Consider the following 57,119-nt stretch of genomic DNA (forward strand, 5'->3'; position numbering starts at 1 on the left):
GCCGTTCACGGCGATCGCCTGCGAATAGGGCCCGATGGCCGCCGGCGCATCGGCGGCGGTGACGGCGCTGAGGCCTGCCTTGAGATCGGAAGTGGAAACCATCGTCAGCTCCGTTCTGGATGGAGTTCGTCGGCGCGAAGCACGCTTCGCAGCAATAGGTCAGCACCCTCGGCGCATTGCTGCGGCGAGGAGAATTCGCGTTCGTTGTGCGACAGGCCCTCGCGCGAGGGAATGAAGATCATCGCCGCCGGCACCCTGCCGGCGACATGGGCCGCATCGTGGCCGGCGCCCGAAACCATGTCGATGGCGGAAAGACCAAGCGCCTCCGCCTCCTGACGGATCACCCTGCGCAATGCCGCATCGAAGACGACCGGCGCCTTGCGCCAGACGACGGAGACCTCCGCCCCCGGCACGAGCCGCCCGATTTCGGCGGTCAGCGCCGCCTCCATCGCCGCAAGCCCTACCGCCTCGGGATGACGCATGTCGATTTCGAGGCGAACCTCGCCCGGCACGACATTGCGTGAATTCGGCATCGCATGGATATGGCCCACCGTGGCAACGCCCGGCAGATGTTTCAGCGCGACGGCCTCGGCGGCAAGCGCGACCTTCGCCGCCGAAACCAGCGCGTCCGCGCGCAGGTTCATCGGGAAGGCGCCCGCATGGGCCTCCGTGCCGCGGATGCGGACATCCAGCCAACAAAGCCCCTGCACGCCGCTGACGACGCCGACAGCGCTGCCCTCAGCCTCCAGCACCGGACCCTGTTCGATATGCAGTTCGAGATAGGCCGCGAGCGGCAGGTGCCCCGGCGCATGCGCGCCGCGATAGCCGATCGCCGACAGCGCCTCGCCCACCGTCACCCCGTCCTTGTCCTTGCGGGCAAGGATCGTTTCGAGATCGTGCACACCGCAGAAGACGCCGGATCCCATCATGGCCGGCGAAAAGCGGGAGCCCTCTTCGTTGGTCCAGTTGATGACCGTGAACGGATGGCGCAGCCGCCGCCCGGCGGCATGGAGCACCCGCAATATCTCCACCCCGGCCAGCACGCCGAGGATGCCGTCGAAACGCCCGCCGGCCGGCTGGGTGTCGAGATGACTGCCCACGGCGATAGCCGCAAGGCCGGGCTCCGTGCCGGGCAAGGTGGCGAACATGTTGCCGACACCATCGACCTCGATGGTGCAGCCGAGCGCCCGGCATTCCGCGGCGAACCAGCCGCGCACCTCGCCGTCGCTGGCGCTGAGTGCGAGCCGGTTCATGCCGGTCTCGCCATGAGCGCCGATGCGGGCAGTCGACAGGATATCGGACCACAGTCGCCCGGCATCGATGGCGAGCGCAGACGGGACTGCCGTCATTCACCGGTCTCCTGCGGGGTCTCGTGGAAACGGTACTTGAAGTCGCAATGCGAGGCGCCCTCCATCACCGTCTGCGTGCGCTCCAGGGTGATACGCGGATCGTAGCCGGTGCAGAACACGCCGTCGCGGTTGCAGGACAGGAGGTGACCGATATGGCCGAGGCCCATCTCGCGATAGGTCTCGGCGTAGCGACATCGCTTGACGTTGTAGTGGAATTCCTCGTCCGTCGCCCTGGTGACCTCGATGACGAGGGCGTCGTCCTGCGTCCACAGGTCCTGCAGTTCCTGGAAGGTGCGCAGCGTCGTGCCGCCGGGCGTCTTGGCTGCGAAGTCCTTGCCGGCCTTGATCGCCGCCTTGCGGATGGCGGTGTCGAGGATGGACTGGGCCGTCTCCTCGCCGACCTGCCGGCGCATCTCCTCGTAGATCGGCGCGATGATGCCCGCCTCGATCCTGCGGCGGGCGAGAATGCCGATCTCGCCATCCATGGCCGCCCGGGAATCGGGGCGTTCGTTCTGCGTATCCGTCATGGTCGTTCTCCTGATCCGGGCGGCGTGGCCGCCGCTACTGCATCCACAGGCGCCCGGCACCGGGCACGGTCTCTTTCTCACCGGCCTTCCGCAAGGCATCCCAGGCGAGCGCCTGATTGCTGGTCACCACCGGCTTGCCGATCGCCGCCTCCACGGCATCGATGATGCCGGAGCAACGCAGCGCCGTGCAGGACAGGAACACCGCCTCCACATCTAGCCTGCCGATCTCGACGGCGGACCGCAATATGTCCTCCTCGCGAATGCGGGCGATGGAGACGTCGCTGTCCTGGTGGAAGCTGGCGCGGGCCGCGATATCGAGCCCGTTGGCGGCAAAGAAGCGCTCGACGCGCTTGTTGACCTCAGTGCTGTAGGGCGTGACGAGGCCGATCCGGCTGACGCCGAGCGCCCCGAAGGCGGCAAGGCTGGCGGAAACGGGATTGCACACCTTCACGCCGGGCCGCACCGTCTCGACGATATCGGCGATCCGCTCCGGCCCGATGACCATGGAGCCCGAGGTGCAGCCGAAGGCCACGACGTCGAGGCGGTCTTCCGGCAAAAGCAGCTCGACCGCCCGCGGCAGCGCGTCTGCCATCGCCGCAAGGCTTTCCGGCGACACGTCCCGCGCCATCGGAATGCGACTGGAATAGACCTCGACGCCGGGCAATGGCAGGAAGCGACGGACCTCGGGTTCGATGACCGTATCGTTCGCCAGCACGACGAGACCGATCGCCGCGCGAGCCGCCGGCCCGCCATCGAGAATGCAATCGAGCGGCACCCAGCCGCGGCGATCCCTGCCCATTTCCAACATTCGCGTCCTCCCTCGATATGGTCCATGATCTTGACCCATCGAAGGATGGCGCGCGGGGCTAATCGATAGAAGCGATATTTGACCATGGATTGAACGATAAACTTCATATATTCTCGCGCGCCATGGATACCTCGCTGCTGAAATGCTTTCTCACCCTGGCGGATACGCAGAGCTTTTCGGAGGCCGCCGAAAGGCTGAACATCACGCAATCCACCGTCAGCCATAAGATCGCCCGGCTGGAGACCCATCTCGGCAAGCAGCTCTTCGAGCGCACGACGCGCACCTGCACGCTGACCTCCGACGGACGCGAGCTGATCGAATATGCAACGCGCGTGGTCCGCTCCGTCGAGGAGATGGAGCAGAGCTTCAAGCCCGACCTCCTGACCGGCACCCTGGTGGTCGGCGTGCCGGACGACCATTACCTCTTCGTGCCGCTCACGGTGGCGCTCAAGAATTTCATGCTGGAGAAGCCGCGCGTCGGCGTCGAGATCCGCGGCGGGTTGTCGAGCGACCTGACGCGGGATCTGCGCCAGCGCAACATCGACCTTGCCGTCATCCGGGACGTTCCCGCCGTGCAGGACGGCGACGTGCTGTGCACCGAGAACCTCGTGTGGATCACCGCGCCGAACTGGGTGCCGCCGAGCGACGGCGTGGTGCCGCTGGCGCTGGTGCGCGGCCCCTGCGCCTATCGCGGCGCGGCGCTTGCCGCACTGGAGCAGAACGGCATACGCTGGAAATGCATCGTGACCTGCACCAGCCTGCAAGGCGTCTTCGCCGTGGTGCGCGCCGGGCTTGCCGTGGCCGTCGTTACGGAAGGCGACATCGGCAGCGGCGTCAAGGCTTCTCCGGCCGGCAGCTTCCTGCCTCCCCTACCCGGTTCGTCGCTCACCATCCGCTATGCCGACAAGCAACCCACCCTCGCCGCCCGCGCCCTTGCCCGCACGATGGGTGACGTCCTCACGCAGATGGCCCGTGAGGCTGCGCCACAGTCGTGAAAGGAGGAAGCCAGATTCGGCGGAAGAATGAACGCGCCGTCCGGCACCGGAACCAGCGTGACCAACGCTATTGAACGGATCCGAACCGAAGTATCCCTCAAGTGCAACGGGTTCGATCCTCGACCAGAGTCCTTTGGCTCCGCCGGTACGATTCTTCTCGGGCTAGGTTGCCGGATCTTCTCCGGCGATCAACGTCCGCAGCGCTTCGATATCGGCGCCGAGCGGCCGGTCGTCCTCGTAATGCGCGACGTTTTCACGGACCATGGAATACACGGCCTGCGTGCCGGCGGCACGTTCACCCATTCCCGTCAGGAAATCATGCGCCTGTGCCGCCGCCATCAGCTCGATCGACAGGATATGTTCCGCATTGTCGAGGATGGCCAGCAGCTTGTTGGCCGCCGCCGTCGGATGCGCGAGAAAATCTTCCTGCAGGCCTGAAGTGATGCCGCCATCCATCGCGGCGGGCGACGCCAGTCGGCGGTTTTCCGTGCTGAGCGCCGTTGCCGTATATTGCGCGATCATGAAACCGGAATGGCTGCCGGCGTCACTGGCCAGGAAAGGCGGCAGGCCGCTGACCAGCGGGTTGACCAGACGGTCCATGCGCCGCTCGCTCATGGCCGCGATCTGGGCGATTGCGACCGCGAGGCTGTCGGCCGCCTGCCCCAGTGCCGGCGCGACGGCATGGGCCTGCGAGGACACGACCGGCTGTTCGGGCGTACCGGAAACGGCGGGATTGTCGGTAACGGACGCCAGTTCGCGATCGACGATGGCGCCGCTCTGCTCGAAGACGTCCCAGGCCGCGCCATGCGCATGGGGAACCGCACGCAGGCTGAGGGCATCCTGCGTGCGCCTTCCGACGGCCGCCGCGACCAGGCCGCTTCCGGCGAGGCGCGCACGCAACGTCGCGCCGACCTTGGCAATGCCCGCGGACGGCCGCAGGGCGAGAACCGCCTCGTCGAAAGCCGCCATCTGGCATCCAGCCGCCTCAAGCGTCAGCGCGGCGATCACATCGGCCCATTCGAGCAGCCGTTCGGCGCGCGACAAGGCAAGCGAGGCCAGACCGGTCGCGCAGGCCGTGCCGTTGACCAGGCTCAAACCCTCCTTGGCCTCCAGCACCAGCGGCGAAAGGCCGATGGTCGCGAGTGCCTCGCGGCCGGTCATGCGTTCACCTCGCACGGCGGCATGCCCCTCGCCGATCAGGACGAGCGCGGTATGGGCATTGTGGGTAAGGTATCCCGCCGACCCCTTGGAGGGCACATCGGGAATGCAATCCTTCGAAAGAAAGGCTGCGAGATGGCTGACGACCGCCGGACGCACGCCGGAATGGCCGTGGCAGAAATTGGCGATCTGCGCGGCGATGATCGCGCGAACCTCGCGCGGCGCCAGCAGCGGGCCGACACCGCAGGCATGGCTCAGCACGATGTTGCGCGAAAGCCGGCTCTGCGATGCGATATCGACAACCGTATCGGAAAGCGCGCCGACGCCCGTATTGACGCCATAGGCACGGATGCCGGCAGTCACGATGGCGTCGACGATCTCTCTTGCCCGTGCGAGACGGGCGGTCGCCCGCTCGGAGAGGACCAACGTTTCCCCCTCGCCGATCCGCGCGACCTCCCGCCAGGAAAGCCCGTTGTCGAGAACGACGCTCATTGACCGCTGCCGAAATGGCCGATGAACTGCCGGAAGGCCGGCGATGCGCCGCCGCCGAACATCTCGTCGGGCGTGCCGCTGCTGTCGACGAGGCCCTGGCGCATGAAGACGACGCGGTTGGACACGTTGCGCGCAAAGCTCATTTCATGCGTGACGACCAGCATCGTCATGCCCTCCTCGGCCAGCGCGCGCATGACGCGCAGCACTTCGCCGACGAGTTCCGGATCGAGCGCCGAGGTCGGCTCGTCGAACAGCATGACCTTCGGCTTCATGGCGAGCGCGCGGGCGATGGCCGCGCGCTGCTGCTGGCCGCCCGACAGATGGGCCGGATAGGCATGGCGCTTGTCGGCGATGCCGACCTTTTCCAGCAGCGCCTCAGCCTCGGCGATGCATTCGGCCTTGGGGCGCTTCAGCACATGGACGGGTCCCTCGATGATGTTCTGCAGGATCGTCATATGGGACCAGAGATTGAAGCTCTGGAACACCATGCCGAGTTCGGAGCGGATATGATCGACCTGCCGCTGGCTTGCCGGGCGGCTCTGGCCGTTCTTCTGCACCATGCGGATCTGCTCGCCGTCGACGAAGATCTCGCCGGAGGTCGCCGTTTCCAGGAGGTTGATGCAGCGCAGGAAAGTCGATTTGCCGGAGCCGGAGGCGCCAAGCAGCGAAATCACGTCGCCGTCCTCGGCATCGAGCGAAATGCCGCGCAGCACTTCATGATTGCCGAAGCGCTTGTGAATGTCGCGGACGGAAAGGCGGGTCACACCAGGCATCGGTCGGGCCTCCCTCAGGCTTTGACTGCCGACGGCGGGGCCGCGCGGCGATGTTTCGAGAGCGAACGTTCCAGCAGCGCCATGGCCTGCAGGATCAGGAAATTCAGAACGAGATAGATGAGCGCGGCGCAGAGGAAGACCTCCATCGTCCGGTAGGTCTGCGAAATCAGGCGCTGTGCGACGCCGGTGACCTCCCAGACGGTGACGAGGCTGGCGAGCGCGGTCGACTTCATCATCAGCACGATTTCCGTCGAATAGGCCGGCAGGGCATGACGGAAGGCGATCGGCGCGATGATGCGGCGAACGAGAAGGAAGCCCGACATGCCGATCGCACGGGCCGCCTCGATCTCCTTCGGCGAGACGGCGCGGATGCCGCTGCGGAAGATTTCCGCGGAGTACCCCGCCGTGCAGAGCGCCAGCGACAGCACGGCGCAGACCACCGGCTCGCGCAGGAACGGCCAGAGGAAGGAATAGCGGATGACGCCGAACTGGCCGAGCCCATAGAAGACGAGGAACATCTGGATCAGCAGCGGCGAGCCGCGGAAGACGAAGATGTAGCCCTTGGCGAAGCCGGAGAGAAAGCGGTTGCCGGAAACACGCATCGTGACGATCACCAGTGCCAGCAGGCCGCCGAAGAACACCGAGAGCGAGAACAGCAGGAGCGTCGTGGGCACGGCTGCAAGCAGCGTGGCCATCGCGGAGGAAAGAAAGGCGATATCCATCAGGCCTGCCCCATGGCTGCGGCCGGCATGCTGCGGTTTGCGCGCCGTTCGGCACGGTTGAACAGCCGGTCAGAAAGGCTCGTAAGCACCAGGTAGAGAATGCCGCCGACGATGTAGAAAAGGAAATACTGCCGGGTCGAACCCGCCGCCACCTGGCTGGTGCGCATCAGTTCGGCAAGGCCGGTGACGGAGATCAGCGCGGAATCCTTGAGGGTGAGCTGCCAGACATTGCCGAGACCGGGAATGGCGAAGCGCAGCACCTGGGGCATGACGACACGGCGCAGGCGCAGCATGCGGTTCATGCCGATCGCCGAGGCCGCCTCGAGTTCGCCCTTGGCGATGGCGAGATAGGCGCCGCGATAGACTTCTGCCTGGTAGGAGCCGGAGATGATGCCGACGGCGAGCGCGCCGGCGGCAAAGGACGGCAATCCGAGGAACCCTTCATACCCCATCCACTGACCGACGGCCGTGACGGCCGAAGAGCCGCCGAAATAGATGAGATAGATGATCAGCAGTTCCGGCACGCCGCGAAAAACGGTCGTATAGATATTGCCGAGGCTGACCAGCAGCAGGTTGCCCGACAGTTTCGCAATGGCTACCACGGTGCCGAGCACGGCCCCGATCAAGAGCGCCGTTGCCGTCACTGCGAGCGTCATCAGCGTGGCGACCAGAAGCAGCGCGCCCCACCCGTTCTGGCCGAAGCCAAGGAGTTCCAAGGTTGTCATGTCCGTGTCCCGTCGATTGCGGCATCAAGACAAATGCGCCCCGGGCTTCCAGCGGCCTGCCGGAAACCCGGATCGCGACGACGTATCCCGCCTATTCCTGCGGGCTGACGTCCACCTTGAACCACTTCATCGACAGCTCCTTCACGGTTCCATCGGCAAGCGCCGACTTGATGGCCTCGTTGAACTTGTCGCGCAGATCCGTATCCGCCTTGCGGATGCCGAGACCTTCGCCCTCGCCCCAGATCGGGCCGACGATTTCCGGGCCTGTGAAGGCGAGCGCGCCGTTGGCGGCGGCAAAGGCGTTGCCGAAATAGACGGCATCGTCGAAGCCGAGGTCGATGCGGCCGTTCTGGAGGTCCAGATCGCGCTCGGCGCCGGTCTTGTACTCCCGGACTTCAGACGTCGCGCCGAAATTGTCGTAGATGAACTTCGCGTAAACGGTCGCCGCCTGGATACCGATGGTCTTGCCCGCGAAAGCTTCCTTCAGAGCCTCGATCTCCTTCACGCCGGTCTGGCCGGACGTCATCTTGATGATCGCGCCCGTTCCGGTCGCGTTTGCCACGGGGCTGTCCGCCGCCGTCGCGAAAGCCGCCGGCGTTGCGGCATAGGGGATGGTGAAATCGATGACCTTCTTGCGCTCTTCGGTTATCGACAGCGCATCCATGATCACGTCGAACTTGCCGGCATTCAGTGCCGGGATCATGCCGTCCCAGTCGGACGCGACGAGCGTGCACTCGATCTTGGCGCGTTCGCAAAGCACCTTTGCAAGCTCGGGCTCGAAGCCGCCGAGCGTGCCGTCCGCATTGGTAAGGTTCCAGGGCGCATAGGCGCCTTCGAGCGTGATAGTGGCTGACTTCCAGTCCTTGGCGAGGACGGGAGCAGAAAGCGCGGCAAAAGCGGCCACGCCGGCAAGAAAGACTTTCCGCAGTTCCATTTGAGGGCTCCTCTGAGGTTCGTTGAGCATTATTGCTTGCCGATTCTTCGCCGGCTTGCCACCATCGCATTCGCTCCGGGGAGGTTGTATATGGTACCATAGGAGAAAATCTGTGTTATGCAAGATGCATATTTGTTTTTTTGACAATCGAGTTCGACGCCAGGGAATTCAACGATGAAACGTAGCCATGAAATGCGGGACGAGCTGGCGGCAAATGATACGACGCCTCTCTATGTCGGCGTCAAGCAGATCATTCTCGACAGGATTCGCAGCGGGGAATGGCCGCCGAAGCATCGCGTTCCTTCGGAGAACGAGCTCGTGGCCGAACTCGGCGTCAGCAAGATGACAGCCAACCGCGCCCTGCGCGAACTCGCAAGCGAAGGCGAACTCGTTCGAATCCAGGGCGTCGGCTCCTTCGTCGCCGAGCCCAAGGGCGTATCGACCCTGTTCGAGGTCCGCAATATCGCCGACGAGATTGCGGAACGGGGCCACACCCACGAAGCGAGGGTGGTCGCGCTGGCGGAAGCCTCCGCGCCCCCGGATGTTGCCGATGCCCTGGGCCTGGAAATCGGGGCACCCGTCTTCCATTCTCTCATCGTGCACAGCGAGGAAGGCGTGCCGGTGCAGATAGAGGACCGCTATGTGCACCCCGGCGTAGCGCCCGACTATCTCGGCCAGGACTTCTCGGCCACCACGCCGAATGCCTACCTGTCGGCCATAGCCCCCCTCAGAGGCTCCGAACATGTCGTCGAGGCGACGATTCCGCAGCCTTGGGAATGCAAGCTGCTGATGATCCTGAAAACCGAGCCTTGCCTGATGATCCGGCGACTGACCTGGTCGGATCGCAGCATCGTCTCCATCACGCGCATTATCTATCCAGGGCAACGATATCGCCTTGAAAGCCGCAGCGGCACCAAACCTATCCCGTAATTGTATATGGAACCACTTCTGGCCGCGCATCCAGAGATATCCCGCCCGCGCCCGCGCATAGCCATGGCCGAAGAGGGACCGCATGTAGGCCGTATCGAAATCGTCGGCACCCTGCAACCGCGATAACCATCACCGTATTTTGACCGGACTTGCGCCAGCCGCTTCCCTGAATGTCGGACCCGACTTGTATCGAACCAGCGCATCCCATAGCGTTGTCGAGCGACGGCAAGAGCCGTATCGTCGCAGCGGCGTTTGCAACGGATTGCAAGCTCCCATCCCGACCCGACTTCATCACGAGGAGAAGCCCTTTGCGCTATGTTCGCCCAGATTCGCTGGAGGATGCCATTGACCTGCTGGCTGAAGCGTCAGGCAAAGCCGCGATATTGGCCGGCGGGAGCGATTTGCTGGTGAGAATGAAAGGAGGGTTCATCGAGCCTGACCTTATCATCGATATCAAAGGCGTGGATGCCCTGAGATGCGTGAGCGAAAACGACGAAGGTTTCGTCATAGGCTCCGCAGTGCCTTGCGCCGTTCTGGGCGAGAATGCAGCGCTCAGGCGCGCATGGCCGGGTGTTGTCGAGGGAGCGACCCTGATCGGTTCCAAACAGGTACAGGGACGCTGTACGATCGTCGGGAACCTCTGCAATGCGTCCCCCGCGGCTGACAGCGTGCCCGCCCTCGTGGCCGCTGGCGCCAAGGCCCTGATCAGAGGGCCAGCCGGTTCCCGTACGATCGCTGTCGAAATGATACCGGTCGGCCCCGGCAGGACATCGCTTGCGCCCGGCGAGATCATCGAAGCCATTCTGCTCGACAAGCGCCGGCCGCATTCGGGCGACGCCTACCAACGGTTCACACCGCGAACGGAGATGGACATCGCCGTCGTCAGCACCGCGGTAAATCTCACCCTCGACGATCAGGGCGTCGTCGAGGAAGCGCGCGTCGCGCTGGGCGCCGCGGCGCCGACGGTGCTCCTGGTCAAAGAGGCGGCCGATATCCTGATCGGTTCCCGTGTCGATATCAGCACGCTGGACCGCCTCGCCGAGGCCTGTTCCAGCGCCTGTCGCCCGATAGACGACAAGCGAGGCACTGTGGAATTCCGAAAGAAAGTCGCGGGTGTGCTGGCCAAGCGGGTCGCGCTGACCGCCTATCAACGTGCAGGACAAAAGTGATGGCAGGCATAGCAGTTTCGACGACAATCAATGGCGATCATGCCGAGTTCCTCTGTCATCCCGACGAGACGCTGCTTGAAGTGCTGCGCGAACGCCTGGGGCTGATGGGCGTAAAGGAGGGTTGCGGCACGGGCGACTGCGGCGCCTGCAGCATCGTCCTCGACGACCGGCTGGTTTGCTCCTGCCTGGTGCTCGGGGCCGAGGCGGAAGGCCGCCGGATCGCCACAGTAGAGGGCATGGCGCAGGGCGACAGGCTTCATCCCCTGCAACAAAAGTTCCTCGAGCATGCCGCTTTGCAGTGCGGCATCTGCACACCCGGCTTTCTCATCGCCGCCCAGGATCTGCTGGCCAAGAATCCGGATCCCACCGAAGAGGAAATACGCTTCGGCCTTGCCGGAAATCTCTGTCGTTGCACCGGCTATGACAAAATAGTGCGTGCGGTTCAGGACGCGGCCAGCGTTATGAGAGGAGCATGACCATGAATTTCGATCCCCGCCACGCGACGCGCAGCTTCTCCTCCGTCGGCACGCGGCCGATCCGGCCCGACGGCATCGACAAGGTGACGGGCCGCGCGCGCTATGGTGCCGATTTCAATATGCCCGGCCAGCTGGTCGGACGGATCTTGCGCAGCCCGCACGCCCACGCCGTCATTCGCAGGATCGACACGTCCAAGGCCGAGCAACTTCCCGGCGTCAAGGCCGTGGTGACGGCGGCGGACCTGCCCGACCTCACGAGCGGCGATGCCGCCATGTATGACATTCTCGATAACTGCATGGCGCGCAGGAAGGCGCTCTACGACGGGCACGCCGTGGCCGCCGTGGCGGCGATCGATGCACGCACCGCCAGACAGGCGCTCAAGCTCATCGAAGTCGAGTATGAACTCCTGCCGCACGTCACCGACGTCGACCAGGCATTTGCCGCGGATGCTCCGCTCATCAACGACACGATCATCACGACAGGCGTCGATCCGAAGCCGGATCGCGCTTCGAATGTTTCGATGCGCAGCCAGTTCGGACATGGTGACATCGATGCCGGCATGGCAAAGGCGGATTTCGTGGTCGAGCGGACGTTCAAGACCGAACAGACCCATCAGGGCTATATCGAGCCTCATGCCTGCGTGGCCAATGTCAGCCCGGACGGCACGGCGGATCTGTGGGTCTGCACGCAGGGCCACTTCGTCTATCGCCAGCATTGCGCACAACTGCTCGGCATGGATGCCTCCAAGCTGCGCGTAACGTCGTCGGAAATCGGCGGCGGCTTCGGCGGCAAGACGCATGTCTGGGCTGAACCCGTCGCGCTCGCGCTGTCGCGCAAGGCCGGCAGGCCGGTCAAGCTGGTCATGACGCGCGACGAGGTATTTCGCGCGACCGGCCCGACCAGCGCCACGTCGATCGACGTGAAAATCGGCGCGATGAAGGACGGAACGATCGTCGCCGCCGATGCTACCCTCCGCTATTCGTGCGGCCCCTATGCGGGATCCTGGGCCGAGGTCGGCGCCATGACCGCATTTGCCTGCTACAAGCTCGAGAATGTCAGGACCGTCGGCTACGAGGTGCTGGTAAACCGGCCGAAGACGGCGGCGTATCGTGCGCCCTCCGCGCCGATGGCGGCGTTTGCGGTGGAAAGCGCCATAGACGAGCTTGCCGGGAAGGTCGGCATGGATGCCGTGGACTTCCGCATCAAGAACGCGGCGCAGGAAGGGACCAAGGCATCCTATGGTCCGGTCTACGGCCCGATTGGCATCGGCCCGACACTGGAAGCTGTAAAGAACCACCCGCACATGAAGGCGCCCCTCGGCAAAAACCAGGGACGCGGCATGGCGTGCGGCTTCTGGTTCAACTTCGGCGGCCAGACATGTACCGACCTGAATATCGGAATGGACGGCACCGTCTCGCTTGCGGTCGGTACGGTGGATGTCGGTGGTTCGCGCGCATCGCTCTCGCTGGTGGCGGCAGAGGAACTCGGGATCGACTATGCGCAAGTCAGAGCGGTGATCGCCGATACGTCGAGCCTCGGCTACAATGACATGACGGACGGCAGTCGCGGCACCTTCTCGTCCTCGATGGCCACCATTTCTGCCGCTCGCAACGCGATCAAAGTCCTTCGCGCGCGTGCGGCGCAGATGTGGGACATCCCGGTCGAGGACGTGGCCTGGGAAAAGGGCCATGCCGTCGCCAAGGGCGAAACGCATGGAAATCTTCCGAATCTGTCATTGAAGGAGATTGCGGCTGCATCGGGCACCACCGGCGGCCCGATTGCCGGTCATAGCGAAATCGTGGCGGATGGCGCTGGCGTGTCCTTCGCGACCCATATCTGCGATATCGAGGTCGATCCCGAAACGGGGGCCACCAGGGTCCTGCGCTACACCGTGGTGCAGGACGCCGGCAAAGCCGTGCATCCGACCTATGTCGAGGGGCAATACCAAGGCGGTGCCGCGCAAGGCATCGGCTGGGCGCTCAACGAAGAATATATCTATGGCAAGGACGGCCGGCTGCAGAATGCGGGCTTTCTCGACTACCGCATACCCGTATGTTCGGATCTGCCCATGATAGACACGCAGATCCTCGAGATCCCCAACCCCAATCACCCCTATGGGGTTCGCGGCGTCGGGGAAACCTCCATCGTCCCCCCGCTTGCGGCGGTGGCCAATGCGGTGTCCAATGCGGTGGGTGTGCGGATGCAACATATTCCCATGTCGCCGCCGCGGATTCTGGCGGCGCTTGAGACGTAAGGAGGCCCGATGGTCGAGGTAACGCTCTGGGGTGCGCTCGCCGCAGCGGCCGGGGGCACCAGCAAGGTCGAGATCGAGGCGAGAAACATCAGGGAACTGTTCAAGAGGTTAAGCGAACGGTTCCCTGGGCTCGCGCCGCTGATGGATCGCGGGATCGCAGTCGCGATAGACGGGACGATCTATCGCGACACATGGTCGAAGGAACTGCCAGCGGGAGCGGAAATCTATCTTCTGCCGAGGCTGGCTGGCGGGTAATGCGGCAACCGGTCGCGTCGAAGGGGCATTTGAACGCATGGGACCCAGCGTGACTTCCCAGATATACGCACCGCGTGCGCGGTCATCATTGCCTTTCTGCCAACTCGTCAGATTCTAACGGAGACACCGGGGTCGCATGCCGGCAGTTTCCCTATTGGCTTAAGCAAGGAGAGGGAAAGGGGCAGGAATCCCGGACGCCCTACATGACGTTCCGGTAGATATCTCCATCTTTCATGATCATCGACAGCTTGGAGGGATCCTGGAGAAGGCCCAAATCCTCCAAAGGGTTGCCGTCGACGACAAGAAGATCGGCGCGCAAACCAGCGCGAACCCTGCCGATCTGATCTTCCATCTTGAAGAGCTCCGCTGCATAGCTGGTCGCCGATCGGATGACCTCGATCGCCGGAAGCACTTCACCGCGGATCTTGAACTCCATGGATTGGTGACGGTGGATCGGCCCGATAAGGTCAGTGCCGTAAACCATCTTCACGCCGTGGCGCCGGGCGACCTCCAACTGGTTCGACCCGATATCCAGAACATACTTGATCTTCGCGTGCAGTTCGGGCGGCATCCCGATCTCCAGGCCCTCCTCCCACATCGTCGTATATGCGACGAGCGTCGGCACCAGGATGGCGTTCCGCTCCTTCATCAACATGGCCGTCTCATCGTCGAGGAAGTTGCCATGCTCGATCGAGCGGACGCCGTTCCTGACAGCGTGCTGGATGCAGCGCGCGGTATAGGCGTGAGCCATGACGTATTTGCCCGCATTTTCCGCCTCCTCCACGGCGGCGCGGATCTCTTCGCCCGAAAACTGAACGAAGTGAATCGGGTCGGTATAGGAAGCGATTCCACCGCCCACCATCAGCTTCACCTGACTGGCGCCTCGGCGAATTTCGTCGCGAGCGGCAAGGCGCACCGCATCCACGCCGTCGGCAACCCGACCGAGGCTCGGGACATAGTAATGGCTGTCGAATTCCGTTTCGCCGACGCCGCGCATGTCGCCGTGACCGCCGGTCTGCGAGATCGCCTTGCCGCTGTAGAGAATGCGCGGGCTCGGAATGAGTTTTTCCTCGACCGCGCGGGCAAGGCCGAAATCCGCGCCGCCTGCGTCGCGGACGGTGGTGAAGCCGCGCATCAACATGCCCTCCAGAATGGGCATGGCTCTGAGTGCGGTGTAGAATGGCGACCACTTGGTGAGTTGCAGGAAGCTGTTGATCGGCACGATCACATGGACGTGGGCGTCGCAAAGGCCCGGCATCAGGACCTTTCCCTTTACGTCGATCACGTTAGCATCAGAGGCAGTCAGTCTGGGTTCGCCGATTTCGGAAATTCTCCCTTCATCGACAAGGACGTCGCGCTCTTCCAGCAACGTTCCTGCGTCCACATCAAGGATCGACGCGTTCTTGAAAAGGGTCCGGCTCATTGTCACATTCACTTTCTGATGACATCTGGGAAAACTGGTCGATAGGATTCGATGGCCGTCCCGCTGAACATTGCCTCTCGCTCCGGCTCGGAAAGCGAATGCACGCATTCCGCGTAGTCGTGGTAAATGTCCCGGAAAGAACGGAAGAGCTTGTCGACGGGAAAATTGCTCGCGAACATCAGGCGGGACGGCCCGAAAAGATCGACGAGCTCGGTGATCAAAGGCCTGACATCCTTCACTGTCCATTTCGGCTTCAACATGCCGAAGCCGGAAATCTTGACGGAAACGTTGTGACAGGCCGAGAGAGTTCGCATTCCCGTCTTCCAGGCTGAAAAGTCGCCGGTGATCAACCCATCCGGCATGCCCGCCTGGTTGACGATGATCCGGGTCCCGGCGTGGACCCTGGCGATCGACGCAAGGTCCTCCATCTGATGCGGATAGATCTGGGTGTCGAAGGACAGGCCGTAGTCGGAGAGCTTGCTGAAGTTGCGCAGCCATCTCTCGTCCCGGAGGTAGTCACTTCTATCGACGTAGGTGAGCCGGCGATCGGGGTGCCATGCCACGATGTGGCGGATGCCCCTGAGCAACGGCGACGCGGCCATGTGGGCGTCGATCAGTTCTACGGCCGCCGGATTGTCGAGCGCCACCTGGCCGACGATGGCGTTGGGGAAGCCGCTCTTCTCGTGAATTTGCTGGACGAACCGCGTCTCACCGACCGGATTCCACGGATCAAATCCACCGTCGAGATGCACCGTGCCGATCAAGTCGAATTCCCGGGTGTCGGCGAGGTAGTCCTTCGCTAGATAGTTTTTCCGGATCGGCGCCGGATCGCCGACGATCGATGGAGTGCCCGGATCCATCCACGGGTATCGATACTGCTTCAGGTCCCAGAGATGATGATGCGGATCGAAAATCTTGAGGCGGTATGACTTGGCCTCATTCGCGTTTTCCACGGGAAGGCCGTGCGCCCTCGCTTTCTCGTTTCTCATATCCATCGCACTCGTCCAACCGCGAAACTGCCTGTTCGCGAGCCATTTTGCTTTGGCGGACTTGATTGACAATACGAACGAAGTCGTGTCTCCATGACGAAAAGTCATGAGGCGGAAAGACGATGAAGCGTGCAGGAACGGACAGTTCCACACCGATCGATGCCATCGAGCGCGAGGGCAACCTGCCGTCGCTGACGGGGCTCAGGGCGTTCATCCTGGCGGCGCAATACAAAAGCTTTTCCCGGGCGGCGGAAGAGCTCAACATCACGCAAAGCGGTGTCAGCCGCGCCGTACGCTCCATTGAGGAAATCACGGGTACGCCGCTGTTCGAGCGGACCGGGCACGGGCTCGTGCTTACCGAGTCCGGCGCGGCGTATTTCGAGGAGGTTTCCACTCTCCTCAGCGAACTCGGCGCCGCCACGCTAAGGCTCGCAACCTACAAGAGCGCTCACGAATCCCTGAATATCGCGACGCTGCCCAGCCTCGGGAGCCGCTGGCTGGCCCCTCGCCTGATACGGTTCCTCAAGCAGAACCCGACCATCGACATCTCGGTGACGGGCAGGATCGGTCATTTCGAGTTCGAGGGAAGCAACATCGACGCGGCAATCCACTACGGCAGCGAGGCGTGGCCGGGCAGCCTATCGGAGCTGATCATGGACGAGGTCCTTGTGCCGATGTGCGCGCCCTCTCTGATCAGAAAGGGCGTGGTGCCAAATGCCCGGCTCCTGTTCGAACTCACGTTGATCCAGCACACGCACAGGCCGACCGCCTGGCGCGAATGGTTCAAGGATGTCGGCATCGACCATCCCCAGCCGAACCAGGGGCCGCGCTTCGAACAATACCAGATGGGTATCGAGGCGGCGATCTCGGGCCTCGGCGCGATCCTGATGCCGCCTTTCATGGTCATCGACGAGCTCACATCCGGGCGCCTTGTCCTGCTTCACAGCGTCCCGGTACCCACGCCCTGGCGCTACTACCTCGTCTATCCAAAGGGAAAGCGCAGTAAGCCCGGCGTGCAGAAATTCCGCACCTTCCTCAGAGCCGAAGCCAAGCGAACAGCCGAGCAAACCCTGCAATTGATGCGTTAGGAGGACGCGCCGGACACCGCTTCCCCGACAAAAAGGGGCCGCCTTTTGCACCCCTTTCCAGGCGTGTGGCGACCCCAGCGTCAAGATGCGGCTTGGGGAGCGCGCCGCATCCATGAAAATCAACGCCCGCTGTTGGCTTTCCGGGACAGATAGGCGTCCAGGATGACGGCCAGGGTCAGGATCGCACCCTGCACCTCAAGGCGTGTCTGGGTCGAAGCGTTGATGAGGAGCATGCCGTTCGAGACGCTGCCGATCACCAGCGCGCCCGTCAGGGCGGCCCAGACCGATCCCCTGCCCCCGAAGAGGCTGACGCCACCGATGACCGCCGCAGCGATCGCCTCGAGAAGGAGCGTCGTGTCGGCGGAATCGGGCGATACGCCGAGAACCCGCCCCGCCGCGATCATACCGCCGAGCGCCGCAAAAATCCCGGTCAGCGTAAACGCCGTCACCCGCAGGAACTTGACCGAGATACCCGCGCGGCGAGCGGCTTCCGCGTTCGCCCCGATGGCGTACAGGTAGACGCCGAAGCGGGTCTGGGTCGTCACATAGGCGAAGAAACCGAGCAATCCGAGCAGGAACGCGACGAGAAGCGGAACGCCTCTGTACGAACTGAAGACGGCAATGACGACGGTGCCGACGATTGCGAGCGCGACGGCCGGAGCGACGACGGACCACAGGAACGATGCAGGAAGCGCGTTGCGCTTCTTGGCGGCGTAAGATTGCAGGCTGAAGATGAGCCCAAGCGCTATGACGACGGCGAGCAGAGCCACGCTGACGGGAACGGGAAGATAAATCGTCGCGACCTTCCCGAGCGGCTGGCCGACCAGTGAAATCAGGTTCGAGCTGGCGGGCAGGAGATCGAGGAGAAGCCCCTGGAGGATGAGCGACGTGCCGAGCGTCACGATGAAGGCAGGCGCTCGAAAATAGGTGATCACCAGCCCTTGCACACAGCCGATCGCCGCACCGATCAAGAGACCGACAGCGACGGCCGTCACGGTATCGAACCCTTGGTTGACCGCCATTCCAGCTGTAATCGCGGCCGATACCGCGCCGGTCGCGGCGACGGACAGGTCGATCTCGCCGATGACCAGCACGAACATGAGGCCGAGCGCCACGATGCCGGTCGTCACGATCTGCAGCGAAAGGTTCGACAAGTTCCTCGGGCTGAGGAACAGCGGGTTCGCCCACGCAAAGTAGGCCCAGATGAGGACGAGCGCGAGAAGAACGGGCAGCATGCGATACCGCGTCGCCAGTGCTCCCAAGACAGCGTCAAGCTTCATTTTCGGTGTTTCCTGAGGAGCGGAATTGGCGAAAGTGGTCAAGGCGGATAACTGCTTAGACATGGTGCACCTCCTCCCGACGCGAAAGCGCAGCCATTTCCTCGTTGCTGATCATCCCGGTGATGGCGCCGACCAACTCTTCGCGGGTGTAGCTCCCACGGCTGACTTCCGCCACCTTGCTGCCAAGTCGCAGGACCACGACGCGATCGGCGACCTGCTGGACATCGCCCAGGTCATGGCTGATCACGATGACCGCCCGTCCCTGCGCGCGGAGGCGCTCGATCAGGTTCAGAACCTGCTTGCGCTGCGCGACGCCGAGCGCGGCCGTGGGCTCGTCGAGGAGCACGACACGGGGGTCGGTCAGGATCGAACGGCAGATCGCCACCGATTGGCGCTGCCCTCCCGACAGGGCGTTCGCAGGCACGTTGATGTCGCGGATCTTCACGTCGAGATTTGCCAGCACCTCTTTCGCACGGGCCTCCATGCGTGCACGGTCAAGCCGCCGGCCCTTGTACCAGGGGTGATAGTATTCACGCCCAAGGAAGAGGTTCTGCACCGTATCGAGATTGTCGCAGATGGCGAGATCCTGGTAGACCGTCTGGATACCCGCCGCGTTCGCGTCATGTGGGCTTTTCAGCGAAAGCGGTATTCCGGAGACGAGGATTTCGCCTTCGTCGGGAGACTGGATGCCGGAGATCGTCTTGACCAGCGTACTCTTGCCCGCGCCGTTGTCGCCGACCAGAGCGACGACTTCACCCGGCCATATGCTGAGTGATACCCTGGTGAGGGCAGCGACTCCTCCGAAACGTCTCGAGACGTTTCGGACCTCCAGGATCGGAGGTTCGTTCTTATTCATGACTAGGACCCCATTATGCGTTTTTGAGGAGCCGCCTTATCGGCGGCCCCTTTTCCGTCCGGTTCAGTTCTTGCAGAAGTCCGCATCCTTCCCGATGCCGCCGCACAGCTCTTCCTTCGTGAAAAGCCCGGCGTCGATCACGGTTTCCTGCACATTGTCCGGGGTGATGAACACATTCGGCTCAAGCCGCGCCGGGACACCGCCCTCGGTGAAACTGTTGGGCCAGGTCCCGTTGACGATGCCGGCCGGAGCCTCCTCGCCCTTGACCTTCGAAACGATCAACTGAACGGCCGCATCGGCCATTTGCCTGTAGGGCGGCGCCATGTCGGCGGCCTGCCAGCCAAGGAGCACGCGCTGGATCCCCTCGAGGGTCGCATCATAGCCGCCATAGACCTTCACCTTGCCGACGAGATCCTGCGCGCTCAGCGCAGCGATGGCCCCGCCGCCCGTGTCGTCGTTCATGACGACGACACCGTCGACCTCGTTGTTGGTCTTCGTGAGGCACTGTTCCATGTTCTTCTGTGCGTTCGCGGCCAGATACAGGAGGGCATCGGCCTGGCAGGCGATTTCGACGGTGCCATTCTCGATGAGCGGCTTGAGGTATTTGTCGAAACCCTTCATCTGCTCGGGATAGAAAGCGAACTTGGGATCGCCCAGCATATAGGCGAGCCGGACAGGACGATGTTCAGGGAGATGTTCGGAGAGATACTTCCCCTGCGCCTCGCCGATGTCGCTGAATGGGACGGAAACATGGTAGGCGACCGGGCCTGGACCCGGATCATGCGCGTAGGTCACGACGGGAACGCCGTCGGCGTCGGCTTTCGCGAGGATACTCGCGGACCGGGGCGGATCGACGGAGGCGAGGATGATGCCGAGCGCCCCGCTGGCGAGGGCGGACTCCGCCTGCGAGACCTGCTGCTGCATATCGTCGTTGGCGTTGAGGACCTTGATCTCGACGCCGGGGGCGTATTTCTTCATTGCCGCCGTGATGTTCGGAATGTCGAACTTTGCCCAGCGGTTCGTCGTCACGTTCGGCACGAGAAGATAGACGGTTCCTGATGGCTCAGCGGCTCGCACCGTCGCAGCGCTGAAAAGTGCGGTTGCAGAGAGTAGCGCTGCAAGGATTATAGATTTCATCGGTTCATTCCCCTTCTTCAATCACGGCAAGTCTCTCGCCGGTTGTCGATACAAGTGCGCTGATTGTTCTTATTGCCTGCCGGTGACATGGTCCCGAATAACGCCGCATCTCTTCCGGTCGTTCAGGTGATTGCAGGCTAGTGCGGCCCGTATAGCCGCTCAAGATAACCCGCGTCATTTCATCATGACTTTTTCTCATGCCATTCAGTGGCGAAAAGAAAATGCCGCAGCGGATCAGCCGCGACCTTCGTGGGAGTCCGGGCGGCGACGGATCTCGGCGTCGATAAAACATTACGAGCGCCACCGGGGCCTCCCTTCAGCACCCGAAAGATAAAGTTCGCGATTTGGCTAGTATGCCAACATCATGTCGGCCGCTTTCTCTGCGATCATTATCGTCGCGGCGTTGGTGTTGCCGCTAACCATTGTCGGCATGATCGATGCATCGGCGACGCGCAGCTTCGCGATGCCATGAACCCTCAGCTTCTCATCCACGACGGCCATCGCATCCTGGCCCATCTTGGCCGTGCCGCATGTATGGTGACCGATCCCCGAGGTGCTGCGGATATAGGCGTCAAGCTCTGCATCCGACCTGACATCGGCACCCGGGGTAAGCTCCGGTCCGCGGTAAGGCTCGAAGGCTTCCTGTGCGAAGATTTTGCGGGTTACACGGATAGCCTCACGAGTGACCGCCATGTCGTATTCAGATGAGAGGAAGTTCGGATCGAAGACGGGAGCCTCCTTGGGATCGGCGGACTTCAGCCACATTTTCCCACGGCTTTCGGGCCGGTTCGGCCAAACATGCACAACGTAGGAATGCCCTTCGAGTTCGTCCGCCCAAGGCATCCAGATTTTGAGGCCCTGCCCTGGATAATACGGGATGAACACCGCCTGGCATTCGGGAGCCTCGACACCGGGCTGTGTATTGAAGAAGCCACCGGCTTCAAGCGGGCTCTGCGATACCTGACCTTTCCTGAAAAGCAGGCTATTCACCATCGCGAAGGTCAGCGAGTGGATGCGCAGGGAAGATGCCATGGAAACAGGCTTCTTCGAACTGTGTGCCACCGAGACGTTCACGTGGTCCTGCAGGTTGGCGCCGACGCCCGGAAGATGTCTCACCGGAGAGATGCCGAGCTTGCCGAGCGCCTCCTGATCACCGATCCCCGAAAGCATGAGAATTTTGGGGGAATTGAATGACCCGGCAGCCAGGACGATCTCGCGGTTTGCCCGCACGCGATGGACGGTTCCGCCCTTCTCATATTCGATGGCTACGGCCTCGCCGTTTTCGACAATCACCTTGTGGACGTTCGCATTCACCTCCACCTTGAGGTTCGGGCGGCTCATCGCCGGGCGAAGAAATGTCTTCGCCGTCGTCTGGCGACGTCCTTCGGCGATGTTGAAGTCGTAGACTCCGAACCCCTCCTGGGAGGCGCCGTTGAAATCGTTGTTCAACGGGTAACCGGCCTGCTGGCAAGCCTCCAGATAGGCCGTGGTCAATTCGCTGACCATCGGCGGCTTGGTGACGGGCATCGGACCACGCGTGCTGTGGAACGCGTTGTCGCCTCCGAAATACTTCTCCGATTTCCGGAAATACGGGAGGACATCTTCAAAAGACCAGCCCGGATTTCCAAGCTGCCGCCAGGTGTCGAAGTCGGCAGGATTACCCCGAATGTACTGTGCCCCGTTGAAAATGAAGGAACCGCCAAGCATCTTTCCTCGAGGAAAGTACTGGGTTCGTCCATTCATGTTCTTTTGTGGTACGCAATTGTACGACCAATTATTGCGCTTGAACGAGAACAGCTTCGCAGCGAGAAACGGCAGATCATACGAGATTTCGCGGCCCGAACCCCCTGCCTCAAGAAGCAGGACACGATCGCCTCGTGCGCTGAGCCGGCTGGCCAGTACGCTCCCGGCCGACCCGCCGCCGACAACTACAAAATCGAAACTATCACTGTTCAAGACGACTAACTCCGCGTTCCCGGTTTTGCGACTACCTTGCCGAAACCGGTTCTCGCATCAAGCCATGCACACTCGTTTCTCCATGACTTTGAGTCATATGGCGCTCGTAGCGCCGCATATCGAAAAGAGGCTTGCCGCGGGCATTCACCCTAGAGAGCCGTTTCGTGACTGACCGCGCTGATCGCCGGCTTAGCCGCCCGCCGGACGTTCAGCGCACCGCTGGCGAAAATGGCCACGAGAATGAGGGGCAGGCATATGGCGTATAATATTCTCATACCCCAAGCCTCGGCGACGAACCCGAGCAGAGGCGGCGCAAGGAAAAACACGACGAAAGCCATCTGCCCGACCGCGGCCACGTTAACCGCCGACGCCCTGTCAGTCCTTTGCGCCGCCGCAGAGAGCGCCATCGGATAGACTGCGCTGCATCCGCCGCCCATCATCGCGAAGCCAGCCAAGGCGGCGTATTCATGCGGGGACAGCCAAACGATTGCCAGGCCGATCGCCGCCATCGTGAGGAGGGTTTGTGCGACGACGCGTGCTCCAAATCGATCCACCACGGGATCGATCGTAACGCGGGCCAGCGCCATAAAAAACGCGAACAGCGTCAAGCCCGATCCGCCGATAAACGGTTCAGATTTGAAAACGTCCCGCATATAGATCGCCGACCAGTCCAGGCCCGCGCCCTCCACGAGACATGCCGAGATGCCGATGATGCACAACGGCATAAGCGAAAGCGTGGGAAAGGCGATCAAGGGCGCTTTCTGCTCCTCGACAACCTTCGGGATGGTTGCGTTTTCCATCCCTTTGACAACGACGAGGGACAACAAAACGACGATCGTCGCCATGACGATCATGTGCGTTGTCATCGGTATTTCAGCCTGCCGGATGAAGGAGGCCGTGACAGCGGTGACGAAGAAACCGACACTCCAGAAGCCGTGCGACCGGTTCATGATGCTGACACCCTTCTGAGCCTCGATCCGCCCAATCTCGATGTTCAGCGCAAGCTCAAGCGTTCCCGTAAAGAGACCGGTCAGGAAGAGACAGCCAAACACGGCACCTGCGCCTGGCAGCACCGGTGTCAATGCGAGCAGGAGGCCGATCGCGGGGATCGCGATTGAAAATGTCCGCTTGCTGCCGAGGCGGGCAATGATGGGAGCTGAGGCCGAAAGAGAAATCAGCGAGCCTATGGCAAGCCCGATCAAGGTCATGCCCAGTTCGGCCTTGTTGACCGCGAGCCTGGTCTGCAGGTCCGGAATTCGCGCCATGAACGCGCCGGTCGCAATAGCAAGCAGGAAAAACGCCAGATATGGCCTTTGGTGAGCTGCGATCATGGAGATGGACTTCTTTGCTGAAGCTCGTCACCGCGCCAGACGAGCGGCGCGTTCGAACCCGGTGAGATCGGGGGCCTTCTGCACATCGGCGGGGAAAAGGTCAACCACATCGGGTGCGACAATCGCCAGAAACGGGATGCCGATCTTACGGGCCGCGTGAAACTCGGTGGGTGAATCCCCGACAGCCAGACACTCCACGGCTTCGGCGCTCTCCAGCCGCATCACATTCCGAAACTCGGCATATTTCGACTTGGGCGAACCCGATACGGTCCGGAAATACCGCGACAACCCGCGTCGTTCGATTACCAGCCTGAGATCATCCTCCGGCATTCCTGAAACGACGTGCATCGGAATTTCGTTTTCAAGACGGGCGAGAAGAGCCTCGGCGCCGGGGATAAACGCGCAATTGAGCATGCCCTCATCGATGATTTCCGCGAAACGGTCACAGAGATTTTCAACTGTCACTTCATCGCCGGGTCGGCCGAACACCTCGCGCTCGAAATACTCGAACTTTTGACGTCGGCCAATTCCGCCATGCTGTTCCTGGTACTCGACGACTTCAGCGACCTTTTCCGGGTCTTCGCAGCTGTATACCTGCGCAAAGGCCGCGGTCTTCAAGCGTGCGGAATCAAGAATAACACCGTCGAAGTCGAAGATGATGGTCTTGAAGCGGTCGAGATAAGGCATGCCTATTTTCCATTTGCCGGCTGATTGCGGAAGCGCGAGGGGCGCGTCAAAGCCTTCGTGTCGAGAACCTGTTCCAGGAGATCGGCTGACAAGGTGTTGCTCTCGTCCAGCAACGCCCTCATGGTGCGGCCGCTCCGGAGAATTTCCTTCGCCATCTCGGCAGCCTTCTCGTATCCGATGAGCGACGTCAACGCAGTCGCGAGCGCCGTACCCGCTTCGAGATGCTCCTTGCAGCGCTCCTCGTTCGCCGTGATCCCGGCAATACACTTTTCCCTGAGGGTTCTCACCGCATTGGTCAGCAACGTGATGGACTGCAACAGGTTGAACACGATGACGGGTTCGAAAGCATTGAGCTGGAGCTGCCCGGCTTCTGCCGCCAGGGTCACGACGAGGTCGGCCCCGATGACCTGGAAAGCCACCTGATTGACCACTTCGGGAATGACCGGGTTTACCTTGCCGGGCATGATTGACGAGCCGGGCTGCATCGGCGGCAGGTTGATTTCGCCGAAGCCCCCGCGCGGTCCGCTCGAAAGCAGCCTGAGATCGTTCGAAATCTTGGAAAGCTTCACCGCCGTCCGCTTGATGGTGCCGGAGAAGAGGACAAACGCTCCCGTATCCCAGCAAGCCTCGACAAAGTCCAATGCGGGAACGACGTCGACCGACGACACTTCCGCGAGCTTCTTGATGGCAAGAGCCGCGTAGCGAGGATCGGCGGTAATGCCGGTTCCGATCGCCGTACCGCCGAGATTGATTTCCTTGAGAAGCCTGGCCGCCTCCTCGAGCCGAAGGATGTCCTCTCTCAATGTTACCGCAAAGGCCGCGAATTCCTGCCCTAGCGTCATCGGCACGGCATCCTGCAGTTGCGTGCGCCCGAGCTTGAGGATGTCGGCGAATTCCGCTGCTTTCGCTTCGAAAGCGTCAGCGATGCCGGCGAGCTCGTTCGACAGGCTGTCGTAGCTGAGAAGGAGCGCCAGACGGATCGCCGTGGGATAGACGTCGTTTGTGGACTGCGAGAGATTGACGTCGTTGTTCGGGTGGATGACGTCGAAGCTTCCCTTGGGAAGTCCAAGATGTTCCAAAGCGAGGTTCGCCACCACCTCGTTCACATTCATGTTCGTCGATGTCCCGGCTCCCCCCTGGAAAACGTCGAGGACGAATTGGTCCGCGAGCTTGCCGCCGGCGATGTCGTCACAGGCGGCGACGATCGCGTCCGCCTTCTTCCTATCGAGGTCGCCGAGTTCCAGATTCGCCAGCGCCGCCGCCTTCTTCACGAAGGCCAGCGCCCGGATGAAGACCGCATAATGCCCGATCGGAATGCCCGAAATCTGGAAGTTGGCGAAAGCCCTTGCCGTTTGAGCGGCGTAATAGGCGTCGGCATCGACGTCGATTTCGCCAAGGGAATCGTGCTCACGCCGCTTGGCGACGGTAAGGGGCAGCATGTCAGTCATTTCTAGGAACCTTCTACGAACCTACCGGAAGAAAAATGGGCCGGTGGCGGATCGGAGCCACCACCAGCCCACGGCTGCCTTGGGAAGAGCAACGCTTTAGACAGCCATTCGCCGCATGGTTATTAGACCGTGTGAGGCAATGCGTAGCCGCGCTTGCCCAGTTTGATGAATGTCGACTTCACCTCGGTGAACTCAAGAAGGCCATCCATGCCGTTCTCGCGGCCGAGACCGCTTTCCTTGAAGCCGCCGAACGGCATCTGAACCGAGGTTTCGAGGAACGTATTGACGTAGACCGTCCCGCTCTTGAGTTCACGGGAGACCTGGATCGCCTTGTCGATGTCCTTCGTCCAGACGCCGTTGCCGAGTCCGTAATTGGTATCGTTCGCAAGCTTGATCGCTTCCTCCGCGGTCTTGAAGGTGGTGACGGCAAGAACCGGTCCGAAAATCTCTTCGCGGAAGATTGTCATTTCCGGCGTAACGCCGGAGAAGATGGTCGGAGCAACGAAATAGCCCTTGCCGAGACCATTATTGGTCAGGCGTTCGCCGCCGATCTCCAGTTTTGCACCTTGCTCGATACCCGTCCTGATGTAGCCGAGTACCTTTTCCATGTGCTGTTCATGGATCAGCGCACCGACGTCAGCCTGTTCGTCGTCCGGAAGGCCGATACGGATTTTCCTCGAGCGTTCGACAAGCTGCCTGATGAAATCGTCGGCAATGGACTCCTCAATCAGCAGGCGGGTCCCTTGAACGCATTCCTCACCCTGGTTGAGAATATAGCCGAATGCGATGCCGTCGATGGCCGAGTCGATGTCGGCATCAGCGAAGACGATGTTCGCCGCCTTGCCCCCGAGCTCCAGGCCGACGCGCTTCATCTGCTCCGCACAACGCTGCGCGATCCGCTTGCCGACCACGGTCGAACCCGTGAAGGAAATCATGTCGACACCGGGGTGACCCGTGAGAGCCTCGCCAACGGTACGGCCGGAGCCTGTCACCACATTGATCACGCCGTCCGGAATGCCGGCTTCCCTGGCCAGCGCAGCGACCTCGAGCGTCGTGCCCGCGGTCAGCTCCGACGGCTTGATGACGACCGTGCAGCCGGCTGCCAGCGCGAAGGGAAGCTTCTGGAAGAGCGTGACGAGCGGGAAATTCCAGGGCGTGATCATGCCGATGACGCCGCGGGGCTCTCGGCTCACCAGACCGAGGTTCGCATCCCCGATATTGTTCACGAGGTCGCCCGGAATCTGGTAGGCGAGAGCGGCAGCGTAACGCCCGAGCTCGATGGCCCATTCCGTCTCGCCCTTCGCGAAGCGAATGGGCTTGCCGACTTCCTCGGCCTCGATCGTCGCGAGCCTGTCGGTGTCGCGCACGATCAGTTCAAGCCAGCGGGTGATAGCCTTGGCGCGCTCCGAACCGGGAATGCCGGACCAGATCGACCGGTTGTCGAAGGCTGCCCGAGCTGCCGCGACGGCCGCACCGACCTCCCCTTCGCCACCTTCCGCGAAACGGGCGAGCGGCGCACCGTGAGCGGGCGAAGTCCGTTCAATCGTCCTGGCTGTCTTGAGCCACCCGCCGTTGATCCACAATCCATATTCTCTAACGGTCATCGGTATTTCCTTTCAATTTTCTGCGGCGACGGTGGTCAGTGGCGCACCACGGCGTCATCGTTGGCCACGACACGCAGCAATTCGGACGGAGCGACAACTCCGATCGTGTCTCCCGCCTTCACCGTGGTCCTGTCGGTGACGATGACGAAGCGGACGTCACCCACGCTGACATAGATGTTCGTGGTCTGCCCGAGCGGCTCGACCAGCTCGACAAGCGCGTCCGTCGCGCCCTGTGCGCCGGCTTTCGCAACGATCAGGTGCTCCGGCCGGATGCCCAGGAGCAGGCCGCCGTTGCCGTCAACGATCTGTGCTGCGAACGCGCGCTCGTCGTCGCAAAGCGAATGGGCAAAGTTCGGAAGGATGCAGGTAACGGTGCCACCGGCCTTGAGCTGCGCGGGGAACAGGTTCATCGGCGGCGACCCGATGAATTCCGCGACGAAGCGCGTCTTGGGCCGGTCATAGATTTCGAGCGGCGAGGCCACCTGGACCATGTTGCCCCTGCTCATGACCGCGATGCGGTCCGCCATCGCCATCGCTTCGATCTGGTCGTGCGTGACGTAGATCGTGGTGATGCCGAGGTTCGTGACAAGCTTCTTGATTTCCGTGCGCATGACGGCGCGCAGCTTTGCGTCAAGATTGGACAACGGCTCGTCCATGAGGAATACCTTGGGGTTGCGAACGAGCGCCCGCGCGAGCGAAACGCGCTGACGCTGGCCTCCCGAAAGCTGCGACGGCTTGCGCTGGAGCAGTTCGCCAAGCCCGAGCTTTTCAGCGGTGTCCTCCACCTTGCGTGCACGCTCGCGAACGTCGAGCTTGCGGATCTTCAGGGGAAACTCGATGTTCTTGAAGACCGTCATGTTCGGGTAGAGACCGTAGTCTTGGAACGCCATGGCGATATCGCGGTGGCGAGGCTCGGCGTAGGTCATGTCGGCGCCGTCGATGCTGATGCGGCCGGCTGTGGGAAGCTCCAGGCCGGCGACCATGCGCAGGGTCGTGGTCTTTCCGCAGCCCGAAGGACCGAGCATCACGAAGAACTCGCCATCCTTGATATCGACGGAAACGCCGTTGACGACCTTCAGCGCGCCGAACTGCTTGTAGACGGTATCGATATTGATTGCCATTTCGAGAATTCCTTACCCTTTGACCGCGCCGAGCGTGAGGCCGCGGACGAGGTAGCGTTGCATCAGAAGAACGAGGACGACGACGGGAAGCGACATCATCACGCCGGCTGCGGAGGCGAGGCCCCAGGCGATGGCCTTTGGCTTGATCGCGTTGGCGGCGATGACGGGAAGCGTCTTGGCCTCCTGCGAGGTCAGCATGCTGGCGAGCAGGAACTCGTTCCAGGCGAACATGAAGACGATGACCATCGTCGCGGCGAGGCCCGGCAACAGAAGCGGAAGCGTGACGCGCCAGAAGGTTTCGAAGCGGCTGCAGCCGTCGATCATCGCCGCCTCCTCGATGGACTGCGGAATATCCTGGATGAAGACGCGCATGACCCAGACGACGAAGGGCAGGCCGGAGAGGGCGTAAGCCGCGATCAGCAGCCAGGGCGTATCGAAAATCCCCAGCTGGCGGGCGATGATGAACATCGGAATGACGCTCACGATCGGCGGCAGCATGCGGATCGAAAGGATCTCGAAGGCGAGGAATTCCTTGCCCTTGACGTCGAAGCGGGCGAGCGCGTAGGCCGCCATCGTTCCCGCCGCCATCGCGATGCAGGTGGCGAGGCCGACGATCAGCGCGCTGTTCAGCAGGGCCTGCCATGCGTTCAGCTCGGTGAAGAGCTGTGTATAGTTCGCCAGGGTCGGCGAGAAGCTCCAGACCGGGGGATAGGCCGAAATGTCGACTTCACTCTTGAAGGAGGAAGTCACCATCCAGAAAATCGGAAACGCGAAGAAGAGCGCGGCGGCGATCGCCAAGCCATATGCAGCCAGCGCGCCGGCGCCGCTCTTGAGAATTCGGCTGTTCGACATGAGCGATCTCCTCAGCGGTTTTCTTTGTCGGCGACCAGCTTCAGGAAGCCGGTGAGATTCACGAAGACGAGGACGACGACGAGCACGATGACAAGGGCGATCCACGAGAGCGCCGAGCCGTAACCCAGATCGAAGATGCGGAAGTTCACCCGCTGGAGATAGACGCTGAGGAGGTCCGTCGCGAAGTCCGGGCCGCCGCGCGTGATGATGTAGACGGTGTCATAGGTGCGGAAGGCGTCGACGATGCGAAGAAGGGTCGCAATGACGATCACCGGCTTCAGCATCGGCAGGGTCACGTTCATGAACGTGGCAAGGTGCCCTGCCCCATCGATCGCGGCGGCTTCGAACGGGCTCTTGGGGAGAGAGCGGAGCCCTGCGAAGATGATGATGAACATGAACGGCGTCCACTGCCAGACGTCGACGAGGATCACCGAGGCGAGCGCGCTCGAGGGTGAACTGGCCCAGGACAGATGGCTCACACCGATCAGCGAGAGCAAATAGTTCAGGACGCCGAGATCAGGCATCATCATCGTGCGCCACGTGATGCCGACGGCGATCGGCGTGATCAGCATCGGAATGAGCAGGAAGGTGCGCAGGACCACGAAGCCGAAACGGTACTGATTGAACAACAGCGCCAGAAGCACGGCCAACGTCAGGGAAAGCGCAACGCTGATTGCCGTGAAGGCGAGGGTCAGGCCGACGGAGTACCAGAACTGGCCATCGCCGAAGGCGCGGGCGTAGTTCGCGAACCCGATAAACGAGTAGGACGTGCCGAATGTCGGGTTGTAATTGGTCAGCGATATGTAGAGCGAATGCAGCAGCGGATAGAGGCCGACGATCGTCATGATGATCATCGTCGGCGCAAGCAGGAGCGTGGGAACGCTCTTCTCGCCCGCGCGGACTGCCTTCGTCGCACCCAGCTGCAAAGCCGGTGCGTTGATGGTGCCACTTTTGGCCATTTTCAAGTTCCCCAATAGAAACGGGCATGGCCAGCAGCCATGCCCGCGACACGCTTTCGGTCAGGTGCGGATGACGGAAGCCAGCGCGGCCTCGGCGTCTTCCATCGCCTGTTGAGGTGTCTTGCGACCGTTCACGCCCGCAAGGATGTTTTCGTAGAGCACCCGCTGCACTTCGACCGCATTGGTCAGGCGGTACGGCGGGATCGAAACCGGGGTCGTACCGCGTGCCGGGAAGTCCCGGAAAGCCTGCAGCATCGGCACCTTGGCGACGATTTCAGGATTGTCGATGTCCGCCTGGAGGCAAAGCGACGACTCGCCGTTCTCGCGGAACAGCTCGTAGGCCTGTCCTTCACTCATCCACTTGAGGAACTTGTAGGCCTCCGCCTTGTTTTCCGACGCGGCATTGATGAGGATCGACCAGCCGCCGACCATCTGCTGTTCGAACTTCTCCGTCGGCGAGACAGTGTAACCGAACTTGCCCTTGAACGGACCGTCCTCGATGCCGACGATGACGTCCGACCAGGTGATCATCATTGCAGCCTTGCCCTGCTGCATGATGGAGGAGCCTTCCGCATAGTCGAAGCCTTCGACGCCCTTCGGCGTGAAGGGCAGCACCTCGCGCAGGCGCTCGATCGCGCGGGCGCCCTGGCCCTCGGAATTGAACACCACCTTGTTGTTTTCGTCGAGCACGCCGTCGTCGTTCGGGGCGATCTTGGTCATGCCCATCAGTCGGCTGCCCCAGTCGCCGCTCATATGCGCGTCCTGACCGCCGAGCAGCAGGACGTTGCCCGCGACGTCATCCGAATGCAGCTTCTCGGCCGCGTCGCGATATTCGTCCCAGTTCGTCGGCACCTTCGTGATGCCGGCCTTTTCGAACAGATCCTTGCGATAGACGAAGACCGGGGTCGTCATGACGAGCGGCAGGCCCCAGCGCTTGCCGTCGTACTCCGTATAGGTCGTGGAGGCAGGCGCAAGTTTGCCCACGCTGATTTCCGGCAGCGAGGCGTCTTCCGCGCGGATATCCTCGAACGCGCTTGCCCAGCCGTTGCGCAGCGGCTGCCGGATCCAGAGATTGTCGGTGGTGAAGATGTCGAAGGTGCTGGAACCCTGGCTGAGTTCGATCAGCAGCTTCTCGTAATGGGCTTCATAAGGATTGCCTTCGCCCGTGATCTGCGCGCCGGTATATGCCTTCGCGACGCCACCGGTAAGAGCGCCGGCCCAGGCGGTGTTGCTGTTCAGGATGTTCAACGTGCTCGCGGCCCATGCGCGGGTCGCTGGAGATAGCGTTGTCGCCGCCGCCCCGATGGCCAGCATCTTGAGCAAAGTTCGGCGCTTGAGTTCAGGTGTGAAATGTCCATGCATCGTTTGGGCTCCCCAATTTATTGATTGCGCGACGCAGCCGCCTATGTGCGAGCTAGTAAACGTTTACCAGAATGCACCAGGAATATCCGTTGTCAATCCGGATTCTGGCGGGGTGATTGAAATCTGAAGAAATACATCCATTATGCATGAGCAGCAGGCAAGGACTTAGGCCCCGCAGGAGCAGTAGAAAATCCATGAAAAACAAACGTCAGACCGGGCGCGGGGTAACGGTTCACGATGTGGCGAAATTGGCAAACGTATCCATCGCCACGGTCTCTCGCGTGCTCAACAAGCCGGAGAATGTGAACAAGGAAATGTCTGAGCGGGTGCTTAAGGCCGCGGCACAGCTTGGATACACGACAAATTCCGCCGGCAAGGCCCTGCGCCTGGCGCGCACCCGCACGATCGGCACGCTCCTGCCACGTCTCGACGACCCGATCTTTTCCGAACTGGCGCACGGCATCCAGGAAACGCTCTTCGCGCAAGACTATGCGGGCTTTCTTCAGACATCGGGCTACGACAATACAACGATTTTCGACGCCGCATTCAGGCTTTTCAACCGTGGGGCCGAAGGATTACTTGTATTTGGACGGGTAGACGACAAACGCTTGCTGGAATTCATCGAGAAAAACCCGATTCCGGTGCTACAGGTATATTCCTACCTGGAGGGCCACCCTCTGCCCTCCGTCGGAATCGATAATGCAAAATGCACGCAGAAAATCGCGGAGCTCATGCTCCAGTTCGGGCACAAGGACATCGCGCTGATCTCCGGCCCAACGCAAGGCAACGACAGGCAGCAATCCCGACTGAATGCATATGAGCAGATGATGCGGGACCACGACCTGAATACGGTCATGCAGGTCGTCCAGCCCGGATACACCATCAATGACGGCGGGTTGGCGTTTCGCAGGATTATCGAGCAAAATCCAAAGGTTACGGCCGTAATGTGCAACACCGGCCTTTTGGCCTGCGGGGTTCTTTCCGAGTGCCGGAAACTCGGGATCGACGTCCCCCGCCAGATGTCCGTGAGCGGCTTTGAAGACATGAGCTTCGCACCCCTCCTCTACCAACCGCTGACGACCCTCTCGGTCCCCGTCGGGGACATGGGGCGCTACGCTGCACGCGCAATGATCGCAAGCCTTGAGCAAGGCGAAAGCCTGACCTCCATGCAGTTCGAGACCAGCCTGATCTTGCGCAATTCCATCACCGTACCTCCGAAGGCGTCCGACCGCGCGGCATGACGCGAAGAGAAAACGTTTATTGACCGCCCACCAGAAAACGTTTACAAGTCAGCCTCATGAACATCGAACTGGCCTGCCTCAGTTCGACATGCATCATGGGGATGACGAGGAATGCGCTTCAGCAAAATGATCAATGTCGTCGGCGCCCACGCGGCAGGCGAGCTGAATGAAGTCATAACGGGCGGCGTTCTTCCGGTCCCCGGCAAGACTATTTTCGAGAAGATGCAGTACCTGGAGAGGAACGGTGACGAGCTTCGTCAGTTTCTCCTCCATGAGCCGCGTGGCAAGGTCTCGCAGTGCGTGAACCTTGTGCTGCCGGCCACCCATCCGGATGCCGACGCGGGCTTCATCATCATGGAGTCGGAATATTACGTCCCCATGTCCGGCACGAACACCATCTGCACGGCTACCGTTCTTCTCGAAACGGGCATGGTGCCGATGATCGAGCCCGTGACGACGCTCACGCTCGAGGCGCCGGCGGGTCTGGTGCGCGTAACGGCGCAATGCCGTGACGGCAAATGTGAAAGCATTACGTTCGACAACGTGCCCGCCTTCACCATGGCGCTGGACAGGACGATCGAGGTACCGGGCCTCGGCTCGATGGTCGTCGATGTCGCCTATGGCGGCATGATCTACGTCCTGGTCGATGCCCAAAAGTTGGGCTACGGCATCACCCAGGACGAGGCCGCCGAACTGGTCGATGTCGGCGAGAAGATCAAGCTGGCGGCGGCCGAGCAGATACCCGCCGTCCACCCGGAAAACCCGGAAATCCACACCATCAACCAGACGCTGTTCGCCGGCCCGCTCCGCAGCGAGAACGGCGTGAAGCGGGCGAAGAATACAGTGATCGTTTCCCCCGGCAGGCATGACCGGTCGCCCTGCGGAACGGGTACGAGCGCGCGGCTTGCCGTGATGCACGCGAAGGGGCAGATCGGCGTCGGCGAGAAGTTCGTGCACGAATCCATCATCGGCACCGAGTTCATCGGCGAAATTCTCGGAACGACGACCGTGGCGGGGCAGACCGCCGTGCGGCCGGCGATCACGGGCTCGGCCTGGATCACCGCTTTCCACCAGTACGTCCTGGATCCGCGCGACCCGTTCCCGACCGGTTACAAGCTGGGCGACACCTGGAAGACACCAACCTGAGGATAGCGAATGCCATTCTCACAGGAACTCACGCGGGCGACCGTCGAATTACGACAGATACGCTCAGGCAACCACAAGACCACGACGGCATTCGGCATGAGCAAGATTTCAAAAACGCCCTCCAGAGGCACCTACGACTACATCATCATCGGCTCCGGCTCCGCCGGCAGCGTTCTGGCAGGCCGGCTGTCCGAAGACGGCAAGTACCGGGTGCTCCTGCTCGAAGCAGGCCCCTCGGACCAGCACATCCACATCCGCATGCCCGCTGCGCTGCCGCTGCCGCTGGCCAATGACCGCTTCAACTGGTTCTACACCTCCGAGCCTGAACCGTATCTCAACAACCGGACCGTCCTTGAAGCGCGAGGCCGCGTTCTCGGCGGCTCGTCCTCGATCAACGGCATGAACTGGGTTCGCGGCAATCCCTGGGATTACGACAACTGGGAAGCGCTCGGCCTCACGGGCTGGAGCTACAAGGATGTCCTTCCCTACTTCCGTAAAGCGGAAACGTCAGACAAGGGCTCGAATAAGTATCGCGGCGGCAAAGGCCCGATGATCATCGAGACCTGCAAGGCCGACAGCCCCTTGTACAGGGCGTTCTTGAAGGCCGGCGAACAGGCGGGACATCCCTATATCGAGGACCACAACGCGCTACGTCAGGAGGGTGTCCATATCACCCAGCGCAATGTCGGCCACGGTATCCGCTGGAGCACGTCGCAGGCCTACATTCACGCACAGCCGAAACGGGACAATCTCGACGTCGTCGTCAGCGCGAAAGTCACCAAGATCGAGTTCAACGGCAACCGCGCCGTCGCCGTCAAGGCGACCATCTCCGGCAAGGCATATTCGATCAATGTGGACAGGGAAGTTCTTCTCACCGCCGGCGCCCTCAACTCTCCACAGCTCCTGATGCTGAGCGGTATCGGCGACGCCGGGGAACTGCGCAAGCTGTCCATTCCGGTCGTCAAGGACCTGCCAGGCGTCGGGCGTGGCCTGAAGGATCACGTCGCCGCCCCCGTCCAGTATCGCGCGACCAAGCCGGTCTCGGTCGTCGGCCAGCTTACCACTTTCGGTAAGCTCAAGCTCGGCTTGCAGTGGCTTCTGGCCAAGACGGGCCTGGGCGCTACAAACTTCTTCGAGGTCGGCGGCTTCTTCCGTACCGATCCGAAATTCACGGTTCCGAACGTGCAGCTGGAATTCGTTCCGCTCATCGGCGAGATGCAGCATGGTTCGGTCAATCTGGAGAACGGCTTCCAGTATTTCATGAGCCTGATGCGACCCAAGAGCGAAGGCCGCGTCTGGCTTGCGAGCGCCGATCCGAACGTCGCACCGAAATTCGTCTTCAACTTCCTTCAGGACGAGGAAGACCAGAAGCAGGCGATCGCGGCCATCAGGGAAATCCGCCGCATCGTCGCCCAGCCCGCCTGGGACGACATTCGCGGCGAAGAAGTCACGCCGGGCAAGCAGGTCCAGTCGGATGAAGAACTGCTCGAATTCCTCAGGAAGGAAGCCGGCACCAACTACCATCCATGCTGCAGCTGCCGCATGGGCACCGACGACATGTCCGTGGTGGACCCCCATGCCAAGGTCCACGGCTTCGAGAATCTCCGCGTCATCGACGCGTCGATCATGCCCGCCATCGTCAGCGGCAATCTGAACGCCCCCGTCATCATGATGGCTGAAAAACTCGCGGACGACATTCTCGGCAAAAAGCTGCCGCAGGAGGTCGCCGATTACTATCAGCCGGAAGTCGCGTAAGGAGACATTCCATGGAAAACAAAGCAGAAGAGACCCCGGCCAAGGGCGACTTGCTGATCCTCAAGCCCGAAGAGGGCAAGAACTTCTGGCAGCCGGTTCCCGCCAACGGCCACATCTCCGTCAGGATTTCTCCCGACTTCCTCGGTGTGGAGACGCCGTTCAGCCTCGGGACGCAAACCTTGCCGCCGCAGGGCTACGTGCGCGAGCACGCGCATCCGGTACACGATGAAGTTCTGCATTTCATCTCCGGCCGTGGCAAGGCTGTCGTCGAGGGCGTCGAATACCCCGCGGAACCCGGCGTGACGATCTTCGTCGGCCGCAACCGGAAACACATGTTCATCAACACGTCCGAGGACCAGGAACTGCATTGGCTCTGGTTCATCCAGCCGAACGGCCTCGAACATTTCTTCGAGGAGATCGGCCGCCCGATGCGGCCGGGCGAGGCGGCGCCGGAGCCGTTCGCACGGCCTGAAAACGTACTGGAGATCGAGCAGCGCACGGCGTTCGTCGCAGCCGACAAACTCTAAACCCAGAGAACGAAAATGCCCACATTATTGGCGTCCGATGGATGCCGGGTGACGTATGACGTCTCCGGCAAAGGCGAAGCTTTGCTGCTCATTCCCGGTCTCGGCGGAGCGGCAAGCTTCTGGAACGGCATCGTTCCGCTTCTTGTCGATCGCTACACGGTCATTTCGTTCGATCATCGGGGAACCGGGCGAAGCGACAGGCCTCTTGGCAAATATTCGGTATCGAGGATTGCTGAGGACGCCGTGGAAATTCTCCGCGCGGAAAATGTAGACGCAGCCCATATCGTCGGCCATTCGACGGGCGGCCTGGTGGCGCAGTTCATCGCTCTCGACGCACCGGCTCTCGTCAGATCGCTGGTCATCAGTGGTAGTTGGGAGAAGCCGGACGCTCGCTTCGTCGCCATGTTCGAAGCACGCCTGGCCGTATTGAGGACCGCGGGGCCGATCGCGTACCAGAAACTAACCCATGCGATCGGCTTTCCTTCAGGCTTCCTCGAAGCGAACACTGAACGTCTCGACCGGGCTATCGATAACGCTACGGACGCGCTCTCGCCTCCGGAAGTCGCCGCCGCGCGGATCGAGATGCTTCTTGCAGACGAACGTAGCGGCGACCTTCAGCGGATCACCGCTCGCACTCTCGTCATCGGCGCCACCGACGACGCCCTCATTCCCTTTGCCCACAGCCGAACGCTCGCCGCCATGATACCTGGCGCACGGCTCGCCGTGATCGATGGGGCGCACTTCTTTCCTCGGGTTCATCCCGAGCGATACGCCAAAACCCTTCGAGAATTTCTGGAGGAAACAGATGAACAATGACGTCAAGAAAGTCGCTGTCATCGGCTTTGGCGCGATGGCGCAAAGTCTCGACCATTCCTTGCGCGCCTCCGGAAGCGGCATCGAAGTTTCCGCCACGCTCGTGCCCCACGACCTGACCGTCGATCACGACGGCGTGGAGGTCTTTCACGATGTCGCCGCCCTCATTGAATGGGGGCCGTCGGTGGTCGTGGAATGTGCCAGCCACCAGGCGGTCAAGAATTCCGTCCCACCTCTCCTTCGCGCGGGCATCGACGTTATCGTCGTCTCGATCGGCAGCCTGAGCGATACTGAGTTGCTTCATGCGCTGGAAAAAGCTGCCGAGGAAGGAGGAAGCCGGCTGACCGTCGCCTCCGGCGCGATCGGCGGCCTCGATGTGCTGCGCTCGGCGAAGATCGCGGGTCTGGAAAGCGTCATCTATACGGGCACCAAACCGCCGTCCGCCTGGAAGGGAACGCCGGCGGAGCAGAGCGTCGACCTCGCCAGCCTCCGCCAGAGGACCGTCATTTTCGAGGGCAATGCGGCGGAAGCCTCGTTGCAGTATCCAAAAAACGCGAATGTCACGGCTGCGGTCGCTCTTGCCGGGATCGGCTTTGCCGACACCAAGGTAACGCTGGTCGCCGATCCGCATGCAAGTGGCAACACCCATAAGGTCAATGCCGCCGGCGCCTTCGGCAGATTCGAGATTTCGCTCGAAAACAAGCCGCTTCCCGACAATCCCAAAACGTCCTGGCTCGCGGCTTTGAGCGTCGAGCAGGCACTGCATCGTCATTTTCAAAGAATAGAACTGTGAGGTCACACCATGCGTCTTGAAAACAAAATCGCAATCGTCACTGGCGCAGGCGCTGGTATCGGCGCGGCCACCGCAGAAGCCTTCGCCCGCGAAGGCGCGAAGGTCGTCGTCGCCGACTTCAACGGCGATGCCGCCAGGTCCGTCGCCGGCAAGATCGGCGAGAGCGCAGTCAGCATCAAGGTCGACGTCCGTGACAGCGGCGAAGTGAAGGCGATGGTGGAACTCGCCGTCTCGACGTTCGGCGGCCTCGACATCATCGTCAACAATGCCGGACGCGGCATGATCGGCACCGTCGAGACGACGGCTGAAGACGACTGGGACGACATCGTTGCCGTCAATCTCAAGGGCGTCTATCTCTGCTCGAAATATGCGGTTCCGGCCCTCCGGGCCCGCGGGGGCGGCAGCATCGTCAATACCGCTTCCAACATCGTCACCTTCGGCATCAAGGATCGCGCCGCCTATGTCGCGGCGAAAGGCGGCGTTGCTGCCCTCACCCGTGCGATGGCGCTCGACCATGCCGTGGACAAAATCCGTGTCAACTCCGTCGCCCCCGGCGTCATCTGGTCGAACTATTACGACAAGATGCTGAAGGAAGTCCCCGATCCGGACGCCTTCGTCGCCGGCCTCAAGGCGCGTTCTCCGATGGCCGAACTCGGTCAGCCGGACGACATCGCCTCGGCCATCCTCTATCTGGCAAGCGATGAATCCAAATTCGCGACCGGCTCGATGATGACTGTCGACGGCGGCGCCTCGGCCTGGTGAGCCGACGGCGATACCAACGCACTCACGGAAAAGACCATGCTTCTCGAAGAACGGGATTATCGGATTCGCGCGGGCTTCCTCGGCGAATTCATGGAAAACTATATGAAACTCGGCTTGCCGATTCAGCGCGCGCATCTTGGTGAGCCGATTGGTTTCTTCACGTCCGAAATCGGAGAATTGAATCACTTCATCTCCATGTGGCGCTGGACAGACCTCGCGGAACGGACGATGAAGAGGGCGCACATGCTGGCCGATCCCGGCTGGGGTCCCTATCTCGCCAGCATCAAGGGCCTGATCGACACCCAGGCGATCCGGATCCTGACCCCGACGTCCTTCTCTCCTCTGTCCTGAACGACCGAAGAAAAGCGAAAACCATGAAGTACACGAAAGAAACCCTGGTCCTCACTCATTCCGGCGCGATCGAGGCCCTGTCGGCCGCCGTTAAGGCGGCGGAGGAATTGTCCGTTCCCCAATGCATCTTCATCGTTGATTGCAGCGGCGAAACCATCGCAAGCATCCGGATGGACGGAGCGAAGTATCTGAGCATGCACACGGCGCGCGCCAAGGCACGCACCGCCGCATCGATCAACGCGCCGACGGGCTCCATGGCATTCGAATTCGGCACATCTGCCGGGGTCGCATCGCAAGGCGGCGTAACGCCATTGCCCGGTGGCCTGCCTATCCGCTTCGGCGGGAAACTCGCCGGCGCGATCGGCGTGGGCTCCGGGACAGGGGAGCAGGACTTCGCGGTCGGCCGCGCAGCTTTGGTCGCCATCGGTGCGGACGCTGTCTGATCAAAAAATCAGATGACAGCTAGCCACCTCCGGCAATTTGTCTGACACGAGCGGCAGCGTCGGCAAGTCGCTGCTGCTCGATGTCGCCGCGCTGTGCGGCGGCCGCTATTCCTTCGGATAGCGCGCTTAGATGAGGCCCACCCGCGACGAGTAGCAGATCAGCGCCCGCATTCAGCGAAGCTATCGCCGTTTCAAGGAGTGATTGGCCGCGCAGGGTGGCTGGTGCGTCCAGATCGTCGCTGACGATGAGGCCTTTGAATCCCAATTGAGACCGCAGCATAGCCATAACGGCCGGCGAAGTGCTCGCTGAATTGTTTCCGTCTATGGCGGCGACAGGTGCCGGCCCTGTCATGATCACCTTTGTCCCAGCCTCGATAGCGGCCTTGAACGGCAGCAAGTTGTGGAGAATGCGGTCGAGCGGCGTCGCCAGGCAAACATCTGCCAATGCGGGGTCTTCTGCCAGATCGTTGAAACCTGGAAAATGTTTCGTCACCGCTGTGATGCCGGCGGCCTGGACACCCGTTACAAAGGCTGAAACCAGCCGGGCCACAGCTTGCGGATAAGAGCCCATCGTGCGTGCTCGCAGCCAAACGTTTTGGCCGTCGATGATGTCGGCGATGGGCGCAAGGAACATCGACACACCGAGTGCGCGAGCGCCCTGGGCGGTGATCCGGCAGCGTTCTGCAAGTGCATCCGGAGAGAGTGTATGTGCCTCGTCGAGCGTCGGAAGCGGTGGAACCAAGCCAGCGAGCCGCTGGATACCGCCGAGCTCCTGATCGACCGCGACGATCAGGTGAGGCGTTACGGCCTGAAGCGCCGCGATCGATGCGCGAAATCCGTCCGGCGTTTCGCAGGCCAGCCTTTCTGTCGACATCGCCCGGGCAACATACTCCGCACGAGTCTCACCGAGCAGGACGGAGCATCCTCCCTCCTTCAGAAAGGGCACCATAATATCCAAGACATCGAGCGTATCGAAAGCCGGCAGAAGAACCGCCCTTGCATCCCGATCGATTGAGGCACTCATCGTCGTCTCCGCAGTTTCAGACTATTTCGACATCGACGCCGGCCTCGCGAACGGCATCGAGAATGGCGGTATCCTTGGTGCCGGTGAAAAGCGTCGACACAGCGGATACCGGCGCGACTTCATAGGTTGCGGCCTGTCCGAGTTTGTCGGCAGTCGCCAGAAGCAAGGTCTTGTTGGCGGCACGGATCATCGCCGCCTTCAGAAGTGCGTCCTCGTAGTCGTCTGCACGCAGCGTCAGGTCCTGGGCGACGCCGCAGGTGCCAAGGACACAATAATCGACACGCAGCGCGCGGACGGCGTCGATGGCAGCGATGCCGGTCGCGCTACGCGTCAGCCTGCCAAGGCGGCCACCGAGCATGATCACTTCAGCGTTCGGATGGTCGAGCGCGGCCGCCGCGACATCGACAGCCGCCGTGATGATGCGCACGGACAGCGTCGCCGGAAGGGCGCGCACGAAACGGACGACCGTCGTGCTCGTATCGACCAGCAGCGTAGCGCCGTCCGGAATGACAGCCGCCGCAGCCCGGCCAATCGAATGTTTCTCTTCCATGTGAAGCGTTTCGCGGCGCTGGAAATCCAGCGCCGGCGTCACCAGCCGCGCCGCGCCGCCGTGAAACCGCTGCACCAGGCCCGCATCCGAGAGATCGCGCAGGTCGCGGCGGATCGAATCCTCGGAAACGCCGAATTCCTGGGCAAGTTCGGCGGCAAGCACACGTCCGCTGGCATTGGTCTTTTCAAGGATGACCGCCTGGCGCTCCTCCGGGGACAGGGCCGCGAGCTCCCTCTTGCCGCCGGTCATTCCACGGCCTCGGCGGCAAGGAGCCCGAGCGCGATCAAGCGGGCTTCCAGCGCTTCGGAATTGCGGAAATGCTCGGTGTGAAAGCCAAGCGCCGCAGCAGCCGCAACGTTCGCGGTATTATCGTCGATGAAGAGGCATTCCTCGGCGCGGACGCCTGCACGCTCAAGGAAACGCTCGAAGATCGGCGCATGCGGCTTGATGAGTTTTTCGCGGCCGGAGACGATGAGAACGTCGAACGACCCGAGGAAGGGGAAAATCTCCTGCGCTCTCGGATAAGTCTCTGCCGACCAGTTGGAGATCGCATGGACGGGAACGCCGCCGGCCTTCAACCGGCCGAGAAGGCCTGCGGTCCCCGCGACCTCACCACCCAGCATTTCATGCCAGCGCAGCCAATAGGCTTCGATCAGGTCAGCCTTTTCGGGGTGTTTCGCCACGAGTTCCGCCACGCCCTCGGCAAAGGGGTGGCCAGCATCGAACTGTTCGTTCCATGCCGGGGTGCAGACCTCCGCCAGGAAGGCCGAAACCGCCGCCTCGTCCGCCATGAGCTGGCGGTAAAGATAGGCGGGGTTCCAGTCGATCAGCACGCCGCCGATATCGAAGACCACGATAGTTGGATTCATCTTTTCTGCCTTTCATGCACGAACCTGCAGAATTAATGCATGAATACGCGTAAAAACGCAATAATGCGCAAGCCAAAAAGCATCAACCGCGCAGAAAATCCGCAGCGCGTTCCCCGATCATGATGCAGACGGAATTCGGATTGCCCGAAATCAGCGTCGGCATGACCGAGGCGTCTGCAACGCGAAGTCCTTCGATGCCGTGCACGCACAGCTCCGGGTCCACCACGGCCATGTCGTCGCGGCCCATCCGGCACGTTCCGGCGGGATGGAGGGCGGCATGGGCATCCTTGACGCAGAAGGCGCGGATTTCTTCGCGCGTGCGAAGCGATGGTCCCGGCGTGTGGCGCGCCTCCACGAATTTCGCGATGGCCGGCTGCGCCATGATGTCGAGCGCCGCCATCGTGCCGTCCGTTATCGCGTCGAGATCGTAAGGGTCGGAAAAATAGCGGGGTGCCACGCGCGGGTTCGCGGTGGGGTCCGCGCTGAGAAGCGTGACCTCGCCTCTCGAACGCGGCCGGATCTGCCCGAGATTGACCGTGCAGCCATTGCCGCCGGGCACCGCATCGACGCCCTCCTCGATGCCCGCGCCAACGACCATGAAATACTGGATATCGGGGGTCGCCTCGTTCCTGTCGCCCCACCAGAAGGCGCCGCCCTCGATGAGATTGGACGAGGCGGGGCCATTGCGGAAGAGCGCGTAGTTGAGACCCGCGGCAGCCTTCCAGTGCAGCTTCTTGTACTTGTCGTAGCTGTGCGGGCCGTTGAGCTGGTAGACCAGCGAAATCTCGATATGGTCCTGCAGATTCTGTCCGACACCCGGCAGGTCGGCATGGACCTCGATCCCGTGCCGCCGCATGGCTTCCGCCGGACCGATGCCCGAGAGCATGAGGAGCTTTGGCGTAGCAATCGCACCGGTGGAGACGATCACCTCCCGGTCGGCGCGGTAGACGACCTTGCGCTTGCCTTTGACACACTCGACGCCGACTGCCCGCCCCTTTTCGATCAGCACGCGGGTGACCGCGGTGCCCGTCTCGACGCGCAGGTTGGGCCGCCCTCGCGCCGGGTTGAGATAGGCGACGGCGGCGGAGCTGCGGCGACCGTTGCGCGCCGTGATCTGATAAAGGCCGCAACCGGCGGGATCACCCGAGTTGAAGTCCGGATTGTAGGGCAGGCCCGCCTGCTGGCAGGCCTGCAGCCAGGCGCGGGTCAACGGGTGGATATAGTCGACATCCGAAACCCCGAGCGGCCCACCGACGCCATGGGCTTCGTTGCAGAAGCGGTTGTTGTCCTCGGCACGCTTGAAGAAGGGCAGCACGTCGCCGTAACCCCAGCCTTCCGCACCGAGGTCGACCCATCGCTCGTAGTCGGCGGGCACGCCGCGGATATAGATCATCGCGTTGACGGAGCTGCCGCCGCCGAGCACCCGTGCCTGCACCATGGTCGGCGTCTCGTCACGCTCCTGCTCGGGCATCGGCTCCCAGGGAATGCGTTTCAGGAGATCGCCCTGCGCGGTCTTGTAGTAGGCACCGGGAATGTGGATGTAGGGGCTGAGGTCGCGCGGCCCCTCCTCGATCAGGAGAACGCGGACGGCGGGGTCCTCCGAAAGGCGCGAAGCGACGACGCAGCCGGTCGAGCCGCCGCCGACGACGATATAGTCGAACATATCGATCCCGGCCGAGGCGCGCGGGAAAATGCCGTGGCGCGCCGATCCCATGTCCCGAACGTCCATTCAATGCCCCCTTGTTATGGCGGCGCCGGCCTTGATGGCAAGCGCGGCGATGGTCAGCGCCGGATTGACCGCGGCCGATGTCGGCAGCACGGATGCGTCCGTGACATAGAGGTTCTCGACGTCGTGGCTACGGCAATTGAGATCGACGACCGAGGTCTGCGGATCGGCGCCGAGGCGCGCGGTGCCGCACTGGTGCGACGTCGTCTTGCGGCCGAAGGTATGCGTCAGCACGATCGGGAAGCCGGCCTTGCGCATGACGGCCCGGGTTTTCCCGATCAGCGCCTCGTGCGCGCGCATGTTAGAGCGTATCCAGTGCATGACGATGCGGCCGTCGCGCACCATCACCCGGCTTTCCGGATTGGAGAGGTCCTCGCTCGTCAGGAACCAGCCGTAAGTGTAGCGCGCCATGAGCTTGGCGAACCACGCCGGCGCGGGCATCGGCAGATTGGCCTTCAGGATGTTGCCGGTGATGTGCCCGAGGAGCTGGACGTTACCGAGCGGGAAGCCGTATTCGTTGTCGGCGTTGTAGAAATCGTTGAACGCGATGGTCTTCTGGTAGACGCAGCTATTGGCGGCGAAGGGATCGATCGCCAGCATCGCCGTCGTGTTGTGGTTCATGAAGTTGCGGCCGAGCTGATCCGAACTGTTGCCGAGACCGGCCGGATGCGCCTTGTTCGCCGATCGCAGGAGCAGGGCGGCGGACTGAACCGCGCCCGCAGCAACGGCGAAGCGATCCGCCGAGATGCGATGTTCGGTTTCATCCTTCCGGTAGACGGCGGCGATGACACGCCGCCCCGCCGCGTCGGTCTCGAGACGGACGACGTCGGCCCCGGTCACCAGGCTGACATTCGGATGGGCAAGGGCGCTGGCAAGCGGCCCCACTTCCGCGTCGATCTTGCCCTTCCCCGTGTTCGGGAAAGCATCCCATCCCGTCGCAGCCCGCTTCAGCCATGCCTCGATATCGATCGACAGCGGCAGGGAGGCTGGATGGACGCCCGCCTTTTCCAATCGGCGGCGGACGGCGGCCATCGCCGGTTCGTCTCGGACCGGCGGATAGCCATAGGGCTTCTCGTGCGGCGGTTCCGTCGGATCGCCCGCGACGGAGCCACGCACCCGGAAAATCTCCTCGGCCGCATCGTACCAGGGCGAAAGTTCCTCATAGGACAGGGGCCAGCCGGGCGACGCGCCGTCCATGTGGCGGCGCGCGGCGAAATCCTCGCGGCGATAGCGGTACATAACCGCGCCGAAGAACTTCGAATTGCCGCCGACATAGTAGTAGTTGCCCGGCAGGAAGCTTTTCCCGTCGGTACCCAGCCATTCCTCGGAAGAGCGATAGACACCCTTCTGGAAGATGGCGACATCGTCGCGCGCATCGGGCGTGTCCGTCAGATGCGCTCCCCGTTCGAGAATGACGATCTTGAGGCCCGAAGGCGCGAGGCTGTGCGCCAGGGAAGCTCCGCCGATGCCGGAGCCGATGATGACGATGTCTGCCGTCCCGGTCATGGAAGTTTCTCAGTCAATGCGGGTTTCGGTTTCGCTGTCGAAGAGCACGATCTTGGACGTATCGACCGCCAGCCCCGCCTCCTTGCCCGCATGGGCCTGCCGGGGCGGAAGCCGGGCCGTCACCTCAACGCCGCCGAGCTGGAAGACGGCAAGCGTATCGGGGCCCGTCGGCTCTACGACGTCGAAATCGACGGTCAGAGCCGGGGTACCCTCTGTCGCAATCGAGAAATTCTCCGGGCGGATACCGACCAGCACCTTCCTGCCGGCATGGCGGCGCAGAGCCTCCGGAGAAAGGGAAATGCCGCCGATGCGCGCGGCCGGACGCCGCGCGACGTCGATCACCACCGTCGCCGTCGTACCCTCGGCCTCAAGCACTGCCGGCACGATGTTCATTGCCGGGGAACCGACGAAGCGGGCGACATAGACATTGGCCGGCCGGTCATAGACGGCCTGCGGCTCGTCGAGCTGCTGCACCACGCCGTCCTTCATGACGGCGACGCGCGTGGCGAGCGTCATCGCCTCGATCTGGTCGTGCGTGACATAGACGATCGTCGTGCCGAGGCGGGCGTGAAGGCGTTTGATCTCGGTGCGCATGTCGACGCGCAGCTTGGCGTCGAGGTTCGACAGGGGTTCGTCGAAGAGGAACAGCTTCGGCTCCCGCACGATGGCCCGCCCCATCGCGACGCGCTGGCGCTGGCCGCCCGAAAGCTGCGAGGGCTTGCGGTCGAGGAGGTGGGTGATCTGCAGGAGGTCCGACGCCGTCTTCACGGCCTTGTCGCGGTCGGCCTGGGCGATCCGGCGGATCTTCATGCCGAACTCGATGTTCTGCCGCACGGTCATCGTCGGATAGAGGGCGTAGGACTGGAATACCATCGCGATGTCGCGGTCCTTCGGCGACAGGTCGTTGACGGTCTTTCCGGCGATGCGGATCTCGCCGCCGGTGATCGTCTCCAGCCCGGCGATCATGTTGAGCAGCGTGGACTTGCCGCAGCCGGAGGGGCCGAGCAGCACGAGGAAATCGCCGGTTCCGATGGAGATCGACACCTCCTTCAGAACCTCGAGCTGGCCATAGGCCTTGCGGACGCGATCGATTTCAAGAGTGGACATGGGCTCAGCCTTTCACGGCGCCGGCCGTCAGCCCGCGGACGAAATAGCGGCCCGCGACGATATAGACGACCAGGGTTGGGATGGCGGCGATCATGGCGGCGGCCATGTCGACGTTGTATTGCTTGCGACCGGTGGTGACGTTGACGATGTTGTTGAGGGCCACCGTGATGGGGCTGCTGGAGCCCGACGTGAACGAGACACCGAAGAGGAAATCGTTCCAGATCTGCGTGAACTGCCAGATGCAGGACACGACGATGATCGGGATCGAGGTCGGCAGGATGACGCTCCAGAAGATGCGGAAGAAGCCCGCACCGTCGACCATCGCCGCCTTGGTCAGCTCGTCCGGCAGCGACACGAAGTAATTGCGGAAGAACAGCGTCGTGAAGCAGATGCCATAGGAGGCATGCACGGCGACGAGGCCGGGAATGGAGCCCGCGAGCCCCAGAAGGCCGAGCGTGCGGGCCATGGGAATGAGGATCGCCTGGTAGGGTAGGAAGCAGCCGAACAGCAGCAGGCCGAAGACGAAGTTCGCGCCGGGGAACTTCCACTTCGTGAGGATGTATCCGTTGATCGCCCCGATGCCGGTCGACAGCGCCACCGCCGGGATCACCATCAGCAGCGAGTTGATGAAATAGGGTTTCAGACCCGTGCATTCGGTGCCGATGCAGGCCTGCGACCACGCTGCCCGCCAGGCGTCGAGCGTGACGGCCTTCGGCAGGCCGATGAAGGAGCCGCCATAAATCTCGTCGAGCGGCTTCAGCGACGTCACGACCATGACCCAGAGCGGCATGAGGTAGACGAGCGCGACGACGAACAGGCAGCCGTAGACGACGAGGCGGCCGAGCCGGACCTTGCCGGAGCGGGAAAGAACGTCAGTCATTGTTCTCGCTCCTCAGTTCGGAATAGAGATAGGGAACGATGATGGCCGCGACGGTCATGAGCATCATGACGGCACTCGCCGCGCCGACGCCCATCTGGTTGCGCCGGAAGGTGGCGGAGAACATGAAGGTCGAGGGCAGTTCGGTCGCCGTGCCCGGCCCGCCATTGGTCAGCGCCAGCACCAGGTCGAAGCTCTTGATGGCGATGTAGCTGAGGAGGACGACGACGCTCAGCATGGCGGGGCGCAGCATGGGGATGATGATCTGCCGGTAGATCAGCGGCAGCGAGGCGCCCTCGATCTGCGCCGCCTTGATGACGGAATTGTCGATACCGCGCAGGCCCGCAAGGAAGATCGCCATGGCGAAGCCCGAGGACTGCCAGACGCCGGCCACGACGACGGTATAGATCGCCATGTCGGGATTGGTGATCCAGTCGAAGCGGAAATCCGTCCAGCCGAGATCGTTGACGACCTTCTGGATGCCGAGGCCGGGATTCATGATCCATTTCCACGCCGTCCCCGTCACGATGAAGGAGAGCGCCATCGGATAGAGATAGATCGCGCGCAGCGCGCCCTCGGCCCGGATATTCTGGTCGAGAAGGATCGCCATCAGCAGTCCGAGGCCGGTGGAGAGCGCCAGGAAGAGCGCCGAGAAGATGAAGAGGTTGGCGACGGCGGTGTGCCAGCGGGGCGTCGCCCAGAGGCGGACATATTGCTCGAGGCCCACGAAATCATAGGTCGGCACGAATTTCGACGAGGTCACGGAAATCACGCCCGTCCACAGGATGAACAGGTAGACCGTGACGATGACGACGAGCAGGCTGGGAGCGACGACGAGGCGCGGTAGCCAGCCTGCCAATCGCGAGGACATGCGCGTAGAGGCGCTCATGGGTCAGCTCCGATGGCGGGTATTGCGGAGGAGCCGGTGGGCCGGCCCCTCCTGACGGCGGTTGGGATCAGCGGGCGTTGTCGATGCCGGAGACCAGCATCTTCACCGCGTCCTCCGAGCTCATCTTGCCGACGAAGAACTGGGCGGCGACATCGCTGAAGACGGAAGCGAATTCCGGCTTGGCGGCAAAGCCATGCGTCATCGCGCCCTGCATGCTGCCCTTCTCGACGGCTTCCGCGCGCTCCTTGAAGCCGAGCTTGGCGCAATCGTCGAAGTCGTCGACCGAAACGTCGCTGCGCGCCGGGATCGAGCCCTTGATGAGATTGAAGTCCTTCTGGACCCTGGGGTCCATGATGGTCTCGGCAAGCGCGGCCTGCGCCTGCCGTACGGCCTCGTCCTTCACGATGAACATGCCGAAGCTGTCGATGAGATACTGGAAGGAAGTCACCTTGCCGGGCGTCGCGAAGCAGTAGAAGTCCTGATTGGGCTTCAGGCCCTTGGCGAGGAATTCGCCCTTGGCCCAGTCGCCCATGAACTGCATGGCCGCCTCGCCGTTGATGACCATGCCGGTGGCCACGGCCCAGTCGCGGCCGACGAAATTGTCGTCCACGAGGCCGCGAACCTCGCGCAGCGCATCGAACACCTTGACCATCTCCGGGCTTCCGAGCGCCTCGGAATCGAGGTCGATCGCCGTCTTCTGGTAGAATTCCGGCCCGTTGATGTCGGACAGCAGCGCGTCGAAGATGATGCCGATCTGCCACGGCTCGTCACCCATCGCGATCGGGACGATGCCCTTTTCTTTCAGCTTCTTGCCGGTCTCGATCAGCTCGCTCCAGCTCTTCGGCACGGCAACGCCCGCATCGTCGAAGAGCTTCTTGTTGGCCCAGACCCAGTTCTGGCGATGCATGTTGATGGGCGCGGCAATGAAAGCATCGCCCGAGGTCACGAAAGGCAGGAGCTGCGGGGCGAGCGCCGCGCGCCAGCCGCCTGCCGTGGCAAGGTCGTTGAGGTCGCGCACCACGCCCTGCTCGGCCCATTGCACGCCTTCCCAGCCGAGGAACTGCATGGCGCCCGGCGGATCGCCCGCCGTCAGGCGCGCACGCAGCGCCTGCTGCGCATTGGCGCCGCTCATGCCGCCGACCGCCGAATCCTTCCACTGGAAGCCCTTGGCTTCGAGATCCTTGCGGATGACGTTGAGCGCCTCCACCTCGCTCTGCGAAACCCAGTGGTGCAGAACTTCGATCTGGCCTTCCGCCTGTGCGGCGATGGGCATGAGCATGGTCGCCGCAAGCGCTGTGGCGATAAACTTGGACATGGTTTCATCCTCTCTGGTTGGTTTGATCGCGGCCCCTGGCGGGCTCTTGTGCGTGTCGGTTAATTGGGCTCGACGGGCATGGCGTATCCGACGTTCTTCCCGCCGTAGCGACGCACGCGGATGTTGGCCTGCTCGGCATGGCCGGAAAAACCTTCCATCAGGCAGAGCCGCGAGCTGTAGGCGCCGATCATGGCGGAGGCTTCGTCGGTCAGTATCTTCTGGTAGGTGCAGGTCTTGAGGAACTTGCCGACCCACAGGCCCCCGGTGTAGCGGGCCGCCTTGTTGGTCGGCAGGGTGTGGTTGGTGCCGATCACCTTGTCGCCGAAGGCGACATTGGTGCGTGCACCGAGGAACAGCGCACCGTAGTTCCTCATGTTGTCGAGGAAGTAGTCCGGATCGCGCGTCATGACCTGGACATGCTCGGAGGCGACGCGGTCGGCCTCGGCCAGCATCTCCTCGATCGTGTCGCACAGGATGATCTCGCCGCAATCCTCCCAGGCCCTGCCGGCGACGGCTGCCGTCGGCAGGATCTTCAGGAGGCGCTCGATCTCGGCGAGCGTATCGCGCGCCAGCTTTTCCGAATTGGTGATGAGGACGGCCGGCGAATTGACGCCGTGCTCGGCCTGGCCGAGGAGGTCCGTCGCGACAAGCTCGCCGTCGACGCTGTCGTCCGCGATGACCAGCGTTTCCGTCGGTCCGGCGAAGAGGTCGATACCGACGCGGCCGAAGAGCAGGCGCTTGGCTTCCGCCACATAGGCGTTGCCGGGCCCGGCAAGCATGTCGACCGGCGCGATCGTCTCGGTGCCGTAGGCCATGGCGGCGATCGCCTGCACGCCGCCGAGGCAATAGATCTCGTCCGCACCGGCAAGGGCCTGAGCCGCGACGATCTTCTCGGCGATCTTCCCCTGGAAGGGCGGGGCGCAGGTGATAACGCGCTCGCAGCCGGCGACGCGCGCCGTCAGCACGGTCATATGAGCGGAGGCGAGCAGCGGATATTTGCCGCCGGGCACGTAGCAGCCGACATTCTGGACCGGCACATTCCGGTGGCCGAGGATCACGCCCGGCAGGGTCTCGATCTCGATATCCTTCAGCGCCGCCCTCTGGGCTTCGGCGAAGCGGCGGATCTGGTCCTGCGCGAAGTCGAGATCGGCGCGTTCCTGCACCGTCAAGCCATCGATGCAGGCGGCGATCTCCTCTCTGGTCAGGCGATAGGAGTCGCGGTCGAACCCGTCGAAGCGGACGGAGAGTTCGCGAACCGCCTTGTCCCCGCCGTCCCTGACTTTGGCGAGAAGCGCCTCGACCGCCGTGGTGACCGCACTGTCGGCGCCGCCGTCCTGGGTGATGGCCTTGGCTGTTTTGATGTGCCGGATCATGACAAAGTCTCTTCGTTCACGGTCGCCGGTGGCGCCGCGTCATCCATGGTCTTGGGAGGGAAACGAGGGAGGCAGCGCCTCCCCCGAGGTTTCGATCAGAGGTGCTGTTCGCGGGCGCGCATCTCGGCGTAGGCCGCCTGCTCCTTCTCGTAGTAAGCCGGCGACGGGAAGTCCCACCAGCCGGTGGCGAACGGGCCGGCCGCGTCACGCGAGACAATGACCTCGACGAGGGCCGGGCCGCCGCATTCGAGCGCCGCCTTCAGGGTGCTCTCGAGATCCCCGTCCTTCTCGACCTTCCAGGCCTGAAGCCCGAAGGCCTTGGCGGAAGCGGCGATATCGGCCGAATAGGGCGCACCGTTGCCGGCGTGATGATTGAACTCGGAGGCGATATGGCGACCCATGAACTTGCGCATGCCGCCACGGATCGACATGTAGCCCTGGTTGTTCAGCACCAGGAAGACGACATTGACGCCATTCATGACCGCCGTACCCATCTCGGGCAGCGACATCATGAAGTCGCCGTCGCCGACGATGGCCACGACCTGCCGGTCCGGGCAGGCGAGCTTGGCGCCCATAGCCGCCGGCACCGCCCAGCCCATCGGCGAGTAGGAACCGGAGGTCAGGTGCGTGCGCGGCTCGTAGACCGGGAAGCTCTGCTTGACCGAGCCCTGCGTGTTGCCGGAACCGACGACGACGATGCCGTCGCGATCGAGCACCTTGCGCAGCGCCACCAGCGGACGCTGCGAGGTGAAGGGCGTCTCGCGGCTGTTCTCGCGCGGCTCGACCTGGGCGCGCCAATCGGCCTTGGCCTTCTGCACATCGGCGAGGAACGGCTCGCGGCGGGCGAGCATCTTCTGCGAGTCCGTATCCGAGATCAGCGAGAGCAGCGCCTCCAGCGTCACCTTGGCATCGGCGACGATGCCGACCTCGGTCTCGTAGTTCTTGCCGATCTCGCGCGGATCGAGGTCGATATGGATCAGCTTGGCCGAGGGGATCGAGAAGGAGACGCCCTTGGCATAGGACGAGGCCGACCAGTCGGTGAAGCGGCAGCCGACCGAGACGACGACATCGGCCGAGGCGGTGATCTTGTTGCCGCAGGTCGTGCCGGTCTGGCCGACGGCGCCGATGAACAGCGCATGATCTTCCGAAATGGCGCCCTTGCCGTTCCAGGTGATCGAGACGGCGGCGCCAAGCTTTTCGGCAAGGCGCGTCAGTTCAGCCGAGGCGTTCGCCGTGATCGCGCCGCCGCCGGCGACAATGACCGGGCGCTCGGCGGCAAGAAGAACCTTCAGCGCCGCTTCGACGGCCTTCGGATCCGGATAGGCGACGCCGACCGGCAGGCGCTTGCCGAGCGGATGGATCGTGACATCCGCCGCCTCGACCTGGACGTCCATCGGGACCTCGACATGAACCGGACCCGGGCGGCCCGTCAGCAGTTCGCTGAAGGCGCGATGCATGATGCTTGGGAGGACCTGCACCGAATTGGCCTGCCAGGCGCGCTTGGTCACCTGCTCGGTGATGCGCGGGAAGGCGTTGTCCTGCTGGCGCTCCAGCTCCTGCATGGTGCCGTGGCCGTGCATGTAGGTCTGGGGCGAGCCGGAGACGTAGAAGAGCGAGGTGGAGTCGCAATAGGCCGTCGCAAGGCCGATGATGGTGTTGGCAGCGCCCGGACCGACCGAGGTCGAGCAGGCCATGGGCTTGCCGGAGGCGCGGTAATAACCGTCGGCCATATGAACCGCGCTCTGCTCGTGCATCACCTGGATGAAGGGGATTTCCGAGCCTTCCTGCAGGAAGGCATCGAACAGCGACCAGATGCCATGGCCCGGCACGCCCGCCACATACTCGACGCCGTATTCCTTCAACGCTTTCGCGACGACTTGGCCACCTGTCAGTTTCATGTGATCGACCCTCTGAAATCTTGTTCTGTCGTGAGCAGAAGACCGTCTCCAGGTACGGTTTCCAGCGATGGGCCTATTCTTCGGCGGAGCGAGGTGCGCCCGCAAGTTCGCAGCCATCGAAACACTGACGCGAGATGACGCACTTCCAAAGCAGCTCTGCTTCACGGATCGTGTTTGTGCCGGCGACATCACGGTCGCGGCGGCCGATTTTCGGCACTCCGCACCACGGCGGAACGGCGAACGGAAAACGGCCCTGAGAGAAGCATCATTCGCAAAGTGAAGCTGGTATCGCGTCATTACGCGAACAAATTAATTGCGGCGCGCACTTTTTCCGAAGCGCGCGCTATGGCTTGCTCGGAGCACTTTCATACAACAGGGACGCCGCCGTGCAGAACCTAAGCAGAGATTTGGCCTTCGCGGACGATTTCATTTCCGCAACGCTGGTTGAGAATGTGGCCGACTACGACGTGGCGGACGCCGTCGTGGTCAATATCAGCCCCTCCCCGATGGTGACGGGCGACGAGCATCCCGCCATCGTGCCGGCCTGGAAATCCACATGGCTGAAGGGTGGCCGCATCCGCTCGGCGGAGCGGGCTGCAATCATCAAGGTCGTCAACCCCACCAATCTCGGCGGCTGCATGTTCCGCGGCTGGGACTGGCTCGGCAACCGCATCCGCAGCTTTCCGCGCGATACGCCCCTCTACATCTCGGCGCAGGACGAGATCGGCACGGTGACCCTCGACCCGCGCGTCTTTACCAACGAGCGCGCAAGAGCGGAAACGCCGCAGGTTTTCACGCTGAAGCTCAATCTCTGGTGGTCGCCGGGCGATACCGACTGCTTCATCCACAACGAGCACCCGTTCCTGGAAACACACACCCAGATCCACGGGCTTGGGCGCATGCAGAAGTTCAAGACGCGCGACGCAGCGACGCTTTATGAAGACGTCGTGATGCCGATCGGATATTCGCACGACCCCTTCTGCCGGGTGACGGGCGAGAACCAGTGGACCTATCCCTGGCACCGCTACTATGCGGATACCGACAGCGTATGGCTCGCCGTCGAACTGCATCCCTGACGCGGAGGGGCCGTCAGCTCATCTGGATCATGTCCGAGCCGTCTCCGAGATACTGCAGCGCCTCGCGCGGGATTGCGGGGTCGTTGCGGTCGAGCACCGTGAGGTCTTTCAGGTGATCGCGCCGCAGGAGCCCGGGGCCGCGATAGTGCAGCGCCACCTTCGTCGAATAAGGCTGGCGAAAGACCGTCGCGGCAATACCGCTGGAAATGCCGAACATGAACTTCTTGGCATTGCGCTTGACCTGCGCATAGACGCCGAAAGTCAGCTCGTTCGACTGGATGCCCTCGAAATCCGCCGTGAAGAGACGATCTGCAACAGGGAAGCAGAAGCCATAGTATTTGAAGACATATTCCGTCTTCTTCGGATTATCGAAGCTCGGGAAGCGCTCGACGTAATAGTGCTGGAGGAATTCCTTGTTGCGGTAGATGCAGAAAGCGGAACGCAGCACGAAGCCCTTGTAGATCGAGGAGAACTGGTAGCGATCATAGACACCGACGATGTCATCGTGATCGACGCTGTTGTTCTCGACGATCATGTCCGAGACGAAGCGGGAGAATTCCGGCAACTGGCGGGCCGTCGCCATCGCGTGGAAGAAGTTGCCTTCGACGAGCGTGCGGAACTCCTCCGGATCGGTGAAAAGCATCGGCACGCTGAGGCCGAAGTAATTCGCGATGATCCGGAGATTCGCGGTCGACGGCACATGGGCGCCGGACAGGTACTTGTTGAACTGCTGCCGGTTGACGTTGATCTTGCGGCACACCGCCGCGACCGATCCATGCTGCTCGCAGAGCGTTCTGAGGTTGGCCGCCAAGGCGGCACCGTCCCGACCAAGATGTTCCATTAAAGCCCCGATACCTGACGCATTATGACGCTATCCTTACTTCACATCGCTAATGACTTCAATCATCTGCGAAGTTGTGGCGCGCGGCCTGCGCGATCAATCTTCAGATGAAGGACGAGGAGGAGCCGGGGTGCATTCCAGGCAGGAATTTGGGTGGTCGGTCATGGGCACCGGCACGATCGCAACCGAGCACATGGTTGCGGCGATCCGCGCCGCCGGCCATCAGCCGCTGTGGGTCGTCAGCCGCAACCGGCAATATGCCGCGCACTTTTCAAACGACATGGAAATCCCCGACATCGCCGTCGATGCACGGCGAGCGCTGGAGGATCCGCGCGTCGGCTTTGCCTATGTCAGCGCCGCCCGGGAACGCCGAAAGCATTACATCCTCGCCGCGGCGAACGCAGGCCGGCATGTGCTTTGCGACGGGCCGATCGCCAGAAACTTCCGCATCGCCGATCAACTCGCCGATGCGTGCCGGAAGGCGGGCATCATACTCGCGCTCAATCAGCCGCTGCGCGCCCTCTCACCCCACCAGACAATGCGCCGGTTGGCACAGGAAGGCGAAATCGGCGCGCTGCAATCCGTCCTCATCGTCCGCGGCGCACCTTTCCAGCCACCGCCCAACCGCCATGCCGAGGAGACGGTGGACCGGAAGGAAGCGCTTTTCGACCACACCATAGACAGCATCGATCTCGCGCGCTTCCTCACCGGCCAGGAGCCCGCCACCGTCTCGGCACTCGCCGCCTGCGACCAGCGGGCCTATGCGATGCGCCTCTCCGGCGGTGCGATCTTCCAGTCCTACGAGAGTTTCACCACGGCCGAATTCGAGAGCGTCGTGATGCTTGCCGGCGATCGCGGCACGCTCATCGCCAACGGAACGCTCAGCGGACGAGGATCCGGCACGCTCGTGCGACGGCTGAACGGCCGGAGCGAACTCATCCCGGTGCGCGACCGCGACCAGCACCTCACCATGGTTGAGGCTTTTCTCACCCTTCCCCAGAAACCGGCGACATGGATGGCGCTCGGAGAAGACAACGTGATCGCCCTTCGCGCCGCCGAAGCCGTGCGCACCGCCCAAAACAGACACCCGGCTCTCATAGCCGGCACATGACATCAGTCCGAGGAGGTCAAATCATGCCCCGCACCCAAAACCAGCTCATCTACCATTCGATGGCCTCCAAGCCGAACACGCTCGCCATCGATATCGAAATCGCCAAGAGCCTGGGTTTCGACGGTCTCGAAACCTCTGGCGCGAAGATCGCGGCATTCCTCGACGCCGGCTTCAGCAAAGAGGAACTGAAGGAGCGGCTTGGCGGCCTCGCCCTCCCCGGCATCGGTTTTCTGATCGATCTCGAGCGACAGGGCGAAGGTCGAACGCAAATGCTGCACGAGGCGGAAGCACTCTGCGCCCTCGCCTGCGCCGCCGGCGCGAAGGGCATTGAAGCCATCACCGGCCCACTCGACATCAGGGTTTTCGAAGCGGGGGCTGCGGAGCGCTATCCGGGCCTCTATCGCGGCCTCATCGACCTGCCGACGGCGGAACAGACCGAATTGACGGCCGCCAATCTCCGGGCGGTCGCGGATACCGCTGCCGCCCATGGGCTGCTCGTCTACCTCGAAGCGCTCTCCTGGACGCCCCTTAACAACCTTGAAGCGCAGCTCCGGATTCTAGATCGCTGCAAGCGGGACAATGTGCGGCTCGTCATCGACTTCTGGCATTCCTACACGTCCGGCGACACACCGGAGCATGTTTCGCGGCTGAACAAGGAACTGATCTATGGCGTGCATCTTTGCGACTCCCTGCCTTTCACCGGCGGCATTCCTGACGAGCCGGTGCTTCGCGATGTGCCGACCGGCCAAGGCGTTCTCAACCTGCAGGAGTGGGTCGATGCAGTGAAATCGACGGGCTATACGGGTTGGTGGAGCTGCGAACTCTTCTGCAAACGCCAACATCAAGACAACAGCTTCGCTGTAGCGGCGGACCTCAAGAGTCTCATGGAGAGCCTTGTCGCAGAGTGATAAGGCGATCGCCATTGTCGCTTCATGAACAGCTCCCGCTCGTGAAGCTTGCTGGCCGTCCGCCGCGCGAGGTACCGATGGCTTGCGCGAAGACTTCAGGCGGCCGGGCTCAGGCCTGATCGAGCTTCTGCAGGTGCTCCACGAGGATCGCACCTTCGAGCTCGTTGTGACGGGCAGCGAATGCGACGGCGGCATCCTCTTCGCCTTGCAGAAGCGCCCGGACGATGGGATCGTGCTGGCCGACGATCTCGTCCGGGTCGAGCACCAGAGCGTCGCTGGACTGGATATAGATACGCACCTGATGCTCGATCAGCGAATATTGCTCGATCAGGCGCCGGTGGTTGGACAGGGTCACGATGGCCTTGTGCAGGTTCATGTCTTCCTGCGCGATGACCCTCTTGTTCCCCTTCGAACAGGCTGCCTTCAAACGCGCGAACGCGGAGGTGATCGCGGTGGAAGGTCCATCCGCCGCGGGCTCATTCCTCACCCGCTGCGCGACCAGACGGCTCGCCAGCGCCTCGAGGCTTGCCCGAAGCGTATAAAGCTCCCAAGCGTCA

54 protein-coding genes (1 of these 54 running past the window's edge) are annotated in these 57,119 nt (G+C 62.5%); 19 read left to right on the forward strand and 35 right to left on the reverse strand.

What is annotated here, in order from left to right:
- Positions 1-104: 104 nt before the first annotated feature.
- Genes DSD28_RS03485 through DSD28_RS03495 form a run of 3 tightly spaced genes read right to left on the reverse strand, consistent with a single transcriptional unit; the run spans position 105 to position 2,684 of the window.
- Positions 105-1,349 carry a M20 family metallo-hydrolase gene (locus DSD28_RS03485; RefSeq protein ID WP_119254979.1) on the reverse strand — a complete coding sequence of 415 codons (1,245 nt, stop codon included), beginning with the start codon at positions 1,347-1,349 and terminating at the stop codon, positions 105-107.
- Positions 1,346-1,876: an L-2-amino-thiazoline-4-carboxylic acid hydrolase gene (locus tag DSD28_RS03490; RefSeq protein ID WP_119254980.1), complete on the reverse strand. Its 531-nt coding sequence runs from the start codon at positions 1,874-1,876 to the stop codon at positions 1,346-1,348. Before DSD28_RS03490 ends, DSD28_RS03485 begins: the two co-directional genes overlap by 4 nt.
- 34 nt (positions 1,877-1,910) lie before the next feature.
- Positions 1,911-2,684 (reverse strand): maleate cis-trans isomerase family protein, encoded by a 774-nt coding sequence (locus tag DSD28_RS03495; RefSeq protein WP_119254981.1) that lies wholly within the window; start codon positions 2,682-2,684, stop codon positions 1,911-1,913.
- Between the two features lie 122 nt (positions 2,685-2,806).
- Between DSD28_RS03495 and DSD28_RS03500 the strand changes: the two genes are divergently transcribed.
- The gene (locus DSD28_RS03500; RefSeq protein ID WP_119254982.1) at positions 2,807-3,679 is read left to right on the forward strand and encodes a LysR family transcriptional regulator; all 873 of its coding nucleotides are present in this window, start codon (positions 2,807-2,809) and stop codon (positions 3,677-3,679) included.
- A gap of 162 nt (positions 3,680-3,841) precedes the next feature.
- Here DSD28_RS03500 and DSD28_RS03505 read toward each other — a convergent pair whose 3' ends face one another.
- From DSD28_RS03505 to DSD28_RS03525, 5 genes are all read right to left on the reverse strand, one after another.
- Positions 3,842-5,329, reverse strand: coding sequence for an HAL/PAL/TAL family ammonia-lyase (locus tag DSD28_RS03505; RefSeq protein WP_119254983.1), 1,488 nt, complete (start codon positions 5,327-5,329; stop codon positions 3,842-3,844).
- On the reverse strand, positions 5,326-6,102 hold the full coding sequence (locus DSD28_RS03510; RefSeq protein ID WP_119254984.1) for an ABC transporter ATP-binding protein: 777 nt from the start codon (positions 6,100-6,102) through the stop codon (positions 5,326-5,328). Before DSD28_RS03510 ends, DSD28_RS03505 begins: the two co-directional genes overlap by 4 nt.
- A gap of 14 nt (positions 6,103-6,116) precedes the next feature.
- A complete protein-coding gene (locus DSD28_RS03515) occupies positions 6,117-6,824 on the reverse strand; it encodes an ABC transporter permease (protein ID WP_119254985.1) in 708 nt (235 codons plus the stop codon).
- On the reverse strand, positions 6,824-7,549 hold the full coding sequence (locus DSD28_RS03520; RefSeq protein ID WP_119254986.1) for an ABC transporter permease: 726 nt from the start codon (positions 7,547-7,549) through the stop codon (positions 6,824-6,826). Before DSD28_RS03520 ends, DSD28_RS03515 begins: the two co-directional genes overlap by 1 nt.
- A 91-nt stretch (positions 7,550-7,640) precedes the next feature.
- Positions 7,641-8,483, reverse strand: a complete 843-nt coding sequence (locus DSD28_RS03525) for a transporter substrate-binding domain-containing protein (RefSeq protein ID WP_119254987.1) — start codon at positions 8,481-8,483, stop codon at positions 7,641-7,643.
- A 174-nt stretch (positions 8,484-8,657) separates the two neighbouring features.
- On the opposite strand from DSD28_RS03525, the gene hutC reads away from it, so the two are divergent.
- The 5 genes from hutC to DSD28_RS03550 all read left to right on the forward strand — a co-directional run bounded on the left by hutC (position 8,658) and on the right by DSD28_RS03550 (position 13,568).
- A complete protein-coding gene (gene hutC, locus DSD28_RS03530; protein ID WP_119254988.1) occupies positions 8,658-9,413 on the forward strand; it encodes a histidine utilization repressor in 756 nt (251 codons plus the stop codon).
- A gap of 308 nt (positions 9,414-9,721) precedes the next feature.
- Positions 9,722-10,582, forward strand: coding sequence for an FAD binding domain-containing protein (locus DSD28_RS03535; protein ID WP_119254989.1), 861 nt, complete (start codon positions 9,722-9,724; stop codon positions 10,580-10,582).
- Positions 10,582-11,058, forward strand: coding sequence for a (2Fe-2S)-binding protein (locus DSD28_RS03540; RefSeq protein WP_119254990.1), 477 nt, complete (start codon positions 10,582-10,584; stop codon positions 11,056-11,058). The genes DSD28_RS03535 and DSD28_RS03540 overlap by 1 nt, the downstream gene beginning before the upstream one ends.
- A gap of 2 nt (positions 11,059-11,060) precedes the next feature.
- Positions 11,061-13,313: a xanthine dehydrogenase family protein molybdopterin-binding subunit gene (locus DSD28_RS03545; RefSeq protein WP_119255435.1), complete on the forward strand. Its 2,253-nt coding sequence runs from the start codon at positions 11,061-11,063 to the stop codon at positions 13,311-13,313.
- Between the two features lie 9 nt (positions 13,314-13,322).
- On the forward strand, positions 13,323-13,568 hold the full coding sequence (locus tag DSD28_RS03550) for a MoaD/ThiS family protein (protein ID WP_119254991.1): 246 nt from the start codon (positions 13,323-13,325) through the stop codon (positions 13,566-13,568).
- Between the two features lie 199 nt (positions 13,569-13,767).
- On the opposite strand, the gene DSD28_RS03555 is transcribed toward DSD28_RS03550, so the two are convergent.
- Complete coding sequence (locus DSD28_RS03555; RefSeq protein ID WP_119254992.1) at positions 13,768-14,991, reverse strand: metal-dependent hydrolase family protein; 1,224 nt, start codon at positions 14,989-14,991, stop codon at positions 13,768-13,770.
- An 8-nt stretch (positions 14,992-14,999) separates the two neighbouring features.
- Entirely contained in the window at positions 15,000-15,986 is a 987-nt protein-coding gene (locus DSD28_RS03560) for an amidohydrolase family protein (protein WP_162911235.1), read from the reverse strand.
- 116 nt (positions 15,987-16,102) lie between these two features.
- Here DSD28_RS03560 and DSD28_RS03565 point away from each other — a divergent pair, with 116 nt between their 5' ends.
- Positions 16,103-17,068, forward strand: coding sequence for a LysR family transcriptional regulator (locus DSD28_RS03565; RefSeq protein WP_119254994.1), 966 nt, complete (start codon positions 16,103-16,105; stop codon positions 17,066-17,068).
- A 119-nt stretch (positions 17,069-17,187) separates the two neighbouring features.
- Here DSD28_RS03565 and DSD28_RS03570 read toward each other — a convergent pair whose 3' ends face one another.
- From DSD28_RS03570 to DSD28_RS03625, 12 genes are all read right to left on the reverse strand, one after another.
- Positions 17,188-18,348, reverse strand: coding sequence for a sugar ABC transporter permease (locus DSD28_RS03570; protein ID WP_119254995.1), 1,161 nt, complete (start codon positions 18,346-18,348; stop codon positions 17,188-17,190).
- A gap of 55 nt (positions 18,349-18,403) precedes the next feature.
- Positions 18,404-19,204, reverse strand: coding sequence for an ATP-binding cassette domain-containing protein (locus tag DSD28_RS03575; RefSeq protein ID WP_119254996.1), 801 nt, complete (start codon positions 19,202-19,204; stop codon positions 18,404-18,406).
- A 63-nt stretch (positions 19,205-19,267) separates the two neighbouring features.
- Positions 19,268-20,341 (reverse strand): sugar ABC transporter substrate-binding protein, encoded by a 1,074-nt coding sequence (locus tag DSD28_RS03580; protein ID WP_119254997.1) that lies wholly within the window; start codon positions 20,339-20,341, stop codon positions 19,268-19,270.
- 348 nt (positions 20,342-20,689) lie between these two features.
- Complete coding sequence (locus DSD28_RS03585; protein WP_119254998.1) at positions 20,690-22,297, reverse strand: GMC family oxidoreductase; 1,608 nt, start codon at positions 22,295-22,297, stop codon at positions 20,690-20,692.
- Positions 22,298-22,446: 149 nt separating this feature from the next.
- On the reverse strand, positions 22,447-23,628 hold the full coding sequence (locus tag DSD28_RS03590) for an MFS transporter (protein WP_119254999.1): 1,182 nt from the start codon (positions 23,626-23,628) through the stop codon (positions 22,447-22,449).
- A 27-nt stretch (positions 23,629-23,655) separates the two neighbouring features.
- Positions 23,656-24,315, reverse strand: coding sequence for an HAD family hydrolase (locus tag DSD28_RS03595; RefSeq protein WP_119255000.1), 660 nt, complete (start codon positions 24,313-24,315; stop codon positions 23,656-23,658).
- Positions 24,316-24,317: 2 nt separating this feature from the next.
- Entirely contained in the window at positions 24,318-25,763 is a 1,446-nt protein-coding gene (locus DSD28_RS03600; protein ID WP_119255001.1) for an aspartate ammonia-lyase, read from the reverse strand.
- 122 nt (positions 25,764-25,885) lie between these two features.
- Positions 25,886-27,346: an aldehyde dehydrogenase family protein gene (locus tag DSD28_RS03605; protein ID WP_245424732.1), complete on the reverse strand. Its 1,461-nt coding sequence runs from the start codon at positions 27,344-27,346 to the stop codon at positions 25,886-25,888.
- A gap of 56 nt (positions 27,347-27,402) precedes the next feature.
- A complete protein-coding gene (locus tag DSD28_RS03610) occupies positions 27,403-28,488 on the reverse strand; it encodes an ABC transporter ATP-binding protein (RefSeq protein ID WP_119255003.1) in 1,086 nt (361 codons plus the stop codon).
- Positions 28,489-28,500: 12 nt separating this feature from the next.
- Positions 28,501-29,340, reverse strand: a complete 840-nt coding sequence (locus DSD28_RS03615) for a carbohydrate ABC transporter permease (protein ID WP_119255004.1) — start codon at positions 29,338-29,340, stop codon at positions 28,501-28,503.
- 11 nt (positions 29,341-29,351) lie between these two features.
- Entirely contained in the window at positions 29,352-30,299 is a 948-nt protein-coding gene (locus tag DSD28_RS03620; RefSeq protein ID WP_119255005.1) for a carbohydrate ABC transporter permease, read from the reverse strand.
- A gap of 60 nt (positions 30,300-30,359) precedes the next feature.
- Positions 30,360-31,547 carry an ABC transporter substrate-binding protein gene (locus tag DSD28_RS03625; protein ID WP_162911236.1) on the reverse strand — a complete coding sequence of 396 codons (1,188 nt, stop codon included), beginning with the start codon at positions 31,545-31,547 and terminating at the stop codon, positions 30,360-30,362.
- Positions 31,548-31,855: 308 nt separating this feature from the next.
- On the opposite strand from DSD28_RS03625, the gene DSD28_RS03630 reads away from it, so the two are divergent.
- From DSD28_RS03630 to DSD28_RS03670, 9 genes are all read left to right on the forward strand, one after another.
- A complete protein-coding gene (locus DSD28_RS03630) occupies positions 31,856-32,902 on the forward strand; it encodes a LacI family DNA-binding transcriptional regulator (RefSeq protein WP_162911237.1) in 1,047 nt (348 codons plus the stop codon).
- Between the two features lie 111 nt (positions 32,903-33,013).
- Positions 33,014-34,048 carry a proline racemase family protein gene (locus tag DSD28_RS03635; RefSeq protein WP_119255008.1) on the forward strand — a complete coding sequence of 345 codons (1,035 nt, stop codon included), beginning with the start codon at positions 33,014-33,016 and terminating at the stop codon, positions 34,046-34,048.
- Positions 34,049-34,144: 96 nt separating this feature from the next.
- Positions 34,145-35,803, forward strand: coding sequence for a choline dehydrogenase (locus DSD28_RS03640; protein WP_119255436.1), 1,659 nt, complete (start codon positions 34,145-34,147; stop codon positions 35,801-35,803).
- Positions 35,804-35,814: 11 nt separating this feature from the next.
- Positions 35,815-36,330, forward strand: a complete 516-nt coding sequence (locus DSD28_RS03645; RefSeq protein ID WP_119255009.1) for a cupin domain-containing protein — start codon at positions 35,815-35,817, stop codon at positions 36,328-36,330.
- 48 nt (positions 36,331-36,378) lie between these two features.
- Positions 36,379-37,146: an alpha/beta fold hydrolase gene (locus tag DSD28_RS03650; RefSeq protein WP_205536157.1), complete on the forward strand. Its 768-nt coding sequence runs from the start codon at positions 36,379-36,381 to the stop codon at positions 37,144-37,146.
- Positions 37,136-37,936, forward strand: coding sequence for an aspartate dehydrogenase (locus DSD28_RS03655; RefSeq protein WP_119255011.1), 801 nt, complete (start codon positions 37,136-37,138; stop codon positions 37,934-37,936). The genes DSD28_RS03650 and DSD28_RS03655 overlap by 11 nt, the downstream gene beginning before the upstream one ends.
- 9 nt (positions 37,937-37,945) lie before the next feature.
- Positions 37,946-38,698: an SDR family oxidoreductase gene (locus DSD28_RS03660; RefSeq protein WP_119255012.1), complete on the forward strand. Its 753-nt coding sequence runs from the start codon at positions 37,946-37,948 to the stop codon at positions 38,696-38,698.
- Positions 38,699-38,734: 36 nt separating this feature from the next.
- Positions 38,735-39,049, forward strand: a complete 315-nt coding sequence (locus DSD28_RS03665) for an NIPSNAP family protein (RefSeq protein ID WP_119255013.1) — start codon at positions 38,735-38,737, stop codon at positions 39,047-39,049.
- 23 nt (positions 39,050-39,072) lie between these two features.
- Entirely contained in the window at positions 39,073-39,492 is a 420-nt protein-coding gene (locus tag DSD28_RS03670) for a GlcG/HbpS family heme-binding protein (protein ID WP_119255014.1), read from the forward strand.
- 19 nt (positions 39,493-39,511) lie between these two features.
- Here DSD28_RS03670 and DSD28_RS03675 read toward each other — a convergent pair whose 3' ends face one another.
- The 11 genes from DSD28_RS03675 to DSD28_RS03725 all read right to left on the reverse strand — a co-directional run bounded on the left by DSD28_RS03675 (position 39,512) and on the right by DSD28_RS03725 (position 52,626).
- The gene (locus tag DSD28_RS03675) at positions 39,512-40,516 is read right to left on the reverse strand and encodes a glycoside hydrolase family 3 N-terminal domain-containing protein (RefSeq protein ID WP_119255015.1); all 1,005 of its coding nucleotides are present in this window, start codon (positions 40,514-40,516) and stop codon (positions 39,512-39,514) included.
- A gap of 16 nt (positions 40,517-40,532) precedes the next feature.
- Positions 40,533-41,315 carry a DeoR/GlpR family DNA-binding transcription regulator gene (locus DSD28_RS03680; RefSeq protein ID WP_119255016.1) on the reverse strand — a complete coding sequence of 261 codons (783 nt, stop codon included), beginning with the start codon at positions 41,313-41,315 and terminating at the stop codon, positions 40,533-40,535.
- Positions 41,312-41,935: an HAD family hydrolase gene (locus DSD28_RS03685; RefSeq protein ID WP_119255017.1), complete on the reverse strand. Its 624-nt coding sequence runs from the start codon at positions 41,933-41,935 to the stop codon at positions 41,312-41,314. Before DSD28_RS03685 ends, DSD28_RS03680 begins: the two co-directional genes overlap by 4 nt.
- An 82-nt stretch (positions 41,936-42,017) precedes the next feature.
- Entirely contained in the window at positions 42,018-43,598 is a 1,581-nt protein-coding gene (locus DSD28_RS03690; protein ID WP_119255437.1) for a GMC family oxidoreductase, read from the reverse strand.
- Between the two features lie 66 nt (positions 43,599-43,664).
- On the reverse strand, positions 43,665-45,167 hold the full coding sequence (locus tag DSD28_RS03695) for an FAD-dependent oxidoreductase (protein ID WP_119255018.1): 1,503 nt from the start codon (positions 45,165-45,167) through the stop codon (positions 43,665-43,667).
- Positions 45,168-45,176: 9 nt separating this feature from the next.
- The gene (locus DSD28_RS03700; RefSeq protein WP_119255019.1) at positions 45,177-46,274 is read right to left on the reverse strand and encodes an ABC transporter ATP-binding protein; all 1,098 of its coding nucleotides are present in this window, start codon (positions 46,272-46,274) and stop codon (positions 45,177-45,179) included.
- Positions 46,275-46,278: 4 nt separating this feature from the next.
- Positions 46,279-47,154 carry a carbohydrate ABC transporter permease gene (locus tag DSD28_RS03705; protein ID WP_119255020.1) on the reverse strand — a complete coding sequence of 292 codons (876 nt, stop codon included), beginning with the start codon at positions 47,152-47,154 and terminating at the stop codon, positions 46,279-46,281.
- The gene (locus tag DSD28_RS03710) at positions 47,147-48,040 is read right to left on the reverse strand and encodes a carbohydrate ABC transporter permease (protein WP_119255021.1); all 894 of its coding nucleotides are present in this window, start codon (positions 48,038-48,040) and stop codon (positions 47,147-47,149) included. Before DSD28_RS03710 ends, DSD28_RS03705 begins: the two co-directional genes overlap by 8 nt.
- Before the next feature lie 67 nt (positions 48,041-48,107).
- A complete protein-coding gene (locus DSD28_RS03715) occupies positions 48,108-49,355 on the reverse strand; it encodes an ABC transporter substrate-binding protein (RefSeq protein WP_119255022.1) in 1,248 nt (415 codons plus the stop codon).
- Positions 49,356-49,414: 59 nt separating this feature from the next.
- Entirely contained in the window at positions 49,415-50,728 is a 1,314-nt protein-coding gene (hisD, locus tag DSD28_RS03720; protein ID WP_119255023.1) for a histidinol dehydrogenase, read from the reverse strand.
- 95 nt (positions 50,729-50,823) lie between these two features.
- Positions 50,824-52,626 (reverse strand): thiamine pyrophosphate-binding protein, encoded by a 1,803-nt coding sequence (locus tag DSD28_RS03725; protein WP_119255024.1) that lies wholly within the window; start codon positions 52,624-52,626, stop codon positions 50,824-50,826.
- Between the two features lie 386 nt (positions 52,627-53,012).
- On the opposite strand from DSD28_RS03725, the gene DSD28_RS03730 reads away from it, so the two are divergent.
- Complete coding sequence (locus tag DSD28_RS03730; protein WP_119255025.1) at positions 53,013-53,702, forward strand: hypothetical protein; 690 nt, start codon at positions 53,013-53,015, stop codon at positions 53,700-53,702.
- 13 nt (positions 53,703-53,715) lie between these two features.
- On the opposite strand, the gene DSD28_RS03735 is transcribed toward DSD28_RS03730, so the two are convergent.
- The gene (locus DSD28_RS03735; RefSeq protein WP_119255026.1) at positions 53,716-54,543 is read right to left on the reverse strand and encodes a helix-turn-helix transcriptional regulator; all 828 of its coding nucleotides are present in this window, start codon (positions 54,541-54,543) and stop codon (positions 53,716-53,718) included.
- A gap of 163 nt (positions 54,544-54,706) precedes the next feature.
- Between DSD28_RS03735 and DSD28_RS03740 the strand changes: the two genes are divergently transcribed.
- Positions 54,707-55,654 (forward strand): Gfo/Idh/MocA family protein, encoded by a 948-nt coding sequence (locus DSD28_RS03740; RefSeq protein ID WP_245424733.1) that lies wholly within the window; start codon positions 54,707-54,709, stop codon positions 55,652-55,654.
- A 23-nt stretch (positions 55,655-55,677) separates the two neighbouring features.
- Positions 55,678-56,562, forward strand: coding sequence for a sugar phosphate isomerase/epimerase family protein (locus tag DSD28_RS03745; protein WP_119255028.1), 885 nt, complete (start codon positions 55,678-55,680; stop codon positions 56,560-56,562).
- Positions 56,563-56,671: 109 nt separating this feature from the next.
- Here DSD28_RS03745 and DSD28_RS03750 read toward each other — a convergent pair whose 3' ends face one another.
- Positions 56,672-57,119: the 3' portion of a GntR family transcriptional regulator gene (locus DSD28_RS03750; RefSeq protein WP_162911238.1), read on the reverse strand. It continues 254 nt past the right edge of the window; 448 of the gene's 702 nt are visible here — the last part of the coding sequence; its start codon lies off the right edge, out of view; it ends in the stop codon at positions 56,672-56,674.

Origin of the sequence: Shinella zoogloeoides, assembly GCF_003574625.1 — a bacterium.
Lineage (GTDB): Bacteria > Pseudomonadota > Alphaproteobacteria > Rhizobiales > Rhizobiaceae > Shinella > Shinella zoogloeoides_A.

Bases quoted from the DNA above. Each gene is read 5' to 3' on its own strand.
- DSD28_RS03485 (WP_119254979.1), bottom strand. From the start codon at position 1,349: ATGACGGCAGTCCCGTCTGCGCTCGCCATCGATGCCGGGCGACTGTGG.
- DSD28_RS03490 (WP_119254980.1), bottom strand. From the start codon at position 1,876: ATGACGGATACGCAGAACGAACGCCCCGATTCCCGGGCGGCCATGGAT.
- DSD28_RS03495 (WP_119254981.1), bottom strand. From the start codon at position 2,684: ATGTTGGAAATGGGCAGGGATCGCCGCGGCTGGGTGCCGCTCGATTGC.
- DSD28_RS03500 (WP_119254982.1), top strand. From the start codon at position 2,807: ATGGATACCTCGCTGCTGAAATGCTTTCTCACCCTGGCGGATACGCAG.
- DSD28_RS03505 (WP_119254983.1), bottom strand. From the start codon at position 5,329: ATGAGCGTCGTTCTCGACAACGGGCTTTCCTGGCGGGAGGTCGCGCGG.
- DSD28_RS03510 (WP_119254984.1), bottom strand. From the start codon at position 6,102: ATGCCTGGTGTGACCCGCCTTTCCGTCCGCGACATTCACAAGCGCTTC.
- DSD28_RS03515 (WP_119254985.1), bottom strand. From the start codon at position 6,824: ATGGATATCGCCTTTCTTTCCTCCGCGATGGCCACGCTGCTTGCAGCC.
- DSD28_RS03520 (WP_119254986.1), bottom strand. From the start codon at position 7,549: ATGACAACCTTGGAACTCCTTGGCTTCGGCCAGAACGGGTGGGGCGCG.
- DSD28_RS03525 (WP_119254987.1), bottom strand. From the start codon at position 8,483: ATGGAACTGCGGAAAGTCTTTCTTGCCGGCGTGGCCGCTTTTGCCGCG.
- hutC (WP_119254988.1), top strand. From the start codon at position 8,658: ATGAAACGTAGCCATGAAATGCGGGACGAGCTGGCGGCAAATGATACG.
- DSD28_RS03540 (WP_119254990.1), top strand. From the start codon at position 10,582: ATGGCAGGCATAGCAGTTTCGACGACAATCAATGGCGATCATGCCGAG.
- DSD28_RS03545 (WP_119255435.1), top strand. From the start codon at position 11,061: ATGAATTTCGATCCCCGCCACGCGACGCGCAGCTTCTCCTCCGTCGGC.
- DSD28_RS03550 (WP_119254991.1), top strand. From the start codon at position 13,323: ATGGTCGAGGTAACGCTCTGGGGTGCGCTCGCCGCAGCGGCCGGGGGC.
- DSD28_RS03555 (WP_119254992.1), bottom strand. From the start codon at position 14,991: ATGAGCCGGACCCTTTTCAAGAACGCGTCGATCCTTGATGTGGACGCA.
- DSD28_RS03560 (WP_162911235.1), bottom strand. From the start codon at position 15,986: ATGGATATGAGAAACGAGAAAGCGAGGGCGCACGGCCTTCCCGTGGAA.
- DSD28_RS03565 (WP_119254994.1), top strand. From the start codon at position 16,103: ATGAAGCGTGCAGGAACGGACAGTTCCACACCGATCGATGCCATCGAG.
- DSD28_RS03570 (WP_119254995.1), bottom strand. From the start codon at position 18,348: ATGAAGCTTGACGCTGTCTTGGGAGCACTGGCGACGCGGTATCGCATG.
- DSD28_RS03575 (WP_119254996.1), bottom strand. From the start codon at position 19,204: ATGAATAAGAACGAACCTCCGATCCTGGAGGTCCGAAACGTCTCGAGA.
- DSD28_RS03580 (WP_119254997.1), bottom strand. From the start codon at position 20,341: ATGAAATCTATAATCCTTGCAGCGCTACTCTCTGCAACCGCACTTTTC.
- DSD28_RS03590 (WP_119254999.1), bottom strand. From the start codon at position 23,628: ATGATCGCAGCTCACCAAAGGCCATATCTGGCGTTTTTCCTGCTTGCT.
- DSD28_RS03595 (WP_119255000.1), bottom strand. From the start codon at position 24,315: ATGCCTTATCTCGACCGCTTCAAGACCATCATCTTCGACTTCGACGGT.
- DSD28_RS03600 (WP_119255001.1), bottom strand. From the start codon at position 25,763: ATGACTGACATGCTGCCCCTTACCGTCGCCAAGCGGCGTGAGCACGAT.
- DSD28_RS03610 (WP_119255003.1), bottom strand. From the start codon at position 28,488: ATGGCAATCAATATCGATACCGTCTACAAGCAGTTCGGCGCGCTGAAG.
- DSD28_RS03615 (WP_119255004.1), bottom strand. From the start codon at position 29,340: ATGTCGAACAGCCGAATTCTCAAGAGCGGCGCCGGCGCGCTGGCTGCA.
- DSD28_RS03620 (WP_119255005.1), bottom strand. From the start codon at position 30,299: ATGGCCAAAAGTGGCACCATCAACGCACCGGCTTTGCAGCTGGGTGCG.
- DSD28_RS03630 (WP_162911237.1), top strand. From the start codon at position 31,856: ATGAAAAACAAACGTCAGACCGGGCGCGGGGTAACGGTTCACGATGTG.
- DSD28_RS03635 (WP_119255008.1), top strand. From the start codon at position 33,014: ATGCGCTTCAGCAAAATGATCAATGTCGTCGGCGCCCACGCGGCAGGC.
- DSD28_RS03640 (WP_119255436.1), top strand. From the start codon at position 34,145: ATGAGCAAGATTTCAAAAACGCCCTCCAGAGGCACCTACGACTACATC.
- DSD28_RS03645 (WP_119255009.1), top strand. From the start codon at position 35,815: ATGGAAAACAAAGCAGAAGAGACCCCGGCCAAGGGCGACTTGCTGATC.
- DSD28_RS03655 (WP_119255011.1), top strand. From the start codon at position 37,136: ATGAACAATGACGTCAAGAAAGTCGCTGTCATCGGCTTTGGCGCGATG.
- DSD28_RS03660 (WP_119255012.1), top strand. From the start codon at position 37,946: ATGCGTCTTGAAAACAAAATCGCAATCGTCACTGGCGCAGGCGCTGGT.
- DSD28_RS03665 (WP_119255013.1), top strand. From the start codon at position 38,735: ATGCTTCTCGAAGAACGGGATTATCGGATTCGCGCGGGCTTCCTCGGC.
- DSD28_RS03670 (WP_119255014.1), top strand. From the start codon at position 39,073: ATGAAGTACACGAAAGAAACCCTGGTCCTCACTCATTCCGGCGCGATC.
- DSD28_RS03675 (WP_119255015.1), bottom strand. From the start codon at position 40,516: ATGAGTGCCTCAATCGATCGGGATGCAAGGGCGGTTCTTCTGCCGGCT.
- DSD28_RS03680 (WP_119255016.1), bottom strand. From the start codon at position 41,315: ATGACCGGCGGCAAGAGGGAGCTCGCGGCCCTGTCCCCGGAGGAGCGC.
- DSD28_RS03685 (WP_119255017.1), bottom strand. From the start codon at position 41,935: ATGAATCCAACTATCGTGGTCTTCGATATCGGCGGCGTGCTGATCGAC.
- DSD28_RS03690 (WP_119255437.1), bottom strand. From the start codon at position 43,598: ATGTTCGACTATATCGTCGTCGGCGGCGGCTCGACCGGCTGCGTCGTC.
- DSD28_RS03695 (WP_119255018.1), bottom strand. From the start codon at position 45,167: ATGACCGGGACGGCAGACATCGTCATCATCGGCTCCGGCATCGGCGGA.
- DSD28_RS03700 (WP_119255019.1), bottom strand. From the start codon at position 46,274: ATGTCCACTCTTGAAATCGATCGCGTCCGCAAGGCCTATGGCCAGCTC.
- DSD28_RS03705 (WP_119255020.1), bottom strand. From the start codon at position 47,154: ATGACTGACGTTCTTTCCCGCTCCGGCAAGGTCCGGCTCGGCCGCCTC.
- DSD28_RS03710 (WP_119255021.1), bottom strand. From the start codon at position 48,040: ATGAGCGCCTCTACGCGCATGTCCTCGCGATTGGCAGGCTGGCTACCG.
- DSD28_RS03715 (WP_119255022.1), bottom strand. From the start codon at position 49,355: ATGTCCAAGTTTATCGCCACAGCGCTTGCGGCGACCATGCTCATGCCC.
- hisD (WP_119255023.1), bottom strand. From the start codon at position 50,728: ATGATCCGGCACATCAAAACAGCCAAGGCCATCACCCAGGACGGCGGC.
- DSD28_RS03725 (WP_119255024.1), bottom strand. From the start codon at position 52,626: ATGAAACTGACAGGTGGCCAAGTCGTCGCGAAAGCGTTGAAGGAATAC.
- DSD28_RS03735 (WP_119255026.1), bottom strand. From the start codon at position 54,543: ATGGAACATCTTGGTCGGGACGGTGCCGCCTTGGCGGCCAACCTCAGA.
- DSD28_RS03740 (WP_245424733.1), top strand. From the start codon at position 54,707: ATGGGCACCGGCACGATCGCAACCGAGCACATGGTTGCGGCGATCCGC.
- DSD28_RS03745 (WP_119255028.1), top strand. From the start codon at position 55,678: ATGCCCCGCACCCAAAACCAGCTCATCTACCATTCGATGGCCTCCAAG.